53 protein-coding genes and 1 pseudogene (1 of these 54 cut by a window edge) are annotated in these 50,274 nt (G+C 65.6%); 13 read left to right on the top strand and 41 right to left on the bottom strand.

Annotated elements, in window-relative coordinates; translation table 11 throughout:
- Both AB1446_09790 and AB1446_09795 read right to left on the bottom strand, forming a co-directional pair.
- Positions 1-718 carry the 5' portion of a GerAB/ArcD/ProY family transporter gene (locus tag AB1446_09790; protein MEW6547188.1) on the bottom strand. The gene continues 446 nt to the left of window position 1, outside the view, so 718 of the gene's 1,164 nt are visible here — the first part of the coding sequence; its start codon is at positions 716-718; its stop codon lies beyond the left edge, outside the window.
- Complete coding sequence (locus AB1446_09795) at positions 715-2,424, bottom strand: spore germination protein (protein MEW6547189.1); 1,710 nt, start codon at positions 2,422-2,424, stop codon at positions 715-717. Before AB1446_09795 ends, AB1446_09790 begins: the two co-directional genes overlap by 4 nt.
- Positions 2,425-2,687: 263 nt before the next feature.
- Here AB1446_09795 and AB1446_09800 point away from each other — a divergent pair, with 263 nt between their 5' ends.
- A complete protein-coding gene (locus AB1446_09800; protein ID MEW6547190.1) occupies positions 2,688-3,194 on the top strand; it encodes a MarR family transcriptional regulator in 507 nt (168 codons plus the stop codon).
- Positions 3,157-4,362 (top strand): arsenic resistance N-acetyltransferase ArsN2, encoded by a 1,206-nt coding sequence (gene arsN2, locus AB1446_09805; protein ID MEW6547191.1) that lies wholly within the window; start codon positions 3,157-3,159, stop codon positions 4,360-4,362. Before AB1446_09800 ends, arsN2 begins: the two co-directional genes overlap by 38 nt.
- 373 nt (positions 4,363-4,735) lie before the next feature.
- On the opposite strand, the gene AB1446_09810 is transcribed toward arsN2, so the two are convergent.
- Positions 4,736-4,939 (bottom strand): MBL fold metallo-hydrolase, encoded by a 204-nt coding sequence (locus AB1446_09810; GenBank protein ID MEW6547192.1) that lies wholly within the window; start codon positions 4,937-4,939, stop codon positions 4,736-4,738.
- Entirely contained in the window at positions 4,870-5,211 is a 342-nt protein-coding gene (locus AB1446_09815) for an MBL fold metallo-hydrolase (GenBank protein MEW6547193.1), read from the bottom strand. Before AB1446_09815 ends, AB1446_09810 begins: the two co-directional genes overlap by 70 nt.
- 567 nt (positions 5,212-5,778) lie before the next feature.
- Here AB1446_09815 and AB1446_09820 point away from each other — a divergent pair.
- Together AB1446_09820 and AB1446_09825 are read left to right on the top strand one after the other, a co-directional pair.
- Positions 5,779-6,066: a DUF433 domain-containing protein gene (locus AB1446_09820; GenBank protein ID MEW6547194.1), complete on the top strand. Its 288-nt coding sequence runs from the start codon at positions 5,779-5,781 to the stop codon at positions 6,064-6,066.
- On the top strand, positions 6,066-6,593 hold the full coding sequence (locus AB1446_09825) for a DUF5615 family PIN-like protein (GenBank protein MEW6547195.1): 528 nt from the start codon (positions 6,066-6,068) through the stop codon (positions 6,591-6,593). The genes AB1446_09820 and AB1446_09825 overlap by 1 nt, the downstream gene beginning before the upstream one ends.
- On the opposite strand, the gene AB1446_09830 is transcribed toward AB1446_09825, so the two are convergent.
- The 18 genes from AB1446_09830 to AB1446_09915 all read right to left on the bottom strand — a co-directional run bounded on the left by AB1446_09830 (position 6,567) and on the right by AB1446_09915 (position 20,758).
- Positions 6,567-8,015, bottom strand: a complete 1,449-nt coding sequence (locus tag AB1446_09830; protein MEW6547196.1) for a hypothetical protein — start codon at positions 8,013-8,015, stop codon at positions 6,567-6,569. The two genes, AB1446_09825 and AB1446_09830, sit on opposite strands and share 27 nt — an antisense overlap.
- Positions 8,016-8,501: 486 nt before the next feature.
- Positions 8,502-9,470, bottom strand: coding sequence for a DUF4830 domain-containing protein (locus tag AB1446_09835; GenBank protein MEW6547197.1), 969 nt, complete (start codon positions 9,468-9,470; stop codon positions 8,502-8,504).
- An 83-nt stretch (positions 9,471-9,553) separates the two neighbouring features.
- Positions 9,554-9,784: a hypothetical protein gene (locus AB1446_09840; protein MEW6547198.1), complete on the bottom strand. Its 231-nt coding sequence runs from the start codon at positions 9,782-9,784 to the stop codon at positions 9,554-9,556.
- Between the two features lie 22 nt (positions 9,785-9,806).
- The gene (locus tag AB1446_09845) at positions 9,807-10,052 is read right to left on the bottom strand and encodes a hypothetical protein (protein ID MEW6547199.1); all 246 of its coding nucleotides are present in this window, start codon (positions 10,050-10,052) and stop codon (positions 9,807-9,809) included.
- Between the two features lie 15 nt (positions 10,053-10,067).
- Positions 10,068-10,631 (bottom strand): GerMN domain-containing protein, encoded by a 564-nt coding sequence (locus AB1446_09850; protein MEW6547200.1) that lies wholly within the window; start codon positions 10,629-10,631, stop codon positions 10,068-10,070.
- 437 nt (positions 10,632-11,068) lie between these two features.
- A complete protein-coding gene (locus AB1446_09855) occupies positions 11,069-12,286 on the bottom strand; it encodes an ABC transporter permease (GenBank protein ID MEW6547201.1) in 1,218 nt (405 codons plus the stop codon).
- 66 nt (positions 12,287-12,352) lie between these two features.
- Complete coding sequence (locus AB1446_09860) at positions 12,353-13,627, bottom strand: ABC transporter permease (protein MEW6547202.1); 1,275 nt, start codon at positions 13,625-13,627, stop codon at positions 12,353-12,355.
- Between the two features lie 5 nt (positions 13,628-13,632).
- Entirely contained in the window at positions 13,633-14,418 is a 786-nt protein-coding gene (locus tag AB1446_09865; protein MEW6547203.1) for an ABC transporter ATP-binding protein, read from the bottom strand.
- A gap of 136 nt (positions 14,419-14,554) precedes the next feature.
- Positions 14,555-14,749, bottom strand: a complete 195-nt coding sequence (locus AB1446_09870; protein MEW6547204.1) for a hypothetical protein — start codon at positions 14,747-14,749, stop codon at positions 14,555-14,557.
- 149 nt (positions 14,750-14,898) lie between these two features.
- Positions 14,899-15,402: a hypothetical protein gene (locus tag AB1446_09875; GenBank protein MEW6547205.1), complete on the bottom strand. Its 504-nt coding sequence runs from the start codon at positions 15,400-15,402 to the stop codon at positions 14,899-14,901.
- Positions 15,383-15,907 (bottom strand): hypothetical protein, encoded by a 525-nt coding sequence (locus tag AB1446_09880; GenBank protein MEW6547206.1) that lies wholly within the window; start codon positions 15,905-15,907, stop codon positions 15,383-15,385. Before AB1446_09880 ends, AB1446_09875 begins: the two co-directional genes overlap by 20 nt.
- Before the next feature lie 215 nt (positions 15,908-16,122).
- Positions 16,123-16,305, bottom strand: coding sequence for a hypothetical protein (locus AB1446_09885; protein MEW6547207.1), 183 nt, complete (start codon positions 16,303-16,305; stop codon positions 16,123-16,125).
- Positions 16,302-16,979: an ABC-2 transporter permease gene (locus tag AB1446_09890; GenBank protein ID MEW6547208.1), complete on the bottom strand. Its 678-nt coding sequence runs from the start codon at positions 16,977-16,979 to the stop codon at positions 16,302-16,304. Before AB1446_09890 ends, AB1446_09885 begins: the two co-directional genes overlap by 4 nt.
- A complete protein-coding gene (locus AB1446_09895; protein ID MEW6547209.1) occupies positions 16,976-17,896 on the bottom strand; it encodes an ABC transporter ATP-binding protein in 921 nt (306 codons plus the stop codon). Before AB1446_09895 ends, AB1446_09890 begins: the two co-directional genes overlap by 4 nt.
- A 76-nt stretch (positions 17,897-17,972) precedes the next feature.
- Positions 17,973-18,638 carry an ABC-2 transporter permease gene (locus AB1446_09900; GenBank protein ID MEW6547210.1) on the bottom strand — a complete coding sequence of 222 codons (666 nt, stop codon included), beginning with the start codon at positions 18,636-18,638 and terminating at the stop codon, positions 17,973-17,975.
- A 6-nt stretch (positions 18,639-18,644) separates the two neighbouring features.
- The gene (locus AB1446_09905) at positions 18,645-19,085 is read right to left on the bottom strand and encodes a GntR family transcriptional regulator (protein ID MEW6547211.1); all 441 of its coding nucleotides are present in this window, start codon (positions 19,083-19,085) and stop codon (positions 18,645-18,647) included.
- Positions 19,082-19,363: a hypothetical protein gene (locus AB1446_09910; GenBank protein MEW6547212.1), complete on the bottom strand. Its 282-nt coding sequence runs from the start codon at positions 19,361-19,363 to the stop codon at positions 19,082-19,084. Before AB1446_09910 ends, AB1446_09905 begins: the two co-directional genes overlap by 4 nt.
- A 777-nt stretch (positions 19,364-20,140) precedes the next feature.
- Positions 20,141-20,758: a hypothetical protein gene (locus AB1446_09915; protein MEW6547213.1), complete on the bottom strand. Its 618-nt coding sequence runs from the start codon at positions 20,756-20,758 to the stop codon at positions 20,141-20,143.
- Between the two features lie 229 nt (positions 20,759-20,987).
- Between AB1446_09915 and AB1446_09920 the strand changes: the two genes are divergently transcribed.
- The 3 genes from AB1446_09920 (at position 20,988) to AB1446_09930 (ending at position 22,676) form a co-directional block, all read left to right on the top strand.
- Positions 20,988-21,134 carry a hypothetical protein gene (locus AB1446_09920; GenBank protein MEW6547214.1) on the top strand — a complete coding sequence of 49 codons (147 nt, stop codon included), beginning with the start codon at positions 20,988-20,990 and terminating at the stop codon, positions 21,132-21,134.
- Positions 21,135-21,276: 142 nt separating this feature from the next.
- Positions 21,277-21,813: a PH domain-containing protein gene (locus AB1446_09925; GenBank protein ID MEW6547215.1), complete on the top strand. Its 537-nt coding sequence runs from the start codon at positions 21,277-21,279 to the stop codon at positions 21,811-21,813.
- Positions 21,810-22,676, top strand: a complete 867-nt coding sequence (locus AB1446_09930; protein ID MEW6547216.1) for a hypothetical protein — start codon at positions 21,810-21,812, stop codon at positions 22,674-22,676. The genes AB1446_09925 and AB1446_09930 overlap by 4 nt, the downstream gene beginning before the upstream one ends.
- Positions 22,677-22,855: 179 nt before the next feature.
- Here AB1446_09930 and AB1446_09935 read toward each other — a convergent pair whose 3' ends face one another.
- Positions 22,856-23,101 carry a hypothetical protein gene (locus AB1446_09935; GenBank protein MEW6547217.1) on the bottom strand — a complete coding sequence of 82 codons (246 nt, stop codon included), beginning with the start codon at positions 23,099-23,101 and terminating at the stop codon, positions 22,856-22,858.
- Entirely contained in the window at positions 23,074-25,065 is a 1,992-nt protein-coding gene (locus AB1446_09940) for a tetratricopeptide repeat protein (GenBank protein ID MEW6547218.1), read from the bottom strand. Before AB1446_09940 ends, AB1446_09935 begins: the two co-directional genes overlap by 28 nt.
- A 274-nt stretch (positions 25,066-25,339) precedes the next feature.
- Between AB1446_09940 and AB1446_09945 the strand changes: the two genes are divergently transcribed.
- A complete protein-coding gene (locus tag AB1446_09945) occupies positions 25,340-26,257 on the top strand; it encodes a polysaccharide deacetylase family protein (GenBank protein ID MEW6547219.1) in 918 nt (305 codons plus the stop codon).
- Between the two features lie 496 nt (positions 26,258-26,753).
- Here the strand turns inward: AB1446_09945 and AB1446_09950 are convergent, their stop codons facing one another.
- The 8 genes from AB1446_09950 to AB1446_09985 all read right to left on the bottom strand — a co-directional run bounded on the left by AB1446_09950 (position 26,754) and on the right by AB1446_09985 (position 33,840).
- Positions 26,754-27,095: a hypothetical protein gene (locus tag AB1446_09950; GenBank protein MEW6547220.1), complete on the bottom strand. Its 342-nt coding sequence runs from the start codon at positions 27,093-27,095 to the stop codon at positions 26,754-26,756.
- 142 nt (positions 27,096-27,237) lie between these two features.
- Positions 27,238-28,227 (bottom strand): tyrosine-type recombinase/integrase, encoded by a 990-nt coding sequence (locus tag AB1446_09955; GenBank protein ID MEW6547221.1) that lies wholly within the window; start codon positions 28,225-28,227, stop codon positions 27,238-27,240.
- On the bottom strand, positions 28,224-29,150 hold the full coding sequence (locus AB1446_09960) for a tyrosine-type recombinase/integrase (protein MEW6547222.1): 927 nt from the start codon (positions 29,148-29,150) through the stop codon (positions 28,224-28,226). Before AB1446_09960 ends, AB1446_09955 begins: the two co-directional genes overlap by 4 nt.
- The gene (locus AB1446_09965; protein ID MEW6547223.1) at positions 29,147-30,367 is read right to left on the bottom strand and encodes a tyrosine-type recombinase/integrase; all 1,221 of its coding nucleotides are present in this window, start codon (positions 30,365-30,367) and stop codon (positions 29,147-29,149) included. Before AB1446_09965 ends, AB1446_09960 begins: the two co-directional genes overlap by 4 nt.
- Positions 30,368-30,467: 100 nt before the next feature.
- Positions 30,468-30,962, bottom strand: coding sequence for an ATP-binding protein (locus AB1446_09970; protein ID MEW6547224.1), 495 nt, complete (start codon positions 30,960-30,962; stop codon positions 30,468-30,470).
- Position 30,963: 1 nt separating this feature from the next.
- Positions 30,964-32,337 carry a DDE-type integrase/transposase/recombinase gene (locus AB1446_09975; GenBank protein ID MEW6547225.1) on the bottom strand — a complete coding sequence of 458 codons (1,374 nt, stop codon included), beginning with the start codon at positions 32,335-32,337 and terminating at the stop codon, positions 30,964-30,966.
- A 69-nt stretch (positions 32,338-32,406) separates the two neighbouring features.
- Positions 32,407-33,066: a hypothetical protein gene (locus AB1446_09980; GenBank protein MEW6547226.1), complete on the bottom strand. Its 660-nt coding sequence runs from the start codon at positions 33,064-33,066 to the stop codon at positions 32,407-32,409.
- A gap of 429 nt (positions 33,067-33,495) precedes the next feature.
- Positions 33,496-33,840, bottom strand: coding sequence for a helix-turn-helix domain-containing protein (locus AB1446_09985; GenBank protein MEW6547227.1), 345 nt, complete (start codon positions 33,838-33,840; stop codon positions 33,496-33,498).
- 463 nt (positions 33,841-34,303) lie between these two features.
- On the opposite strand from AB1446_09985, the pseudogene istA reads away from it, so the two are divergent.
- Positions 34,304-34,972, top strand: a pseudogene (gene istA, locus AB1446_09990) (IS21 family transposase).
- An 18-nt stretch (positions 34,973-34,990) separates the two neighbouring features.
- Here istA and AB1446_09995 read toward each other — a convergent pair.
- The 4 genes from AB1446_09995 to AB1446_10010 form a co-directional block, all read right to left on the bottom strand.
- On the bottom strand, positions 34,991-37,063 hold the full coding sequence (locus AB1446_09995) for a recombinase family protein (GenBank protein ID MEW6547228.1): 2,073 nt from the start codon (positions 37,061-37,063) through the stop codon (positions 34,991-34,993).
- Positions 37,064-37,067: 4 nt separating this feature from the next.
- On the bottom strand, positions 37,068-37,331 hold the full coding sequence (locus AB1446_10000) for a hypothetical protein (GenBank protein MEW6547229.1): 264 nt from the start codon (positions 37,329-37,331) through the stop codon (positions 37,068-37,070).
- An 8-nt stretch (positions 37,332-37,339) separates the two neighbouring features.
- Positions 37,340-37,819 carry a helix-turn-helix domain-containing protein gene (locus AB1446_10005; GenBank protein ID MEW6547230.1) on the bottom strand — a complete coding sequence of 160 codons (480 nt, stop codon included), beginning with the start codon at positions 37,817-37,819 and terminating at the stop codon, positions 37,340-37,342.
- A 145-nt stretch (positions 37,820-37,964) separates the two neighbouring features.
- Positions 37,965-38,246 carry a DUF5372 family protein gene (locus tag AB1446_10010; GenBank protein ID MEW6547231.1) on the bottom strand — a complete coding sequence of 94 codons (282 nt, stop codon included), beginning with the start codon at positions 38,244-38,246 and terminating at the stop codon, positions 37,965-37,967.
- A 41-nt stretch (positions 38,247-38,287) separates the two neighbouring features.
- Between AB1446_10010 and AB1446_10015 the strand changes: the two genes are divergently transcribed.
- From AB1446_10015 to AB1446_10030, 4 genes are all read left to right on the top strand, one after another.
- The gene (locus tag AB1446_10015; protein MEW6547232.1) at positions 38,288-39,100 is read left to right on the top strand and encodes a hypothetical protein; all 813 of its coding nucleotides are present in this window, start codon (positions 38,288-38,290) and stop codon (positions 39,098-39,100) included.
- A complete protein-coding gene (gene istB / locus AB1446_10020) occupies positions 39,097-39,879 on the top strand; it encodes an IS21-like element helper ATPase IstB (protein MEW6547233.1) in 783 nt (260 codons plus the stop codon). Before AB1446_10015 ends, istB begins: the two co-directional genes overlap by 4 nt.
- A gap of 1,731 nt (positions 39,880-41,610) precedes the next feature.
- Positions 41,611-41,823 carry a 2-oxoisovalerate dehydrogenase gene (locus AB1446_10025; protein ID MEW6547234.1) on the top strand — a complete coding sequence of 71 codons (213 nt, stop codon included), beginning with the start codon at positions 41,611-41,613 and terminating at the stop codon, positions 41,821-41,823.
- Entirely contained in the window at positions 41,820-42,062 is a 243-nt protein-coding gene (locus tag AB1446_10030) for a type II toxin-antitoxin system HicA family toxin (protein ID MEW6547235.1), read from the top strand. The genes AB1446_10025 and AB1446_10030 overlap by 4 nt, the downstream gene beginning before the upstream one ends.
- A gap of 224 nt (positions 42,063-42,286) precedes the next feature.
- On the opposite strand, the gene AB1446_10035 is transcribed toward AB1446_10030, so the two are convergent.
- The 5 genes from AB1446_10035 to AB1446_10055 all read right to left on the bottom strand — a co-directional run.
- Positions 42,287-42,580: a hypothetical protein gene (locus tag AB1446_10035; GenBank protein ID MEW6547236.1), complete on the bottom strand. Its 294-nt coding sequence runs from the start codon at positions 42,578-42,580 to the stop codon at positions 42,287-42,289.
- Positions 42,581-43,829: 1,249 nt separating this feature from the next.
- Positions 43,830-47,873 carry an RHS repeat-associated core domain-containing protein gene (locus AB1446_10040; GenBank protein ID MEW6547237.1) on the bottom strand — a complete coding sequence of 1,348 codons (4,044 nt, stop codon included), beginning with the start codon at positions 47,871-47,873 and terminating at the stop codon, positions 43,830-43,832.
- A gap of 417 nt (positions 47,874-48,290) precedes the next feature.
- Positions 48,291-48,773, bottom strand: a complete 483-nt coding sequence (locus AB1446_10045) for a dihydrodipicolinate synthase family protein (GenBank protein ID MEW6547238.1) — start codon at positions 48,771-48,773, stop codon at positions 48,291-48,293.
- Positions 48,774-48,870: 97 nt separating this feature from the next.
- Complete coding sequence (locus tag AB1446_10050) at positions 48,871-50,034, bottom strand: hypothetical protein (GenBank protein ID MEW6547239.1); 1,164 nt, start codon at positions 50,032-50,034, stop codon at positions 48,871-48,873.
- Positions 50,031-50,274: hypothetical protein (locus tag AB1446_10055; protein ID MEW6547240.1), on the bottom strand; the 244-nt coding region annotated here is incomplete at its 5' end. The genes AB1446_10055 and AB1446_10050, both read right to left, overlap by 4 nt.

Here is a 50,274-nt window from a genome sequence, read left to right on the forward strand (position 1 = left end):
ACCATCCCAGGATCCCCTGATCCACGGCGAGCAGGCCCCCCGTCACCACCCAGGTGATGAGCAGGCCTGCCAGCAAAGGTCCCGAGCGCCGCGTCCCGCCCAGAGCCGGCAGCAGCATGCCCAGCGCCACCACCTCCCCAAAAGGGAAGGCGGAAATGGGGGCGCCCCGCAGGGCGGGAAGAGGGCCGCGGGCAAAAACGGGAAACAGCAGGCGGGGGTCGAACTGGCCCACAAGAAGCGCGACGCTGGGGATGAGGCCCGCAACGAGCAGCGCCACGGTTATTCCCCCGGCCCTCGCCACCGGTTCGGTGCCGTAGAACGCACCCCCAATCCCCTGGGTCACGAGCAGGACCATGTTGGCCCACAGGGGAGTCACGCGGAGGAAGGTTTCCTTGATGAAGGCGCTGCTCGCCCGCAGGGTGGTGTACGTCATGAAGAGGAATACGGCCAGCAGCAGGGTGCCCAGCAACTTACCCCCTGCCTTTCCCAAACCTTCCTCTGCTGCCTCTATCAGGTCCTTCCCCGGGGCCAGGCTGGCTACCGCCAGCAGCAGCAGTACCACAGCTACTCCGTTGAAGCCGCCCATGAGATTGGCCACCCAGGCATCCTGTTCCGCCATCTCCGCCACCAGGGAGGGCACCAGGAGCAGATAGCGCGGCCAGATGAGGATGAACAGGAGTAATGCCGCCTGTCCGGGAGAAATGCGTACTTCCTTCATCGCCGCTCCCCCGTCTTCCCGCCCGTCGTGCGCGCGCCCGGGCCCGGCGGCTGGGGTGACGGCTTCCGCTGCGGGCGCAGGCCGCCCGGCTCCTTGGGCCTGCGCACCATCACCCACCAGGGCACCCGCACCATGAAGTCCTTTAAGTCACTGGCGACAAGAGGGGCGACGGGCGAAAGGTAGGGCGTACCGAACGAACGAAGCGCCGAGAGGTAATAGAGGCCCACCATGAACCCCCAGCTCACGCCGACCAGGCCAAACATGCCCGCCAGAATGGTAAACAAGACCCGCGGCAGCCACAGGGTGGCAGCCCCTGCGTAGAAGGGAACCAGGAACGAGGTGATGGCCGTGACTGCGGTGACGATCAGCATCAACGGGCTTATGAGAGAGGCCCGCGTGGCCGCCTCGCCCACCACCACCGCTCCCACCACGCTCACCGCCTGGCCCACCTGCCGGGGCAGACGCGACCCGGCCTCCCGCAGTACTTCGAAGGCGCCCCCCATGAGGAGCGCTTCTCCCAGGGAGCTGACGGGAATGCCCTCCCGTCCAGCCGCAACGCGGGCAAAGAAGGTGGTGGGGATGAGTTCCTGGTGGAAGCTGACCAGAGCCACATACAGGGCGGGAAGAGTTAAGCTCGCCTGGATGCCGATGAACCTCATCAGGCGGGCCATAGTGGCTACTACAGGCTGAAGGTAGTAGTCGTCGGCAGCCTGGAACAGGACACCTATGTTTAGCGGTGCCACCAGCGCGGAGGGGCTCCCGTCGACGAGTATGGCCGCTCGGCCTTCCAGCAGGTTCCCCACCACCCGGTCCGGTCGTTCGGTGACCAGGACCACGGGAAACAGGCGTAACCTGGCATCGATAATGTGGTCTTCCAGATAGCCGGTGTCGAGCACCCCGTCTATCCGGATGCCCCTGAGACGTTCCACGATCTCCCGTATGACGTCTGGCCGGGCCAAGTTCTGCAGGTATACCACCGCCACCCGGGTGCGCGAAATATCCCCTACCTGCAGGGTGAATACCTGCAGGTCGGGGTGGGGGAGGCGCCGCCGGATCTGAGCCAGGTTGGATTCCAGGTCCTCGGTCAGACCATCGTGGGGCCCCCGCAGCGATGCCTCCAGCGTGGGCTCGTCGATCCCCCGGCTGCGCGGTGCCTGCGTCCCCGCCAGGAGCACCCTGTCCGACCCCTGCAGGAAAATGGCCGTCTGTCCACGGCAGATGCCCTCCAGTACCGCGCGCCTGCTGCCGGCCTGCTGTAACTCTCCGGTCTCAATCAGGGCTTCCCCGAGGTATTCCAGCCGCTCGGACGGGGAACGCAAGCGCCGGTACCTTTTCTCTGCTTCCTCGGTTTTGTTGCCCACGAGCGGACTCACCACACTCTGAGCGACCACCCCCTTGGGCACCAGAGACGACAGATAGGCGATCAGTATCCGGGTGTCGGGATCCACTGCCGGGCGCAGGCTACGTGTCACCAGGTCGGGCGGGGAACCAAGGGCATCCCGCAGCCACTGCTCCACCTCCGCGATCGAAGCAGGTGCCGGATCCTCGGGCAGCGGCCGCCGGAGTCCCTGTTCGTTCCTTTTCACGCTGGACGCGTGTCCCCGTGCGCCGCGGTCGTGCAGGCTACCATCGCCCGTCTTGCCCCCGGCGGTTCTCCTCAACATGCGCCCCAGCCACTTCCAGGTGATGCCCAGACTCCACCGCATGGCTCAACACCTTCTAGATAGGACCCGTTTGCTAGTTTTGCCATTCCCTGGGCACCGTATCCCACCCTGGCCGGATATGGAGGAAGCAGTACGTGAAAGGTCCAGCCCAGGGCGAGAATCCGTGCTCAGTTCCTGCTTCGTGCACCGCGGCCGGCCGTGAGGACAGGGTGCCCCGGCCGCACCCTGCACTCCCACGGGCGAGCCTGGTAGAATTCCTTGACCATCACAATATTTGACTGTATCATCCTACCGCAGGTGCGGAATTGGACGAACCGAATGCCTCAGCCCTGCGGCTGCGGGAACTCATGAGGAGGTTGGTCCGCGGCATCGGTTTGCTGGAGCGCGGAGATGCCGCCTGCTGCGGGATCACGCTTTCCCAGTGCCACGCCCTCGGCGAGGTCGCGGCCCAAGAAGGACTGACGCCCGGCGAACTGGCTGCCCGCCTCGGTATCGATCCCAGCGCCGTCACGCGCATCGCAGATGCCCTGGTGCAGAACGGGCTGGTGCGAAGAGAAGGAGATCCGTCCGACCGCAGGGTGGTACGCCTGGTGCTGACGCCGGAAGGCCGTCACTTCTGGTCGCGCGTGCAGGAAGCCATGCTGGAGCGCTCGCGGGCACTCCTGCAGCGTCTGCCGCCGGACCGGCGACCGCTCGTGCTCGCCGCACTGGCAGACCTGGTAGAGGCCCTGGAAAAAGAGGGCTACCTTGGATCCGTTGAAGGAGGACGGTGCCATGGAGGAGCTACAACGGGCAGTGCTGGCCCGCTATGACGAGATCGCACGCTCGTGCGAAAGGGAACCGGGGGAGGAAAGCGGACTGGGCTGCGCCCGCCTGGCCGAGCTGGTGCAGCTTTTCCCCGGGGAAGTCCTGCTCGACATAGGGAGCGGCCCCGGCCTGGAAACGATCGAGCTGGCTCGGCTGGTCAACCCTGCCCCGGCGTTTGGGCTGGACGCCCTGCCGTCCATGGTGGAGGTGGCCGAGGAGAACGCAAGAAAGGCGGGGGCATCCAACGCCCGTTTCCTGGTCGGACGCATGGAGGCCATTCCTCTGGAAGACGGTTGCGTCGATGTGGTGGTGTCCAACTGCGTGATCAACCTGTCCCCGGACAAGGAGCGGGTGATGAGAGAGATCTGGCGGGTACTCCGCCCCGGGGGCCGGGTTGCCGTGGCCGACATGGTCTGGCTGGGCCCGCCTCCAGCCCTGCTGCGGACTGACCCCGAAGCCTGGGCCTGCTGCATAGGGGGCGCACTAGAAGCCACGGAGTACCCGCTGCTGTTTGAGAGGGTCGGGTTCACAGACGTGCGCTTGCAGATACTGGGGACGTTCGATCCGGCAGGCCTATCCTCGTGCTGTCCCCAGGGTACCGCCCGGGGGGCAGACGGGCTTGAACCCAGCACGGGGCCAGAGGCTCCGCCTGCCACGCCGTCCTGCTGCTGCGCTTCCCGCCAGCCAGCAGCACTGGCGAGCGCCCTGGTCACGGCCCGGAAACCGGGGCCCCCGGGCGGCACCGTCGAGGTGAGGGAAGCGCGGTCCGAGGACCTGGGTCTCGTGCTGCGCATCTTGCAGGCGGCGGGCTTGCCCACCGCGGGCGTGTCGGAGCACCTCGGGTCGTTCCTCCTGGCCTGTACCCCCGAGGGCAGGGTGGTGGGAGTGGCGGGGCTCGAGCGCTACTCTGCCAGTGCCCTGTTGCGCTCGCTGGTGGTGCTCCCCTCCTGGCGCCGCCAGGGGCTGGGACGCCGCCTGGTGACGGCCCAGCTTTCCCGCCTCGCCCCCGGCACTCCCGTCTACCTCCTCACCACCAGCGCCCAGAGATACTTCGCTTCCCTGGGCTTCCAGGCCATTCCCCGCGGAGAGGTACCACCGGAAGTGAAGGAATCCCTCGAGTTCCGGGAAGCCTGTCCTCAGTCTGCGACCGCAATGTACTTGCGCGTCTATTGAGCAGAACACCGCCCTCAGGCTCCCAACGCAGCCACGTCCTGCCGGCTCCCAGCAGGTTGCAACTCACCGGGGCCCTGCAACGGCCACAATGGAGGGGGCAAAAGGGTCCAGCCACCGTAAAGGGGCAAGTAGCCCGAACCAACCCCTCCAGGCCGGTTCCAGCATGCACTGCCAAACCCATACCATCGGTAAGCACATGGCGCTGGCTGCGCCGGAAGCCTCACCCGCATCGGCCTCGATCCTTCAATCACCAGCGGGGCAGAGATTTTTGGGAGAGAGTTGATGAGGTGGATTTTGCCGAAATCTCGCTCCGTATGGTGATATAAGACGCTCTCCTCGCCGAGCAACACTTCCCTGATTGCAGCACCTGTACTCACTCGGACAAGAACAGATCGCCGCTGAACAGCCATCCCTCGTCGGGTTCTAACAGGCAAATGTGGTCGTCGCTGTGACCGGGTGTGTGGAGGACTGCGAATCGGTAGCGGCCGGTGTAAAGGCGGTCAGGAATCACCACGGCGGCCGACCGCGGGGGTACCCCCAGGCAAAACGCTGGTAGGAACGCAGGCGGGCCGTCCATGTCGACGGGCCGCTAATGCGCGGAACGGCAAGCGGGTGGGCAAGGACAGGACTGGTACCGAACTGCTGTTGCAGAATAAAGTTGTTACCGATGTGGTCCTCATGGTGGTGGGTGTTCACCACGGTCTGAACGGGGTAGGAAGCAAAAGCGCTTGATATCTCTTCGGCCACGTACGCCGGACCGGTATCAATCAAAAGCCCGTCTACATAGCAACAGGCCATCGTGTAAACCGGCTTGCCTTCAAAAAGGCGTCCCATAATAAACTGGGTCACGGGCCCGAACTCCCTAACGACGACCTCCCGTTTGAGAAGCAGGGGCTGCTACCACGTGTCGGCCCAAACCAGGCCGCCCTCCGAGCCCACTCCTTTGCCAGCAGGCCGCCCCGGCCCTGCTCCCGTTGCAGGGCGCCGTAGTCGGCATGACTCCACTCAACCGACCAGTTGAACCGCCGCAGGCAGCCTTGCCCGGCAACCCAGCAAGGTGCGGCAACCACCACCCAGCATATTGGGCAACTCCCACCGCCCCAAAAGGATACCCGTCCCTGACCAGGGGTGCGGCGGGAGCCCGCATCGACCCAATATCGACCCTGGACCCGAGCAAACTTGCCCCCCGCATCGCTTGCGGCCATGGCACAACAGCGAGAAGTACCACGATCAGGGCTCACCTGGCTACTCAGCGTACTGGCATCCGAACCGTGGATCACGCGGCAGGTTCCTCCCGCGCGCACACGGTCGGACGACGCCCGTTCTGCGCAGCAAAATGAACGGGGCTACCTGGAAGCGGCATATAGCACAACCGTTAGCCCAGGCCCTGGTATAATACGAGCGAGGTGATCGAACTTGGCCCTTCCGCACCCCGAAGTCGCCCACCCCCACATCACCCGGGTCCCCGGTTGCTGCGGTGGCCGCCCGATCATACGCGGCACCCGATTCCCCGTCAGTTCGGTAGTCTTCTACGTCCTGCGGCAGGGAATGACCCCCGAAGAACTCGTCCGCGAATTCCCCCACCTGACGCTGGCCCAGGTGTACGACGCTCTCTCGTACTACTACGACCACAAAGAAGAAATCGACCAGGAAATGCGCGCAAATACGGTGCCTTCAGCCCCTGACTCGCAGGAAGGAAACTGATGGCCACCATCCGGCTTTACCTCGACGAAGATGTGCACCCACTGCTGGCTGCAGTACTGCGCGATCGCGGGTACGATGTCCTGACCACTGCAGAGGCCGGCATGATCGGCAGGTCCGACGCAGAGCAACTCGACTTCGCCACGTCCCAGGGCCGCGTCCTTTTCACGCACAACGTCCGCGACTACATGCGCCTTGCGCAAGAATACCCCCGCACACGGCGGTCCCACGCCGGCGTCATCCTTGCGCCCCAAATGCCCTTCAAGGAGCTCCTTAGGTTAACCCTGCACCTGCTTGCCCAAACCGGGGCTGAACCCTTCACTGACCGAGTCCAGTGGCTCACCGACTTCCGGACCTGCCAAAATCCGAGAACCGCGCAGCGCGCCTTTGTTATCCGACGCTGGCCGCCGGCGTTAACCACGGTTCGCGGACCCCTGTTCCCGCCACCGAAGGCCCGCAAGCGTCGGATAAGGTGCCTTAAGAACGAGCTGGCACCCGACCGATCACCACATGCCCCACATCGGACTTGACGCCTCGGACCCGTCCCGGAGGGGCGACGGTAGCTCTAGATGGTACACGAGACTGAAGAACCGGAAGAACTGGAACCGGTAATAGTGACCGCGGGAAACGACCCACCTTCCCGGCCCCAGCCTGGTGGAGGTGAACCGGCGCCCCACTACCACCCTCCCCGAGGCGTCCACGTAGGCCAGGTTGCTGCAACCTCCAGTGAGGAAGGGCGAGTAGGAAACATCCACCTCCCACCCCGGGAAGCCGTCTACCGCCTGCACCCGGCGGGAAAGACTGCGCACGGCGCCGAAGGAGGAAGCCAGCCACCCCAGAGGAGGAGGTATCTGTCTCCGGTACACCCGCTCCAGGCCTTCTGCCCGGTAGCACCCCAGCACTTCCCCCTGCTCGTTAAGCCGGTACCACAGAAAGGCAGGAAGCGGAATGCGGCACATCTTCCCTGTGCGCATGTCATCAACCACGACGTTCCCCTCGTAGCGACCCTCGTCGCGCATGGCCAGAAGGAGGTTGTCGATGGGAACCTCGTCGGACCCGAACGCGCCCACCCACACTTCGCCCGGTGCCGCCACCATACCTGCGGGAGAGACGAACCGCAAAGAGGGATGGGCCAGCCTGACCGCCTGGTTCGCCTCGAGCCCGGGGCCGAGCCAGACCAGTACGATGCCGCCGTCCGCCGGACCGCAGACAAGCACCCGGCCGTCCTCAAGCAGGGCCGCAAAGCGGGCGGGAACGGGCAACTGGCATCGCCCGACCTCCTCTCCCCCGTACCCCAGGAGCAGGGCCTGCCTGCCCTCGAGCACGAGGAACCCCGAGCGGCCGACATCCTCGAACACCCAGGCGCGCTCCTCGTACCAGCGCCTGCGGTCAGAGCGGGCGAAGAGCCTGCGCACCGCCACAGGCCTTCCCTCGGTGTCGTACCAGGTCGCCCGCAGGTCGTCAGGGTCGAGCTCGAAGAGAACGAATCCGGACGGCGAACGGAAGAGCTCCACCTGGCAAGGATCGGTGCGTAGATCGACGTGCCACAGCAGCCGCCCCGAAGGGGTATCCAACACCGCGACCGACCATCCCGCCTCCCTGGGATCACGGCCCCGCTTGAGGACGAGGCACAGCAGCCCGTCCTCCGGCCAGTACTTCGCTGCGGCCATACCCTGAACAGGAGGCCCGGGCCAGGTCCGGGCAAGGTCAACCTTGAACCTGCGCGCACGCAGCTCCCGGTCAAATCCCCAGATTTCCGACTCGCCCGCCACCACCACCGCCCCATCACAGGCAGCAATGTCTACTACCCGGCCGGGGAACACCCGCCAGTGCTCGCCCTGGATGAGACGGAGCGGGACGAGCCATATGCTCTGGGTAAAGTACAGGATAACGAGCAAAAGAAGCGAGTCCTTAACGGCCTTAATCAGGGCTGCCGGAAGTCTCTTGCGCACGGGTCCCCTCCCCGATCCCAAACACTCCTGCCGAAACGAGTGGCGCCTGCACATAGCACCGGCGGTCGGGGTCAACGGGGACCAAACCGGGCGGGGCGGCGCCTCAACGGGCGCACCCCCGCCCAGCCGGCCCCGAGGAGCCCGCCGGCTGCCGCGTACCCGAGCGCTTTGACGGTGAGCGACCAGGCCCGAACCACGACCGGGCTAGCACCCCTGCACGGTGAAGACCAGCTTGCCGCCGGGGGGTGACCACCCGGTCCCGCCGCGCAACGGCCAGGGAGCACTGGCGACCACCAAAACCTCCGGAGGCCGGCCGCGGGACGCCCCTGCCTGAGCCAGCCAGGTATCACCGTACCGCCTCACGTCCTCAAGAAGGGCGGCGCGGTTACAACCCCCGGACCTGGTGACCCGCGCAACCATCCGCCCTTCGCCCTCAAAGGCAGCCCGCCCGCGGCCACCTTTCCGGAAGGACAGCTCAGCATCCCTTCAGCCCGTCCCGATGGCTTCGATGCGCCAGCCCGTCTCCGGAGTCTCCCGGCGGAGCAGCACGAAGCGCACCTGCGGCCCGCTCTCAAAACACACCAGCTCCTTCACCTGCAGGTCCACACTGACCATGTACCGCAGGGTCCCGGGCGGGCACAACACCTCCGCGCCCTCAAGCCGCTCTATGGCCAGCACCCGCGCCGCAGTAATGTTGGCCAGGCCGCCCACGTCGTGGTCCCGGTAACCGGGGTTGTACAGGTACCTGTTGTCCATGTCGCAGAAGAGATAAGAAGTGAGCAGCCTGCGGCTCTCACAGGCGTGTGCCCTCACGAAGTCCCCCCGGTCCACCGCCTCGAAGTACGTCCTGATCAGTCCCTCGGGAGACAGGCGGGCAAGTTCCCGCTCCAGCGGGTCGTCGGGGTCGACCAGGTCGGCAATCCACTCCTCCCACGTCTTCCCGGTTGCCTCTTCAAACCGCCTTCCCTCCAGGGAGCACGCGAAGCCGCAAGACCCTGCGTCCAGCCAGACGCCCACGATCTCGCCCCCGTACCGGACGACGACGGCCCGCCCCGCCTCCCGCCGCGGGTGCATGAACTCGGGCAGGGGCTCGGCCACCTTGTACAGGCAGACCTCCACCGCCCGGCCCAGGACAGGGGTGAGGTCCAATCCCACGTCCCGGTTGAGCTCGTTGTTGTAGGCCCAGTAGAGGACCACAGGGTATTCCCCGGGCCGGTGCCGGAACTCGGCAGGCAAACTCACGCTCAGCGTGTTGATGCGAAAAGCCGGAGTCCACCCGTACCGCCGGAGGAACGCCGCGTCCCGGGGATCCACGTCTCCGGACGCGTCAGGGTACCCTGTCAGGGCCTCAACCAGGATGTTGAACTGCCCCGGCACCTCGTACCAGCCCTGAGGAAACTCCAGGTAGCCCGGGTCGCAACGGGAGAACTTGCGGACCACGTACTTGAGCTGCACCTTCCGGCCACCCCGGAGCTCAAAGGATAGCTTGTACTCCGACCAGTTTTCCTTACCGGGCGGCCACCCCGCCCTGGCCTCCCTCAGATACCCGAGCAGGCAGGAGAGGATCCGGGGGTCGGCCACCCTTCTTGGGGAAGTCGCTCACCGGAGCGCGTCACCAGCTCCCACTCCACCGCCTTCGCCCTTCCGGCCAGCTCCCCGGGAGTCAGCGGTGCATCGGATCGCAGGGCACAGCCCCCCGCCAGCAGGAACACCACCACGCTGAGCCACACCAGCGACTTCTTCACGGCATGAGCGGCAAACCCTCTCATCAGACATCCCCCCGCTCAAGGCTCACCGGCTCCTCACCTGACCGCACGAGAACACATCCACGACGACCCGGCAGGGGTCGCCCAGCGCGGACACGCGCCAGCCGTAGTTTCGCGGGGGCTCAAGCGCCAGGGCGAAATAGGCCGCGCCCTGCTTCGCTCTTTCCCGAGCGAGGCTGACCGCTCGCCAGTCTCCGATCCGGGTGACGGCACCCTCCTCCAGACCCTCTACACCAGCCGCCTCCGTGCCTTGCAAGATGACCTTGAGCACTCGCGAGCTCCGCGACTAGTGAGCCACCACGGCCGGACCGGCCGGGGCAGACGTACCGCCCGCGGCCTCCAGATCGAACACCAGCCGGAACACTCCGGGGTGACCCTCCCACCTCACCGCCTTCAGCCGAAACCGGTGCGCGCCGGGTTCCGTCCCGCCCACTTCCTGCCGCTGGGGGACGTTCACCAGCTCGAGGTCTCCCGACAGGTGCTCCGGCAGGCCGATGTGCCCCCAGAAGTCCTCAATCAGCCGGCCGTCCACAATTCCCCGGCTCTTCCCTTCCACCAGGAGCCTCACCTTTTCGACCCCGGGGAACTGGACCAGGGTGAAGTACACCGCGCTCAGCGCCAGCGCTTCGGCCGCGGAACTGCACGCCACGTCCGAAGAACGGGTGATCACTTCCCGGCTGAAGTCCGCCGTCGCCACCCCGTTCTCGATGGTGACACCCAGCACTCTCGCGGCCGGCGGCAGAACCGGCACAAAGCCCTGCTCCTGCTCCGCCGGGGTGGGACCGGCCACGAGAAGCTGCAGGGCCGCAGCAGGACACCCGTCCTCAGGCACGGCTACCTCGCGCACCACCGGCTACAGCCTGCCTTCCCGCATCAGGTAGATCACAACCGGCACCTTCGCGCACCCCCCTGCTTCCGTGGAACTCGCCGCGACTTCGCCGCGCGATCCACCCCGGAGCCGCGGAGCCACGCACACCCCGCAGACCCGGCAAGGACCACCACCAGGACCGCGGCCAGCACCACACCAGGAGCATACCTCTTCACCATACCCCGGCCTCCTTCATGCGTAGCCCCAGTACACCAGACACTGCGGCCCTAAAAACCGTTGCACGCCTGCTCCTAGCTGCCGGCAACACCGGTTCCCACTACGTCCGACCCAAGTCTGTGTCGCAGTAAGGGCAGAAGGCCCAAGATTCTTCCACCACCTGACCGCAAACGGGACGGGATCGGCACACGACGGCACTGCACCTGGGGCACACAGCACCCCGTGCGGTGGTGGCGGTAGGGCTACTCGAGCCGGAAGCGCCACACGCCCAGCACCCCGAACAGCACCGCGAACAGGGCCAGGGCACCCAGCTCGGGGACCACATCTTGAGGGGTGGCACCGAACAGCATAAGCTTGTTGAAGGCGGAGTTCGCCCAGGCATGGGGGGTGATGCGGGCCAGGTTCTGCAACCACCGGGGCATGATGAACAGCGGCCACCAGCACCCTCCCAGGGCGGCGGCGCCCAGCGAGATGAACACCGCCATGGAAGCAGCACCCTTGCGCGTCCTGGCCACCGTGGCCAGGAAGACGCCCACCGCGGCCGATACCACGGTCAGAAGGACCGAGACGAGCACCACGGCCGCGGGGTAATGCCCCATCCTGACGTGGAAAACGAGGATGCCGGCCACCCAGAAGATGACCACCTGCACCAGCCCCCGCAGGAAGGCGCCCGCCATCTTCCCGGCCAGGATGGATCCCCGCGATGCCGAAGCGGCTACCAGGCGCTCAAGGGTGTAACTCTCCCGCTCCGCCAGCAGGCTCGCTCCCGTGAAGGACAGGGCGAAAAACACGAACATGGTGAGGTATCCCGGCACCAGGAAGTCGACCGGCCGAGCCGCCTCGATCTCGCCTACCTGCTCGAAGACGGCCCTCACCCCCAGCGCGTCGGCGGGCCGGCCGGGGCCCCATCCGCCGGGCGGACCGGCGCCCTGGCCCGGCACACTCCCGGTGCCGGCAGGGCCGGCCAGTTCGGCGATGGCCCGGTACATCACCTGGTAGGAGCGGATTTCGGTGGCGATGGCGCGGGCCACGGAGGTGAGGGCCGCGCGCGCGGTGACGGCTTCCGGGTGATAGTAGACGGTCAACCGGGTGGGCTGGCCCCGCATGACCGCCTCCGAAAACCCGGGCGGGAAGAAGAGATATCCACCGATCTCTCGCTTAAGCAGGGCCCGGCGCGCCTCTTCAGGGGCAAGGCGGCGGACCTGGAAGCCCTCCGCCGACGCCGCCATGCCTTCGGTGATCTGGTGGCTGATGCTCCCCTCAGGCTCGGCGGTGACCAGGTGCACGACCACCGGTTTGTCCTCACCGAAGGACGGACCCATCATGAGAGAGAACATCACCACGAAGGCGAACGGGAAAACCAGCGCGAACAGCAGGGACCCCCGGTCTAGGAGGAACATCTTCAGATCCTTGGCGGCCAGGATGGCAGCCTGGCGCAGCAACCGGCCCGCATTACTCATGTCGCGTCACCTCCCAACCCGGGGGTGGCCCCTCACACGGACACCGCCGGAAAGGCCGCTGTGCCCTCATCGCTCGTCGGCCCTCACGCGGAAAAAGGCCAGGGCAACCGCCCAGCTCGCCACCGCGATGCCGGCCAGCACCGCCATATCCGTCAGGACGGCGGGGCTGGCCAGGGTCTCCCCGCGCGCGATGAGGCGCCGGATGCCGTCGTTGGCCCAGAAATTGTACGTCAGGCGGCTGGCCACCCCCAGCACGCCCCGCGCACCCGACACGTCGAAGAAGCTGCCGCCCAGGGTGGTCATCACCATGGTGAAGAACACCGCGATCCAGTTGGCCTGCTCCGCCGTGCGGGCCAGGGCGGCGATGACCAGGCCGATCCCCGCCGCGGACACCACCACCAGGGCGGAGAAAGCCACCACCCGGGCGAAGGAGACAGGTGTGAAGATGCGGAAGATGGGCCAGGCCACGCCGAACAGGAACAGGATCTGCAGCAGCCCGCGCCCGATGGAGCCCAACCACATGCCCGTGAGCAATTCTCCCCTCGTGAGGCGGGTGGTCATCAGGCGCTCCAGGGTCCCGTTCTTGCGTTCCTCCACGATGCCCACCGATACCAGTGTGAGGCTGAAGAGAGCGAACATGCTCACCAGGCCAGGCAAGTAGATGGTGACCGGCTCGGCGCGCGCGCCCACCGCCTCCTCGACCACCGCCACCGGAGGCTCGACCCGCGCCTCCGCGAACAGCGCCGCCACACGGGCGTCCACGGTCTCGCGGGCCACCGGGCGCCCCATCCCGGCCAGGACCTCTGCCACCCGGCCGGCCACCAGGCGCTCTCCCGCCACTTCCCGGGCGAGGCCCAGGGCGTAGGAGGTCACGATCTGCCCCTCCCGCCCACCGGTACCCCGGCGGCGGATGATGAGCTCGGGCGGGCGACCGGCCTTGACGTCCTCGGAGAAGCCCGGCGGGATCACGATGGCGTACAGGATCTGGGAACGGTCGAGCCGACGGGCAGCGGTCCCTTCGTCCAACAGCTCCACGTCGATGCCGGGGGCGGCATCCAGCCGGGCCACCAGGTCGGCGCCTACCTCTCCCCGGTCCAGGTTCACCACGTGGGCGGTGGTGCGGAACTGGTCCTGGCCCCCAAAGGTTGCCACCATGAGCCCCACCAGGATCAGGGGCAGGGCCAGGCTGAAGAACAGGGCCTGGACGTCCAGTAAGTAAGTCTTGAGTTCCTTGCCGGCCACCGCCAGCGGCCGGACACCCACCCCGCCCCACGCCGCTGGCGCACGGCGCGTTGCGACTGCACGGTACTCTTGCATGCCCTGCATGTCCTCGCGTCCCATGCCGGTCACCCCTCGTCCCGGAGGCGGCGACCGGTGAGATGGAGGAACACCTCCTCCAGGGTGACCTCCTCCGGGTCGCCAAGCCGAGCCTTCAGGTTGCGGGGCGTATCCAGGGCCACGATGCGACCGGCGTCCATGATGGCCACCCGGTCGCACAGGCGGTCGGCCTCTTCCATGTAGTGGGTTGTGTAGAGGATGGTCATGCCCTGCTCGCGCAAGCCCTCGATGGTTGTGAAGATGTGGTTGCGGGACTGGGGATCGACGCCCACCGTCGGTTCATCCAGGAAAAGCAGTTCGGGGCGGGACATAAGGGCGATGGCCAGATTTACCCGCCGCTTCATGCCGCCCGAGAACCTGGACACGCGGTGGCGCGCCCGGTCGGCGAGGCCCACCAGCTCCAGGTTCCCCATGGCCCGGGCCCTGGCTTCCGCCCGCGTGAGGCCCTGCATCAGACCGAAGAACATCAGGTTGTCCAGTGCGGAAAGCTCCTGGTAGAGAGCCAGCTCCTGCGGGCAAACCCCTATGTGCCGGCGCACGGCGGCAGGATCGCCGCGAACGGAGTGCCCCGCCACGATGACGTCCCCCGACGTGGCGGGCAAGGTGGTCGCCATGATGCGGATGGTAGTGGTCTTGCCCGCACCATTGGGTCCGAGCAGGCCGAAGATCTCGCCCCTCTCGATGGTGAAGCTCACCCCGTCTACCGCCGTGATGCCGTTGAACACCTTGCGCAACTCGCGCACTTCCACAAAGACTTCGCAGCGCTCCCGCGCCTGCCCGGTTTCCCCAGCCAATGTCCACCCTCCCCCGGAGTCGTCTTCTCCATGCGAGACCCTTCCAACCAAGTCCTGCCTAATGCCCCCTGGGTGCTCCCAGCCCGTGCGCACCGCCGGCGGACTGACGCGGTCCCGCACGCCAAAGACCTGGCTGTCATTCATCCAGCCACAGGAAAGCAAGCAGCCTGAACTCCTCCACCGCCCACAGCAGCTCGCGCCCATCTTCCCCTCTCAGCCACGGGCTACCCCGCCACCCGCTGCCACGGCAGCTGGCCAGTGCCCCCTCTTTACGCCACCGGATTCTGGCACTCTGCTCTTCTTCCCCGCTCCGCGCTCCCGTTCCTGCCACCCCGGCACCCCGACCCCCCGAGGAGCCACGCCGAGCGAAAACGACCGTGGGAAACCGTCTTCTCAATGGGTGCCAGGCGCAAAACCGCACACTGATCCCCCGCTCAGGCCCGCGACTTGCCGGAAAAGAGCCGATGCCCGCCACCCGGCTCAACCGCAGAACGCTTCACCCCGGTAACCTGCTTCCTTGGAATAGCCCTCCCCGCCCGGGGACAGGACTTCCGCCCGCGACAATGCGGGCCAGCGAAGCGCGATCCTGGCCTCCAGGTTCCCGCCTCCAGGACGGAGGGTCACCCGAGCCACGGGACACCCGGCACAGTCAGGACGCAGCACGCCCGCAGTCCCGGCAGACATCTCAACCCGCCTGAAGACCAGCACCAACTCCCGGGCTTCGCGATCGTACGAGCTGGCAACGAGCGGCAGCCAGTGCCCCCTGCCAGCACAGCACCCTCCCGCGGACGGAAGTCGAACGACACCCCCGCTTTCGTCAAACCCCACCTTAGCAAGCACCTGCGGCCAGCTGTCCTTGCCAAACTCGACCCGCCGGTCGCAGGGCAGGTACAGCGGACGCCGCGTCAGGCCTCTCGCCTCCGGGTCGTACACCAGCTCGTAAGGGAAATCATACGCCCCGGTATCACCGGCCGCCCCGAGCAACGAACACCGGACCACCCGGAGAAAGGTGGGCAAAGCGCGCGGTCTCCACGAACGGCACCGCCACCTCCAGCGCACCGGACGAGGAGTCCCACACCCAGTACGTCACATCATACCCGCTCTGCTGCTCGAGGAGCCACCTGCTCCCGCCGAGACACCAGGACCGCGACACCTGCTCGCGCGGGCAGTCCGCGGACCCCGCAAAACCCGGGGGCCAGAGGGGCCAGACGACCCCGGGCAACTGTTCGCCCGAACCCACCTCAGCACCACCGCGGCACCCCGCCATCCACAAAGCCGCCAGCACCAACACCCCTGCCACTACGCTTGCGACAGGCCTCTTCACTTCGCCAGTCCCCGCACCCTTCATACAACAAGACGCCCCGGAACGCACCCGCGCTGCGGAACGCCCGGCTGCGGAAGCAGCAGGGCCGGACTTCACCCGGCCCACGCTTCCTTCTTCCGCAACGCCTTCTCCCGCATCCGGCCGTCCCGGTACTTCGGCCGCCAATACGGCACATCCGGCACGTGCAGACCAGGTTCCACTCCGACAGCCTGCCTGGCTGAGGCACCTCCCAGCCCCGCCAGCTGCACATCCGGAGCCTCCTGGGGATGTACCTGCCCTCGCGGCTACAACGCTTCCCCGGTCACGCCGGTTCAACCCCACCACCCGTGCTTTTCCGAAAGGCTACCCACCGAACTCCGCCCCCGCAACAAAACACCAGGTCACTCTTCCAGCAACCGCGCCAGGGCCTCCAGCACCCTCCTGTCCAGCGGCTTGTTGGCCAAGCCGCGCTCGGGTGACACCGGGACCCCCGCCCGGAACCCTGCCCCGGCCACCACCACCGCCTCCACGTCCCTCAGCGGCAAAGCGTGATACTCTCCGGAATCCCGCAGCCACACCTTCACGGTATCCAGGTCCCGCCCGGCAATTCCCTATGCGCGAATGTCCACGCAGAATAGGCCCAGCTGGCCGCGTACAAGAGCAGCACGGAGCAAGCGACTAAAGCCACGGCTGTTGTGGCGTGGATGCGGAGCCAGGCGGCGGCGCCGGCCACGACTGCAGCCAGGAGGCTGTACCCCGGCCTGTCCTTCAGTGCCCATCCAAGTAGCGACAACAGGCAGATCAGGAAGAAGACGTAGCGGAACCAGGTGGATGCAGCCCGGTAACCGGAGCGAAAATGCACGGCGTTAAAGAGGGAGGTGAAGGACAGGCCGGCTCCCGCGCCCAGCCCAACCGCCACCGGCCAGGTCCCTCCGGCGAGGCACGACAGGGGGAGGACGGCGAGTGCGCTGAAGGCAAGGGTCACCAAAGCGGTGGAAAGGTACCTGGCCCCCACGATATGCTGGGGCGGTAGGGGAAGCGCGCGCAGGAAACTCCACATATCTCTCTTTTCGTCCTGGTAGGCATTCTGCTCGGCGAACCCCCACGCTGCCGTCCCGATGAGCAGGACGGGGATACCGTTCGCCGCCTGCTCCCCCATGGCGAGCGACAGCAGCGTCAAAAGCAGCACCGCGCCGCCAGCGAGGCCGACGAGGGTGCGCTTTTGGTTGGTGATGTCGAGGACTACAAGCGGGATCATGCCGGTGCTCCTGCACGGTTGTGGCCCCGAACCAGGTAGCGGAAGGCATCCTCCAGGCCCAGGGCGGCTGTGTCGACCGGGCCCGCGGCGAGTTTGGCGATGGCCGCGGCCAGCCCGTCATCGTAGGACCCGGTGACGCCCACGAAGTGGACCCCCTGCCACCTGGTCTCCACGAAATGTTCCTCGAGGCGTCGGAGTGCCTCCCGAGGAGCGTCTTCGCGGACCCGGAAGGTGACCCGCTTCCACCGCTCCGCGAGCAGATCCCTCGGCTCGGAGGCCACGATGCGCCCCCGGTCGATAACGGTGACGAAGTCGGCGATGGATTCCAGGTCGGAAACGATGTGGGTGGAGAAGAGGACGGACCGATCCCCGTCCGCCACCACGTCGCGGAGGGCGTCCACCACCTCGTGACGGATCAACGGGTCGAGGCCCGACGTGGGTTCGTCCAGGATGAGCAGCCGGGGGCGATGCGCCATGGCGGCGGCCAGGGCCAGCTTGGTGCGCGTCCCCTTCGACAGGGTGCGGGCCGGTTTCCCCAGGGGTACTTCGAAGCGCTTGAGGTAGCGGCGGTAGAGGGAAGCATCCCAGGTGGGGAAATAGCGGGCCAGGAAGCTCCCCAGCCATTCGGCGGTGGCGGTCTCGGGCAGGGGTGCCCGCTCGCCCAGGTAACCCACCTGTTGTTTGATGGTGACCTCGTCGGTCCTGCTGTCCAGCCCGAACACCCGGATGGTGCCCGAATGGGGCCGCAGCAGGTTCAGGATGAGCTTCACGGTAGTGGTCTTGCCGGCTCCGTTCGGTCCGATGAACCCCATGACGTATCCGGGTTCCAGGGAGAAGCTCACCCTGTCCAGGCGGAACCCCGGGAACTCCCGCGTCACCCCTTCCAGCCACAGGATCTGACCGTCCGCTTGCTTCACCGTCACCAACCTCCTTCAGGAGCGACCGTTGCCGGGAGGGGGACTGCTGAGCGCCCCCCGTTGTTTCCCAGGCGCGTCAGGTGAGTTCCTTGCGGGCAAATGCCGCGCAGGCGTAGCCCCAGGCACCCAGGTAGAAGAGTAGGATCAGGGCAGCAGCCAGGACAGCGCCCGCCGCGGGATGGGCCGCCAGCCACGTTACGCCGGCAATCAGGTGGGCCGCCATCCTTTCGGCCAGGGGGTTGTCCTTGAGCCGTGCCCACGGCACCAGAACGGGGATGAAGAAGACGAGGAAGACATAGCGGAACCATGTGGACGCCGCCCGGTACCCGAAGCGGTAGTACACGACCTGGAACAGGGCGGTCATCATCATGCCCATAGCGACTCCGATGGCGATGGCCCAGCACCACGACCTCGCGTTGGGGGTCGCCAGGAGCGGCAGGGGGGAGGCGACCAGCAGAGCGAACAGAAAGACCACCAGGGCACTGGAGATGAACCGGGCCCCTACTATCTGAGCCGGGGGGATGGGCAGCGCTCGCAGGAAGACCCACATCTCGGATTTGTCGTCTTCGTATGCCGCTCGCACGGCATAGGTCCATGCCCCCATGCCGATGACGACGGGCGGGATGCCCGGGAACCCTTCCTCCATCGTCATGAAGACCGCCGCGACCACCGCCAGGACAGGCAGCTGGGCGAACAGGGAGCGCCTCTGGAGGGTGAGGTCGCAAAGAGCGAGCCGGATCATGCCTCCCTACCTCCGATCCTTCCCGGTGCCGGGCACCCCGGTTTCCCGCTCGCCATCGGCGGTGCACACTTCCGGGTTGTCCGCGGCGGCGACCGCCCGCACCAGGTCTACCAGTTCCTGCGGGGGTACTCCCAGTTCGCGGGCCCGTGCTGCCAACCTTTCCAGTTCTTCGCGCAGCATACCCATGGCCATCTCCCTCCTGCGCTGACCGGAGATCTGAGCCACGAAGGTGCCCAGGCCGGGTCGCGTGGTGATCAACCCCTCTCTCTCGAGTTCCAGGTAGGCGCGCCGCGTGGTGATGACGCTGGCGGAGATGTCGGCGGCTAGCTGGCGCACGGAAGGCAAGAGGGTACCGGGCGGCAGATCCCCGCTCAGGATGCGGGCCCTGATCTGCTCGACCACCTGCCGGTACAGGGGCTGGGGATTGGTCTGGGAAACAAAGATCAAGCGCAGTGCCTCCCGGCACGAAGACCTATGTCGGCCGAAGGTCTGTACATAACGGACATACACAGTATAACCGAAACGGGGCACGCTCGCAAGGGGGGTAACGGTGGCACCAGGCGCAGGCGTTCCGCCACTCCCGCAAAACCCGGGGGCCAGAGGGGCCAGACGACCCCAGGCAACCGCTCGCCCGAACCCACCTCCGCACCACCGCGGCACCCCGCCAGCCACAGGGCCGCCAGCGCCAGCACCACTACCGCCACGCCTGCGACAAGCTTATTCACTTCGCCAGCCCCCTTCCGCACCCTCCATACAACAAGACGCCCCGGGCCGCACCCACGCTGCAGGACACCCGCCCGCAGAAACAGCAGGGCCGGGCTCCACCCGGCCCACACCCTCTCTTACACCCGGGCATCCCAGCACTCCTGCCGCCAACGCCGGCACATCCGGCTTGACCAGCACTGGCCGAGTAGGATCCCACCAGCAGCGCGCAACCGAACGGCGGGAAGACCCGGCCAGCACGCGGGAGACGCCCAGGCGGGTCAACACAACCAGCAGGACGCCCCGCCCATCCTGGACCCGGAAGACCCGGCACTCAAGCGAGGCACGAATCACAAGCCGAACCCGCTGCCCGGCAGAACCGGGACAGGAGAGACCGTCCACCAGACCCCAACAACGAGGACGCGTTCAAGTCGGGGCCGATACCCGGCGGGGGCAGGAGCACATGCCCCGCGACCGCGTACAAGGCGGGAGGAAAACTCCCGATCTAGCCCACCGGCACGGTCGACAGCACCTCACGCACGGCGCCAACAACGTCCGCCCGCACCGAGCCCACTCCGCCGAAACGTCCCTCCGAGCGCTCCTCGAAGATAGAGCGGACGCAACCAGCCCGAGCGACCCGAGGCGTCCGCCCGGACACCCACTGCCCCAGACCAGGGCGGAGCCGCCTGCACTGCCGGCTCAGCCCTCGCCCCGGGACAGAGCGAGCCGCCGCGGCTCCCGCCTCCGCCCGCTCGACAGCCCGGGTGCAGGCCAGCCGCCGGACAGGCGCAGAACCAGCTTCACCTCGGCCGGTACCCGCACAGCCGCGAGTTCGGGCAGTACCACGCCCCGCCCCGCGCGTCCCGCCACTCCAGCACCGACCCGCAGGAAGAACAAACCCTCAACTTCGGGCCGAAGAGCGCCGCCAGAAGCCCCTTGCTCTTCTGTCCTTCCGCCGCCTCCTGGCCCACCTGGACAACCACAGAGGCCGGGACCAGATTGCGGCACTGCGGATAGCTCGAACACCCCCAGGCCAGACCCGTCCGATTCTTCAGCAGGACCATCTTCGACCCGCAGAAAGCACACCGGTATCCCCGCAAATCTGGGTCGAACCGCACCCGCTCCTTCAACGGCACCATTTCCTTCGGGTCGATGCCGTACCTCGCGTACACGTCCAGCTCGGCCGGCACGTGGTACCGGAGCAGCCTGCCCACCAGCTCCCCTGCAGGACCGCACGGCGCCGCGGGCAGCCGCCGACGCTCCTCGATAAACGCGCGCAGCCGGTCCACGCGCACGAGATGATACCCCAACTCGGGCCGGTACCCCTCCACCACCACCTCGGGCCGGGGAAGCACCACAACTGAAACGAGCGACGGCAGCGGAACCACACCCAAGTCGCGGAGCACGTCAACGAGCACCACCATGTGCCTCTCGTTCTGCTCCGCGGGGTTATCACTACAACGCCGACCGGGTGAGGGCCCACGTGCTCATCTGCGTTCTGGCCTACCTCTTCGAGCAGTGGTTCGAGGTGCTCTCCCGCAGGAGGGTGGCAGCCGAGGTGGCTCGGGCGGAAGCGATCCCCGACGCGGAGCAAAGGGAGCAGGCCTGGAACGGGCCAGGGCTTCTCTGCGCACCGGGCGCCGGATGGTGGAGATCCTGGATCGGATCAAGGCGGTGGAGCAGGTCTTTGCGGGGAAGCGGGTGGTCAGCGTGACCCGGCCGGGGCCCGAGCAGAGGGAGGTCCTCTCCATCCTGGGGGTGACACCGCCGCCAACGCTCCTGTTACCCAACTGATCCCCCAGCTTCCAACACCTGATCCTGCCATTTCCAGCCGGACGGGTCCGTGGTGAGAAACATCCCCTGCGGACCCGCTTCATTTCAAGCCCGGTGTTCAAGTTGGGTTCAGGGGTGTGATATGATGGGCGGGGGTGAGGGGGTGAGGGTGTACCGACCGAGCAGGTCGTGGGGCCGGGTGTGGCTGGGCGTTCCGGGAGCGGTCCTGCTGCTGGAGGGGGTGGGCCAGACGGTGTGGGCGGTCGGCGTCCCGGGGGACATGCCGGGGCCGGCGCGGGTCGTGGTCCTCCTGACCGGCCTGTTGGCGGTGGGCGTGGGAGGGGCATTCCTGCTCATGGCCGTGTGGATGTCCAGCATGCGGTACGAACTGGACGACCGCCGCCTGCTCCTCCGCTGCGGTCCCTTCCGGTATGCGGTTTCCCTGCCGGAAGTCCGGCGGGTTGTCAAGCGGGACCTGGCCTTTTCCCCCTGGTCCAGCCTGCGTCTGCCCGGTTTTGCCCTGGGAGAGGTTATCTACGCCGACGCGGGCAGGGTGGTGATGTGCGCCACCCGGGCCCTGAAGGGGATCATCCTGCTGGAGACAGAGCGTCGCAAGTACGGGATCACCCCCGCGGACGAGGAGGCATTCCTGGCCGATCTCGGGCGGCGACTCGACCGCCTCGGGGGCGGAGAGGCGTGATGCACGGTATCTGGTGGGCGGCCCTGGTGGTATCCCTGTTCGGCGCGGTGGGGGCGGCAGTGCTCTGGTGGTCGGCCGGGCGCAGGTGGATTGTCCTCCTGCCCGTGCTCATGGCCCTTCCCTTGAGCCCCCTGGTTAACTTCTTCGTCAAGCGTCCCCTGTACCTGGGGCTGCAGAGCCTGACCGGCGTCCCCCTGGCGTCCATCTCCGCCCTGCCCTGGTGGTTCCTGCTGCTGGTTCACCCCATACCGCCGCTCACCGAGGAGGCGGTCAAGCTGCTCCCCCTGGCGGTGCCCGGTATCCGGGCGCTGCTCGTGCCCGGCATGCGCGGGGGGAGGGGCGAAGCCGGCGGCGGGCGTGCCGCAACCGCGGGCCGCAGCGGCCTCGTCCACCTGGCCCTCGCCATCGGGTTGGGGTTCGGCCTGGGTGAGGCCTGGTGGATCGCGTGGGGGGTCGCCCGGGCCGGGTTGCACGCGGGCCTGCCCGTGTACTACTTCGGGGGCTTCATCAACGAGAGGCTGGTGGTGATGTTCTGCCACGGGGCCATGACGGCAGTGGCTCTGCGTGGCATTTCCCGCGCCCTGCGCTATGCGGAAGCCAGCCTGCACGGCCGGCGGGTGGGGGCGGTGGCGGCGGTGCTCGGCGGATACGCGGGGGCGGTGCTGCTACATGCCCTGCTGAACGTGGGTGCCGTGCTGTATCAGATCGGGAAGCTGGGGCCCATGGGGGCGAACCTGACCCTCGTGGCTTCCGCCCTGCTGCTGGTACTGGTGCTTGAGCGCATATACCGGGAGGGCTTGCGCGGTCAACGCCCGCGGGAACAGGTCCTCTGGCAGGGGCCGGGGCCGCGCACGGAGTTCTGAGGGACGGGATGGGGAGCGTGAGCAAGGGGAACATGTGGTCGCTGCGCCGTTTCCGACGGGAGGCCTCCCGGCTGCTGGACGAGATCACGCTACACTCACCCCCGCGAGCCATGGCGCCTGCCTAAAGTACCCGAGGCCACCTTTCGCCTCCCAACCCAGACTGATACGACCCATCGAACTCACCCAAGCTTGCCCAACTCTCGCCTCTCGCCGGCGCGCTTCGCCTGGTCCGTCAAGCAACTTCGCTTCCCCGAGCACTTCAACCTGACCCAGTCAATCATCCACGGGGGCGGCTCAAACCTCCTGTTCGCGGCCCGGATCACAATCATAACCTCCTCATCGTCAAATGGGGGAACGTCCAGCAGCTCTTCGTCATCAGGCGGGTTGTCGAAGTCGGCTATAATCGGCGGTGCAATCTCCACCACTGTGCTCTGTCCGCCTTACCGCCCGCATACCACGTTGCCAGACGCCCGGCGACAGGGCAAGTTCGCTCCGGCTCCCGACCGATCCCAGCCAATGCCATGCCACAGGCCATCCGCGGGGAACCGGGAACCTCATCGCCAGTACCATCGACGGCAAGTGCACAAGCGGGGAGGCAGGAGGCAGGGACGGACTCCCAAAAGCCCGGCCGACCCCTTCCTGTAATACCTACCCCCTCCCGGAACTCCCGGGCGTGACGTACAGCCCCGCTAGCCGGCCCCCCCCTCGCCGCAATGCTGTGGTACATAAGCATGCGCACCCGCCTGCCTGACCACGGGCCTTCCCCTTGGCTCCTCATCTGCACGGGACGGGAACGAGGTACCGCGGGGGCCCGGGGGCCCGGCGCGTGAGGGATACGCCAGAACAACCCGTGCACCACGAGGAACACCAGCACCACCACCACAGCCAGCCCCAGGCCCCCGGCCGGCACCCCTCCCCGGCGCAGGGCGACGCCCTGCGCCCACAGCTGCGCCAGCCTGCCGGCACCGACCACGGCAACCGCCCCCGCCCGACGTTGCGCCCCTCCCCACACCACCTGCTCCCGGCACGCACCCCGCACGATAACTATGGGCGTCTGCTGGTCCTGATTCCCCGCCGGGTTGTCCGACATGAGCGCCTCCAGCCGCCGGCGGTCCACCCCTCGCGAACACCCCACCGCCCAGGCCACCTGACGGTCGTTGGCGTCCACTATGGCCGCCTCACACCCCAGCGCGTCCGCGATGCGTTGCGCCAGGCCAGGGGGGTCGGCCGGACCCATGATCACGTAGTAGTCATAGGGAGGCAGGCTCCCCGGCACGTCGTCGATCAGCGCCGACTGCGGCCCCGCCACCAGGTAGAACCAGCCCTTCCGCCCCAGGAGCTTCCCCACCACCCCCGCCAACGCCGCCAGCCACACCCGCACCGTCCCCACTTCCTCCACCAGAACCTGCATGGCAAGCGGGCTCGCCAGAGGGGCCATCCCCCCGAAGGGCACGTCGGTCTGGTCCACAAACCGCGAGAGCACCCGCGCCGTCAGGCATGGAGCGATGGCACCCGCCATCTGAAACCTCCCCTCCATCACCCCCGCCACGCACGAAGAAAGCGCCACCACGTCCGACCGCCCCACCGACCGCACGTGCTCCCCCAACGCCGCCACCGGGTCGTCCACCTCGGTGAGCAGGCGCGTGCGCACACAGGTTCTCCCTCCCTCCGTGGAGACGCCAGCAGGCCCCGGAACCGCCAGGCCACCCTCCAGCCCCGCCTCCCGGGCCAGGGCCCTGAGCCTGGAACTGCGCGGCATCTCCCGCAGGCCCCAGAGCAGCACCTCCTTCGCCCGCTTCGCATTCCCCAGCGCCAGGTGCGCCCGGTAAAGCATCTCAAAGCCGCTCGCGTAGAAGTTGGACGCCCGCCAGGAAGCAAATTCCTCCAGCAGGGGCACCAGCCTGCCCAGATCACCCCGCGACCAGTACAGCCGCGCCAGCCGCTTGTACACGACCTTCAGGGGACTTCCCCAACCACGCCAGGCTCGCGCCGCCTCAAGCGCCCGCTCGTAGCACCCGGCAGCAAACTCCCCATCGCCGCCAAAATAAGCGTGCAGATCCCCGAGCAAAAGCAGGAGCCAGGGATTGCCGGGGTCGCGGCTCTGCATGTCAGCAGCCACCTGCCACGCCTCTCCGTACCTCCCCTGACGCAGGAGCAGGTGCACGAGCAGCCTCCCCACCTTCGGCGAACCACGCCCGGCGAACCCGCCCCGCAAGAGGCCCTCGGCTCCCCCGACGTCTCCCCTCCGCATCCGCTCCCACGCCGCCCAGTAAACCACGTGCTCCCCATCCCCAGCGCGGGCGAGCCTGGCGAACAGGGACCGGGAAACCGACTTCCACCCCAGCACGTCCAGCGCCCGCGCCACCCAAAGCCCCAGCCTCTTCAGCACACGACCGCCTCCCCGAGGCGCTTGACTCACCGCCACCGCTCCGCAATCCGGACCGCGGACAGGTCCCCACGCGACCCTACCACCCCGCCACACTACCTTCAAGCCCCAAAAGGACCCCGACCCTCCCAAAAGAAGCGACCCGGGCAAAAGAAACCGAGGGCCGCAGGCACGCGCCCCGCGCCAGGCAGCCGCCCTCGCCCGCACGCGGCCGCGCCGTTGACCCCAACTGCCGGCAGAACTATTATGCTCCTGCCAGCACACCGGAGGTGATCACGTGCCAGCCCCCGGGAATCCGCTGGTCTCCCGGGCAAAGCTCCCGCTCGCCGCCTGGCTCACCATCACCGCCCTGGCCGCAGCAGGCCTGGGCCTCCTCACCCGCCCTCCCCTCGCCTCGGCCCAGCCCTGGCACCCCCTCTGCCTGGTCTACCACCACCTGGTGCCCGAGCGGTTCCTCCATACGGCCCACAAGCTCAACGGGGCCACCCTCGCCGTGGAAGACTTCGCCGCCCAAATGCAGTACCTCGCCTCCCACGGGGACCGCGTCATAACCCTCACCCAGTTCGAGAACATGCTCGACCGCAAGCAGGCCATCCCACCCAGGGCGGTGATGCTCACCTTCGCCGACGGCTACGAAAGCGTCTACCGCTACGCCTTCCCCGTGCTCAAACGATACCACTTCCCCGCCACCGTGTTCCTCATCACCTCGCTGGCGGGCAAGAGCCCGCCTAATCCCGACCCAGCCGCGATCACCTACCTCACCTGGTCTCAGGTCCGCGAGATGTACGAAAGCGGCCTGGTCGACTTCCAAAGCCACACCCACGACATGCACCACTTCGTCCCAGGGCACCCTTTCCCCAGCCCCGCCCTGGTCGCTTCGCCCCCGGAGCAGGTGCTCGCCGACCTGAAGGCTTCCCGACGCGCCATCTCCGAGCACCTGGGCTACCTCCCCACCGCCCTCGCCTACCCCTACCGCGCCTACACCAGCGAAACAGCACAACTCGCACGGCAGGCAGGGTTCCGCCTGGCCTTCACCACCAGGCCCGGCCCCAGCCTGCCGCCCGACCTCCAGCGCTACGCCCTGCCCAGGGTCCTGGTCTTCCCCCACACCTCCTGGTTCACCTGGCGGCACTTCGTGCTCAGAGTGTTGTCGCTAACATTATCTGACCGATGCTTTTTCACGTTGGTTGGCTAACTGGGTGTTGTTCGGCTGTGACTTGCCTGCGTGGCCCGGAACCTGCCCCAAGCGGAGTACGCCTTGACGGGTTGGGCGAATACGTGGCAGGGTATGGATGAGGGTGGGGTGAAGGCCATGTTCGGTGGCTGGGCGCAGGTCGTGTTGGGGTGGCCTGCAATTGTTGCCTCAATGGGGGCGGCAGTCTGCGGGATCATCCGGTGCCAGCCAGTATGGCTGCACGTCGGCGCGGTGTTGATCCTGGGGTTTTCCTGGTATCTCGGAAACACACCGCGTTTCAGGGGTGTCGGTCTCCTTCTGCCCCTCCTGTTCGTTGGTGCCAGCTTCGCCGTACAACGGGGCCGGCGCATGCTGGGGTTGCTTCTACTGGCACCCTTCTTCGTCCTAACTCTGTGGTTGGCCTGGGCGGTGCTGTCCCAATAATTGTGTGTGGTTCCCGTTGGCTGAACCGCTTCTTGCCACGCCGTTTGGCCAGACCGGCCGGGTACCCAAGGAGCTAAGAATCGTCCTCGAACTCCTGAGCAGCCCGCCTCACGGTGACCTCGTCGATGATGGGTTTCTCCTGGAAGTAGCCGTCGATGAGGCAGGTGGTGCACAGGTTGTTGATCCGGCGGGGTATGCCCTTGGAGTGGTGGTAGATCAGGCTGAGTGCCTCGTCGGAGAAGATGGGCCTTGAGGCTCCCGCAACCTTCATGTGGTGCAGCACGTACTCCCTGGTCTCCTGCTCCGTGAGCCCGGCCAAGTGGTAGCGGATACTCACCCTCTGGGCAATGGCCTCGAAGGTTTGCAGCTTCAAGCGGTGGCGTAGTTCCGTCTGGCCCACCAAGATGAGGGCCATGGGCGAGGCGGAATCCATGTTGAAGTTGGTGAGTTATACCGATATCGGCATAACTCACGTTATGCCGAGCCCACGATTATGCCGAGTGGTAGGGTGAAGGCCGGGCGCCGGACCGCCCGGAAGGATTAGGTGTTCGGCATAATCACAGGCCTTCAAGAAACGCGAGCAACCTATCGGGAGGGCGGTAGCGACCAGGTTTTGTGTTAGGCGGAGCTGCGCGAGAGATCGCTTTTTCTTTGAGGGCCAGGTCGGCATGAAAGTAGACCTGAGTGGTCTGGACGCTTTCGTGTCCCAGCCAGAGCGCGATTACGGTGGGGTCGACGCCGCCGTGAAGTAGGTTCATCGCGCAGGTGTGGCGGAGCACGTGGGGCGACACTTTCTTGGAGCGTAACGATGGGCAGCGTTGGGCGGCTAAGGACGCATATTTAGCGAGTAGCCATTGCACCGCATCGGAGCTGAGAGGCCCGCCGCGAAGGGTCGGGAAAGCCGGATCAGTCTGGCAACCGCCCCGCTCCCGAAGCCAGACGCGTAGCACAGCAACCGTCCGAGTTGTCAAGGGGGTCGCTCGTTGCTTGCGCCCCTTTCCGTGACACCGTACATGGGCTCCGGACCCCAGCTCGAGGTCTCCGACCACGAGCCCGGTCAACTCGCTGATCCGCAGCCCTGTTTGGATAGCGAGGACCAACAGGGCGTAGTCCCGCCGGCCCGTCCATTTGGTACGGTCGATTGCAGCGAGCAACGCGTCAATCTCGTCCTGGTTAAGGAAGTCAATCGTCGAGCGCTCGTAGCGCTTTGATGGAATGGCGAGTACACGTTGGATCACGTTCGCATGCTCGGGGTGACGGAAGGAGGCATAGCGGAACAGCGAGTGAATCGCTGCCAAACGAGCATTGCGAGTGCGGACGCCATTATGCCGGTCATGCTCAAGCCAGTCGAGGAAAGCGCCGATCAGTGGGGCATCAAGTTCAGCAATGTCGACTTGAGAAGGCGCCTTTCCGATCTGCTCGTGGACGAAGTTAAGCAGTAGGCGGAAGGTATCCCGATAGGCGGCCACGGTGCGCGGACTGGCCTGCCGCTGAGTGAGGAGCCGTTCGGTGAAAAAGGCTTCTAGGATGGGTGCGAGGTTACTCATCGCAATGCCCCCTTCGCGTGCCCGATTCGCTCTGCCGCCAACACCAGTAGGTCGGGGGCCGCCTGGAGATACCAGTAGGTGGATACTGGGTCGACGTGTCCGAGATAGGCGGACAGGAGCGGAAGCTTGCTCGTGACGTCCGTTCCGGCTTGATACCAATCACGCAGGGTGGCCACTGCGAAGGTGTGCCGCAGGTCGTGGATGCGCGGCCGGCCTGATCCGGCGCGGGGTTGGAGGCCGACGCGCGCGATGAGTTGTGCGAAGACGCGACGCACGCAGGCGTCGATCAGACGAGTTCCGCGGGTGGACACGAAGAAGCTTGGTACCCTCGGCTTGCCGCCTAGCCTGGCCCGCTGCTGCGCATACTCCTTAAGAGCCGCGATGGTGGTGGGGTGCAGCGGCAACTGTCGCGGCTTATTGAACTTGGTCTGCCGGATCCGAATCAAACCCGCGTCAAGATCGACGTCATCGTGATCCAGGCGGATGGCTTCGCTTAGTCTCATCCCGGTAACGGCCAACAACCCGAATAAAGCCTGATAGGTCATTGCTCGCAATGGCGGGCTCAACGTGCCAGCGGCATCGATGAGACTCGCGATCTCAGTTTCCGAATATAGGTACGGCGTCGGGCGTCGGTACCGATACGCTAGCAGATCTGGCACTGGCACTTCGACGGACGGATCGAGCGTATGCAGGTAACGGGAGAAACCGCACACCACGGAGAGTCGCTTCTTCCTCCAAAGCGGCTGCACGTTCGTTGGTTTGGTGGCCCAGGCCAGCGCTAGCTGGCTGGTCACCGTGGATGCTCCCATGCGGTCCAGGTAGTCAACGAAGTCGGTCAGAAGCCGGTCGTGGCCGCGAAGTTTGAACCCAAGAGAGCGCCGCAGGGCAACATAGTCGCTGACTTGCTGACGAAGATCGATCATACCGCACCACCTGGCCATCGCCGGGCGACACTGGCCAAGGCATCGTGGTCATCCTTGGCGTAATGGGCAGTGGTCGTTAGACGGTGGTGTCGAAGAACCTGGCCGATCTCCAACAACGGCGCACCGGCTCGACGCATTGCCGTCGCCGCGCTATGTCGAAGCCGGTGTGCACCCGCAGGTGGTAGTCCTGCCCGGCCGCAGGCCCGCGTTACAATGCTGCTAATAGAAGCGCTCGACAGGGCAGCATAGGGCGCCCGCACATGCAGAAACAGGGCGCGGCAACTGCCGCCGCGACGAGCCTTGTGACAATAATCGGCCAGAGCCTCGCCGACATCAACTGGTAGTGGGAGCCGATCGTGGCGATTGCCCTTACCGGCCACGAGGATCTCTCCGTTACGCCAGTCGACATCATCTAGCGTCAGCGATGCCACCTCCTTGGATCGCAAGCCGAGCCGGGCCAGCAGGGTCAAAATCGCGAAATCGCGGCGACCCGCAGTGGTTTCGCGGTCGCAACTGGCGAGTAGTCGCGCTACCTGTTGCTCGGATAAGGCGCGCGACAGTCTGGTGTCACGCCAAGTTGGAGCAGGCAGCACTGCATCCGCAAGCGACAATGGTGTGTGACCTTGCACGTACAGAAAGCGCAGAAATGCCCGCAGAGCAACCGCCACGTTGTGGAGCGATCCTACGCTACGACGCCTGGACTCCGCAAGGATGAACGCAGTGACCTTATCGGTCATCAAGCCTTCAAAGCCGTATCCGGTCACGCCCTCGCTGATTCCGCAAGTAGACAAGAACTGATGCGCCACGTACCGGTACCAGCGAGTGGTCCGCTGGGCCAAGCCGCGCTGACTGACCAAATACGTGGTGAAGTCGTCCAAAACCCGCGCCAGGTGTGTCTCGGGAACGAGCGACATCACCTCGGGCACAGCACCAATGCTACGGAGATAGCTCGTTAGCACCTCTAGCATTCCGCCGTTTGAGCGTCCCTTCGCATAACCGCGCACCCGCCGCTCGGCTGCAAACTCCTGCACCCGCTGGGGTGTCAGTTCCGCCACAGCCCAGGCCTGATCGCCCAGCCAACGGCTTAGGTGCCTCATTACGACCAGATAAGAGGTCGCCGACCACGGTGAATATCCCTGTCGAGCCAATTCCTCCAAGAACCCAGAAACGAACGGTTCTAATGGACCGGAGACGTGGATCCCGAACGGTTTACACATCGACCATGCCCCCCTCGGCAATCCGAACCTCGGCCAGGATGTGTTCCTGCGAGGGCCGGCAAATTATGCCGAGTACTTCGACGCTCCTGTACATGCGCTCCTAGAGACAACTCCCTGCCGCGCTGACCTGTTCGGCATAATCGTGGGCTCGGCATAAGGTGAGGAAGCGGATTTCCTCCAGCATCGCCGGCGAGAGCAGGTGGCCCTCGTCGATGACGATCACCGGCTGCTTGCCCTGGTTCCGGTAGCTATCCCACAGCGCCTGCACGAGCAACCTGCGGGAGTCGGCGGCGGTGAACGCCGGTCGCAGCCCCATGCCGACGCAGAGTTCCCGGTACAGGTGCCTGGGGGTGAGCCCGGACTGCGAGATGTACAGGACGTGGTAGCCCGATGGGTCGAGCTGGTGGGCGAGTGCCCTCAGCGCGGTGGACTTTCCCGATCCCACTTCGCCGGTGACCAGGCCGAAACCCCTTGTCCTCACGCAGTAGGTGAGCCGGGCGAGGAGTTCGCGGAACTGCTGGGGCAGGTAGAGGTCCTGGGGCCTGATGCCGCGGGAAAACGGGGTGGAGGTCAGGCCGTAGAACTGCTCGAACACCTTACATCCCCTCCTCGGAGCGGGTGAAGCTGATCCTGCCGATCCTGGCCTTCAGTTCCTCGCGGTGCTTTTCCTCGAGCACTTTCAAGAAGCTGACCGGAGCAAGCGTGGGTCCGGGGTCTTCGGGGGCGGGCGGCAGGGTCACTGCCCTGTCGTGCTGCCTCTGGAGGAGGTGGGGGATGGCGTAGCCGAAGCACTGTCCCTGCCACCATACCGAGATCTCGGAGAGGTCGAACGGGTCGTAGCGGATCTCGATCACCCTGCGGGCCAGCCTGGGATCCACCTCGTAGCGGTTGCCCTGGAAGGTGAAGGTGCAGGTGGAGTCCACCCGGCGCTTTGCCCGCCAGAGGAAGATCTCGCGCACCCTGGTGGGGTCGAGCATGCGGATCTGGCCGGGGCCCTTGCTGAAGCGGGCAGCCGGAGTCTGGCCGGTTTCGCGGTTGACGTGGTGGTGGTAGCTCTGCTCCAGCCAGGCCCAGAAGAGCTGGTTGAGCTCGTCCAGGGTGTTCACCTCGACCAGGTGCAACTCGGGGAAGAACGACTCCTCCACGGTGCGGAAGAACCTTTCCAGCTTCCCCCGTGCCTGGGGCGCGTAGGGCTGGCCGGAGATGTGCCTTGAGCCCAGTTCGGCACAGATGACCTCGAACTGGTTCGAGGTGAAGATGGCGCCGTTGTCGCAGTACACCCGGGCGGGGATGCCGCGCTTCAAGACGGCCTTCTTGAAGCAATCCAGAAGGGCGGGCAGGTCCTGGGTGAAGTAGAACTCACCGTGGCAGATGAGGCGGGAGTAGTCGTCCATGAAGCAGATCAGGTACGTCCTGAGCTTCTTGGTGCCGTCGCGGGGGTCCGGGAGCCAGGGCCCGTACTTGAGGTCGGCCTGCCACTGCAGGTTGCGCTCGGCCTTCTCGTACCGCCGGTACACTCCAGAGGGGGCCTTGAGCAGTTCCCTGGTCTTTCCCAGGCGCCTGAGGTGCCGGGCCAAGGTGGAGGGCTTGACGTCCCCCTCCCTCACCGGGACCGAGGGGTCATGCACCATGAGCTCGATGATCTGCCTGACCGAGCGCTCGGGCACCTGCTCCTTGAGGCGCACGGCCAGGTCGATGATCTGCGGCGGTATGGCCCTGGGGTTTTGGGCGTCGCTGCGAGGCCTGGGCTTTAAGGCCTCAAAACCGCCTTTGCGGTATGCTGCCAGCCAGCGGCGCAGGGTGCGGCCGGAGACGCGGCGGGTCCCCCCGGGCCCGGGGCAGGGGTGCTCCCGGGCCAGGATCTCCTGCCTGATCCGCCGGCGCTCAGCCTCCTCCAACGAGGGGTCAAGGAGCGGGGCTATGACCCGGTAGCGGAACAGGGCGATGCTCGTGCGGGCATCGTCTGCCACCATCCCACCTCCCGGGCGCCATTTTGGGCCCCGGGGGGCCGGCGCGGCAAGACACATGTTTGGTGGGGCCTACAGCCTCAGGCCCGTCTCCCTGGCGCACACTCCCAGGAAGCGCATGGCGTCTTCCGCCTGAGGCTCTCCCCAGTTTAGGCCGAGCCGCGAGCCCTCCTGCCAGAGGGAAAGGGCAAGTTCCAGGAGCAGCGGCGCCCGGGAGATTGCCCGGGTCCGCCAGCCGGGTCCGGCCCTGGCGGGGGTCAGCCTGCCTGCTTCTTGGGCCAGGGCGGCGGTGCGGGCCACGTTGCAGGCGAGGAGTTGCTCGAGCAGGAAGCGCTCGAGTCTCTCCGCGGCCCGGGCAAGCCTGTCCGCCCAGCGCCAGAGAGTCTGCCAGTTTATCTCGAAGGCCGCGGCGGCCCGGCGGTAGCTCCCAAGCTGGCGGTAGGCCAATATCGCCTCCTGCCTGAGGACCCAGGGGTAGGGGGACCGGGGCGGCAGGAACCGGGGCCTGAGGTTCCGCACCGACCCGCAGGCCGGGCACCGCAGGTAGAGCACCGGGACGAGCTCCGACCAGAACCCCACGGCCACGTAGCAGTGCTCCACCTTGTGGCGGTGGCGGAAGTGGTGGCCGCAGTGGCAGGGACGATACTCAGGCGGAGGTCCGCGGGAAATCGAGGCTATGTACGAACACAGGATTGCTTTGACAGCAGCCTTCAGGTGCGTTACTCTTTTCATGCACTGTTGCGTGGGCGAAGGTCTCCGGGCTCAATTGGCGGTTGGCCGGAGGCCTTCGCTTTCTCGCATCACCCCTTAATGCCTTCTCAAGGGAGGGACAAACATCCTACTGCCTCCCCTACAAAGAGGTCAGCCAATCTGAGAAATTCCTCCTAAATCCTGGCCAAATAATGTTAGCCGCTACACGAACCCCTGCCGCCGCGGTTCGGGGACGGCTTGTTTCGCGCCGCACCGTCGCCCGAACCCACGGAGCAGGGCTCAACCACGCATCTCGGCCAGCTCACACCCGCGCGAGGCCGTACAGCCTCGTAGCACCCCTGCTCCGCCCATCCAGCGCCGGAGAACAAACTCCCCCTACGCGTTCGCGGGAACTTGAACGCCAGCCGGCGCCCAAATTAACCCCCACCGGGCCCTGCCACGAAGCCCCGGTCACGCGGGATGCGTGGCACGCCTGACACCCACTGGGGACGTCTGGCTCAAGAGGGCGTTTACTCCAGCAGCCGCGCGCTGCGGGTCCCGCCTCTCATCCCCACGCGAACGCGAATCCCCTCGCTGCGGCAGATCCGCCGCCAGCACGAACACCTTCCTGCCATAGCGCACCGCGGGAAGCTTCCCCTGGCGAATCCACCTGTGAACCGTCTCCGGATGGCACCCTAGCTCCGCGGCCGCCCGCGCCACTGTCAGAAGTCCCCGTTTTTCCGCAAGCTCCTTCCATGCCCCTCTCAAGATCCGACCACCCGACCCCACTACAAAAAGCAGGTGACGCACGCGCATCACCCGGACCCAAAGGAGGGGGGTATCCAGCGAGATACGTGCTCGCCTGGCAGCTTAATCATACGGCTGCATGGTTACAACAGTGTTACGGGAAAGTGGCACCATCACGACACGCGTTGACCCTCCCCCGCATGATCTACCATCCTCAGAGAATCCCCCCGCCCGCCCCCGCCCTGGCAGTAGCGGCGGCTGGACGCAACAGGCGCCCGGGAAAAGACACCCAACCGCAGAAACATGCAACAAGCTTCCTTCCGAGCCGCATCGGGCGCTACGCCTGTCCCGCCGCCGGATCCCGGTGCACGGTGAGGAGAACCCCGCACGGCAATCTAACCGCCCCCCCGCATATTCCCCCTTAAATCTGAGCCAGTTTTCCCGCTGAAAACTGAGCCACCCTCCCAGGGAAATTCCCTCCGATCTGGAAATGGGTTAGGCCGGATCGGAGGTGACGGGGAGGGTGATATCAGTGGAAGCGTGGACCACCATTCGGTACCTGCATGCGCGGGGCCTGAGCCAGCGTGCCATCGCACGGGAGCTGGGCGTATCCCGGAACACCGTGGCCAGGGCGCTGGTCTTGGACAGCCCGCCGAAGTATGCGCGCAGGAAGCAGCCGGTCAACCCTGGCCTGGCGCCCTTCGAGGAGCAGATCAGGGAAATGCTCTTCGACAAAAAGTTCCGGGGGAGCCGCATCCTGCGGGAACTGCGGAAGCTGGGATTCGAAGGCTCCAAGTCCGCCTTCTACCGGTACCTGGAGAAGCTGCGCGAGAACCAGGCGTCGGCCCGAGCCAGCATGAGATTCGAGACGCCCCCCGGAGAGCAGGGCCAGTTCGACTGGTCCCCCTACACCATCCCGCTCGGAACAATGCTCTGCCGGGTAGTAGTGTTCTCCCTGACCCTGGGCTACAGCCGCCGCAAGTACCTTACGGCCAGCCTGGACGAGACGCAGGCGTCCGTGTTCGAGGCGCTGGAGGATGCCCTGTGGTTCTTCGGGGGCAGCCCCAAGGTGCTGGTGGTGGACAACGACCGGACCATGGTGGACAGTTGCAGGCCGAACGATTTCCGGTGGAACCGCTTGTTTCTTGAACTGTGCGGACACTACCGCATCCAGCCCGTGGCTTGCGCCCCGGGAAACGCCCGGGCGAAGGGCTTTGCTTCATACTGCACCCTCTTCTCTCGTTGCGGGTGTACTTTTTCTGCGCCGCAGTTTCCACTTACCTTTCACGGGCGCGTCCTCCCCAGGCGGCTCGTAGAGGTACTGATCCTTGTCGTTGTACGCGTGAGCACGCAGCAGCCCGTGGCGGCGCCAAGCCTTCACCGTGCTGCTGCTAACGCCCAGGGCGGCGGCCATCTCCTTCAACGTTAGCAGACCCCTGTCCCGCAGGCGGCTGTACGTATCCTTGAGACCGTACGCCAACCTCACTTTGCGCACCATCAGCCGGTCAAATCGGTTGCCGTGCCCGGAGCGGAGCCCTCGTTCGTTCAGGATCAGAGCGGCCTCACCATCGGTGTAATCGTCCAGTAGCCGGTCGATTTCCGCAACGACGGCGGGGTCAGTTTGATACAGTTGCCAGGCCGAAGGCGGCAGCGGCAGGGTCAGGGTGCGGCTGGCTCCGCCTTTGAAGCGTACGTGGGCAGTGATGTTCTCCTTCTTGAGCAGGGTGACGTCCTCGATGATCAGGCGCACCATTCTCTTGCGATCCCGGTCGGAGGTACGGGGGTCCCGCCACAGGCGGGGGAAGTCGGTGGCCAGCGCCAGGATGCGGCCACGCTCCTCCTCGTCCACGAGCACGCGGTCAGCCCTGCGCTGTCGCTCGTACTCCTCTTGCGCCTCAGCCAGCGCCCTCAGCTTCTGGTTCCAGTCTGCCTCCAGAACGTCGGCCACCAGGCGGTTGTCCGGATCAACCTGCATGTAGCGCCGCCGAGCCAGTTCCGCCTCGTAGCGAGCCCGTTCCACTTGTCCCAACCTTAACCTGTCCGCCTCCTCCGCCCTCTGGTTCAACTCCTCGGAGATGGCGAGTGCCACCTCGAGGGCGAGCGGCGTGACCGCCTCGACCAGCATTTCGCCGATTGCCCTGTCCACGCCTGCCCCCGGGATGCGCTGGCAGGGGGAAGCGGCCTGCTCGATCCCCTCGCGCTGGCACACGTACGAGGGCACGACCCGCCCGTTCCTCACGTGATAGCGCACGGTCATGCGCTTTCCGCATACCCCGCAGATCACCAGCCCCTGCAACAGGGCCGGGCCCTCCCGCGGGGGGCTGGCGCGGCGGTCTGCCCCGTACGCCACTGCATTCTCCCGTAACCGCCGCAGGTTGTCCTGGTACTCCTCCCAGGAAATGTAGCCCGGGTGAGCATCCCGCACGAGGGCGAGCCACTTTTCCGGTGGCTTGAGCTTGCAAATGTACCTGCCACCGGGGGTCCTGCGGGTCTGCGTTCTGCCGAAGAAGAGCGCACCTGCGTACCGGGGGTTCCCGAGGACCCGGAGGACCCGATGCCGTTCCAGCCGCGGCCACACCAGTTCCCCCCGCCGGGGGCCCACGGCCACCCGCCACGGGAAGCGGAGCCCCTGCTCTCGGAACACCCGCACCACCTGGCCCGCGGAACCGGTGCGCCGGAAGGTGTCAAACAGCAGGCGCACCGCCCGCTGAACGGCCAGGTCGGGATCGAGTACCACCTGGCTGTCGGGCCCGTACACAAACCCTGTCGGCAGACGGGATTTGAGCTCGCCCCGGCGGGCCTTGCTGAGGATCCCTCCCTGCAGCCGCATGCGCAGCACATGCAGTTCCGCCTCGCTCATCGTCCCCTTGAGCCCCAAAAGCAGCCGGTCGTTGAAGTGCCCGGGGTCGTACACCCCGTCTTCGTCCAGGATGAGGGTATCGGTCAGGGCGCAGATCTCCAGCAACCTGTACCAGTCAGAGGAGCTGCGCGCCAGGCGGGAAACCTCCAGGCCCAGCACGATTCCCACCCGGCCCATACCCACCTCAGCCACCAGCCGCTGGAAACCTTCCCGCCCAGAAGCCGAGGCGCCCGAGTGCCCAAGGTCCTCGTCGATCACCACCACCCGCTCGACCGGCCACCCCAAGGCCACCACCCGTTCCCGGAGCCCGTACTGGCGCTTGGTGCTTTCCTGGTTCTCGAACACCTGCCGCAACGTGCTCTGGCGCACGTAAAGGTACGCGTCCCGCTTCAGGTGGGAGGGCTTGACCTTCTGGTAAACCCCCTGGTCCACCCCATCACCTCCCCCGGCAAGAAAGCGCCATCGTCACCAGCGCCATCACTAGTTCAGCCTGCGTCCTTGCACCTGTCATGCTCAGGCCACCTGACCCGGGCCCAACTCGCGGGCTGCAGGCAGGGGCGCAGGATGCCCAGGCTTGCACCCACGCGGGCACCCCGCGCCGCATGAGCAGGGTCAGGCCGCGGGGGGCAGCTCCCGGGACCGCACCCACCGCGTACGCCCGCACCTCCTCGTATCGCTCCGCCAGCCCGTCCGCGCTCATCTGGCCGCCTACGCCTTTTCCCGGCGCCCCCCTTTTCGGGCCCGCCCCAGGGCCCGCTCGATGCTCCGGGGATGCACCGTCAGGCCGAGTCGTTCCCTCACCATGCGGGCCAGCTCGCCCGGACGCAGCGTCGGGTCCTCGGAAAGCACGGCCTCCAGAAACCCCATCACCTCCTCCGTGAACTTGTGCGCCCTCCGGGGGCCCGGCCGCTGGGGCAGGAGCCCGGGAAGACCGCCGCGCCGGAACGCCTCCCGCGCCTGGTAAAACGACGGGCGAGAAAACCCAAACAGCGCCGCCGCCCGCTTCGCTGGCAGCCCGTCCACCTCGACACGCCGCAGCATCTCGTACTTCACCTGCACCAGGTCGCGGGCGTCGAAGAAGGGGTTCCCCGACCGGAAGGCCTCGTCTGTCACGTCCTCCGGACGCGGGTTGAGCGCATGATGGGCCCGGAGGGAAGAGAGCTTCTCGTCTCCCTGTTTGCCCGGCAATCCTTTCCCTCCCCAGATGTGTTAACTCCATTATGCACACCCCTGTCCGCCTGTCAAGGCCCATCCCGGAAAACCCTCACTGCAAGGAGACCTAAGCTGCTCCCATGCCGGACGGCTTGGTAGATGAGCATAATCAACTTAACACTCACGGCGTAATCTCCTTTACACGGTCTCCGTCTTCCTTCCCCGACTCTTGAAGATCCCTCACCAGTGCCGCCAGGGCACGCAGGTCCTGGAGGCGGAAGATCGAGCGACCCCCTGACAGAGTGACAAACGGATCAGCAGGCGCCACATCCGTCCAGCTGGCGGGAAGGGACCGCACCCTTCCCTCGCGGTCTTCGAAAAACACCCGGTCTTCGCACCACGCCTGGCACCAGGTGAGAAGCTCGAATTCCTGGCCACTCAAGGGATGGTAGGGATGCACCACCCTGAATTTCCGTGACGCACCGGACACTCCGGGTGCAATCGATGACTTTGACCAAGGGGAAGGTGGAAAACCCCTTCCGCCACCTGGAGGATCACCTGATCAGAGGAGGGCGCTGGGACAGCTTCGAGCATTTCCTGGCCGAGCTCCAGAGGTTTGCCCGGGAGGAGCTCGACCTAATGGTCCACGGCACCACGCGCCAGCGGCCCATAGATCTCTTCGCCGAAGAGCAGCCTTACCTCACCCCTCTGCCCGCGGGCAGGTTCGTCAGCACCCGGGAGCAGTTCCGGAACGTGAGCTGGGACTGCCTGATCTCGTTCGACGGCAACCGCTACAGCGTCCCCCATCCCTACGCGGGTAAGTCGGTGTGGGTGAGGGTGTCCCGGGGCGAGTATCTCCTCGTGCTTGACATGCACGGCCAGGTCGTGGCCACCCATGAACTCTGCCGGGACAAGGGGCGCACCATCCTCAAGCAGGAGCACTACGAGGGGCTAAGGCGGGCGGCCCCGCGCACCCGGGCGCTGCTGGAGAAGGCATTCCTGGACCGCTTCCCGGATCAGGCAGAATTCCTGGAGAGGCTCTACGCCCAGCAGAAGCTCAACCCGGCCTACCACCTGCGGGGCATACTGGAGCTTGCCTCTTTGTACCCCAAGGAGGCTATGCTGGAGGCCTTCTCCCTCTGCCTGCGGTACAACACCTTCTCCGTGGGCTTCGTCCGCGGCGTGCTCGAGCAGCATCCCCCCGCCCAGCCGCAGCCGGAGCCCGGAGTCCGCCCCCTGCACGGGCTGCCGCAGGTCAAGGTGAACCGCAGTCTCTCCGCGTACCAGCGCCTGCTCGAGGGAGGTGGATGCCGGTGACCGAGGTGGAGCGGTTGAGGCAGCAGCTGCGGAAGCTCAGCCTGCACACCATGGCCGCCATATTCGAAGAGGAGGCGGAGAAGGCGGCCAAAAGCCAGATGAGCTACACGGCCTTCCTGGCGCGCCTGGCCGACGAGGAGGTGGCTGCCAAGGCGGAGCGGTCGATCAACGCCAAGGTGGCCAAGGCGCGTTTCCCCGCCATCAAGACCCTGGAGTCGTTCGACTTCAGCTTCCAGCCCTCCCTCCCGGTGGCAACGATCAAGGAGTTGGCGGAACTGGGCTTCCTGGACAAGGCGGAAAACATCGTCCTGGTGGGACCGAGCGGCACGGGGAAGACCCATCTTGCCATCGCCCTGGGTCTGAAGGCCTGCATGGCGAGAAAAAGGGTCCTGTTCACCACCGTGCACGCGCTGCTGGACCAACTGGTGGCGGCAACCGTAGACCGATCTCTGGGGTCGCGCCTGGAGGCGCTCAGCCGCCTGGATCTGGTCATCGCCGACGAACTGGGGTACATGCCGGTGGACACCCAGAGGGCGAACCTCTTCTTCCAGTTCGTCAGCTGCCGCTACGAGAAGGGCTCCATCATCCTGACCACCAACAAGGCCTTCGACCAGTGGGGGCAGGTATTCGGAGACGACGTCATCGCCTCCGCCATCCTCGACCGCCTTCTCCACCACAGCCACATCATCGCCATCAACGGGCCCAGTTACCGGCTCAAGGACAAGCTGGACCGGGCCGCGCAGGCCGCCGGAGCCACGGCCCGGCGCGAATCAGCCTGAGAACTGGCCGGCTGAACGGGGGACCGCCGATCGACACAAGGGCGGCACATCGAGCTGCAAATTCTGCCAAGAACCCCCAACACGGGAAGGAATCACAGGCCGCCGCTGCACCTTGAAAACCGGATAGCTCGTCACCCGGCACGCTGAGCTGCGGAGCGCGGCCAGTGCCGGTATGGTGGCAGTTACCGGGGGTGGCGAAAGTGGAACACCCCGCCTTCTCGCGGCAGCGCATCCCCAGGGACAGACCCGGGTGGAAGCCAAGAGCTGCTTGGTTCCTCACCAGCGAGATCCGTGGGCGGGAAATCTCCCCTGGAGGAAGCCGAGGTGGTGTCCCGGGGCACCCTCGACCTCCATGCGAAGGACACCCGCTCTCCCGCGACCTGGGCCAGATCGAGCTCCCCGCCATAGCAGGCCGGTTGAAGGCCGACTTCGGGGTGGGGGTGATGGCGCCAGGGAGGATGGCCCGGGCCACCGAGGAGGCCTGGTACCAGGATGCCGCCTGGGCGAAAAGAGGCGGCGCATGTTCTGACCCCTCAGCCACAAAGGCATCCGTGAGAAACCGGGCAGGCTCCAGGACCAGGGCTGGCCGCTGCCCCTGGGGGAGCAGGAAGGCGCGGGAGGGGCTCACCACACCCCGGGCGGTGCTGGCCGAGGACCGCTGCTGCGAGGAGAACACCACCAGCAGGCCGATACTGGCGGTACCGTGCTGCATCCTCAACCGGTGGCAGCTTGCGTTCCGCCGCACGGTGGTCTGTCGGACTGGCCCGTGGAGGAGGTCGCGGAAGCGACCGGCGAGCGGGGCTGGCTGGAGCTTTGGGCCTGGCGATCTTGTTGCCGGCGCCCAGGGCAGCTTCTGGCCAGGAGCGGAAAGCTTTCCTGTCCCTGCTGAGCCAGCGGCGCGGCTACACCCTCTCTTCCTCGGAGCGGTTCTGCCAGGAGTCAACCGACCTTGCCTACCGCATCTGCCGCCGGACCGGGCCTTGGCCAGGTGGCGCGCTCCGGGGTGTCAAGCTCAGAACCTCCGGGAAAGAGTCTTCGCGACTGCATTCTCGTCGGGGAGATCCTCCCCGAGCATGGCTTCCCAAGCTCCGACCCGGTGAACCGGGAGAGTTCCCAGGGGCTCAAGTGGGCGCCCCGGAGCGGTTAGCCACCCCGCCTACGCCCAGGGCCCTTCCGCTCCCTGCTCATGCGCCGTTTCCCGCCACCGGCCTCGTGCCCGGGCTATCGTGCCAGTTCAGTAGGCGCCTACCTGCGGTCGTTCGGCCGGATTGCTCATGGTGGTGCGCTACCGCGAAAGGCCATGCGCCGGATTCGCCGGCACCAGCCCGCTTTGAAGGAACAGCTCGAAGCCGCGAAGAAACACTTCGCGACCCAGGCGCCACAAAGAGCAACGTGGTCAGCCAGGCCTCAAGCTCGAGGAACTGGCTCCGGCAGCCCCCTGCAACACCAAACACCGAACAGAGGCAAAAGTAACATTAGCAATTGTTTCCTTCTCTGGAAACCCGGGTGGCTCAAATTTCAGTGGGAAAGTGGCTCACTTTTCGCTGGGAATCTGCACGGATAACTCATGTTCTCCAAACGAGCAACGGCTGACGGTTCGGCAGAACGACCCGACAGCGGAGACAAGTGGCACAGCGTTGCCATCCGGCCGAGTCAGCGGGATAATACCCTCAGGAGGGGTCGAGGCGTCCTAACACTCACCCCGCACCATAATGTGGAGGAGGCAGCTCCGTGGACTCCGAGATCGTATTCCTCGTAGAGGAAGCCCCTGAGGGCGGCTACCAGGCGCGTGCGCTTGGCTACTCAATCTTCACCGAGGCGGACTCCCTCGCAGAACTCAAGGAAGCCGTGCGCGACGCGGTCCGGTGCCACTTCGACGATGACCGGGACCGCCCGCGCGTGATCCGTCTTCACTTCGTCAGGGACGAGGTCCTCGCGCTGTGAAACTCCCCAGAGACGTAAGCACCCAAGAACTGGCCCGGCTGCTGGGCCGGTACGGGTACCGCATCACGCGACAGACGGGGTCCCATCTGAGGCTTACGACTCTGCAAAACGGCGAGCACCACGTCACCATCCCCAATCATGACGTCCTCAAGGTCGGGACCCTCAGTTCTATCCTGGCCGACGTTGCTGCTCACCTCAAGGTTGGCAAAGAGGCTCTCATCAAAGACCTTTTCGGCTGAAGCAGCTTCCGACGGGCATCGACCAATGCCCAGGCCATGCCTGCCCCATAGTTCGGATAACGCCCGTTCCCCGAACCGAGGCCCACCGACCACCAGCAGGTGCGGGGCGGCGTTGGGGAGAACGCCGCCCCGCGAGCATCGCCGTCCGTTCCGTCAGGGCGCTTACACTACCCTGTTCCCCACCTGCCTCCCCGCACAGGAAGGAGACCCCAGAACAGTAGAAGCTAAAACAAGAACGCCACCGCTATTCTGACAACGTTGATGGGCGTCTTGGCGATTCCGAGCGAGAGCCCGAACAAGCGCTCCATGCCGTATACCAGGAACAGGCCAAACACAATTCCGCCTGCCGCAAAGACCACACAACTAATCAGCACTATCCTCAGGTCGGGAAGATGCACGTTTTCCCTCCGTTCATTTACTCGCTCCCGCCACAGTCCCCGCAGCAGCGCACTACACTTGGCGCAGCACATGTCACAGCGCCCCGGGGAGCTGCTCGCCCCGCCTCCCGCCTGTTCCACGGCGCAGTCCCTTCAGTCCGTAGCCGACAACCGAACACAGCTCCGACGACCGCGCCAGCCCACGGTGGCGACTGCACAGACTCGAACCAGACCTGCTGTAGCTCTCCAATCGGTCCCTACGCCGCTCACTGGCAAACAGAACCCCGGGCCAATCGGTTACCGCCCCGGGGTTCCGTTTCGCATCGGTACACTCACTGGCCACGTCCCAGTTCATCGCCGCGCGGGGCATTGCTCTATTCTCGATGAGGTACCGTCGTGTGGAGGCGGAGGCCTTTACTCTTCGTCACCCCGATTCGTGCGTTGTCTCCCGGTTCCCCCCGTTCGCGGTCTCCCGCACCGCTTACAGTCCTCCGTGCGGACGTCTTCGCTGATTCTATGGCCTTGGATCGCTTCATTCGCTCCCGCCGCTCAGTTTCAGCCGCTTCCTGAAGCGCCAGCAGTCCGCCCAGGTTGAACCATTGCAGGGGCAGGACGACTACCGCAGCGATCAGCCCCCAGGTCCAAGGCGCTTGGAATCCCCCGCTCACCAGCCCTAAGGACACCAACGCTGTTGATAATGTCCAGAATTTGCGAAGGTACGTCCTGGACCATCTCCTTAGGTGTCCCCAAACGCCGAACCCGACAGCGTAACAGATTACAGCAGCCGCGCACACCAAGAGCCTCCTCCCATCCGGTTCGTCAGGCAACGGACGGGAGAAATCCGCCGCTATGACGGCTGCAACATCCCTCAACAGACCACGAAATCCGACGCCCAAGCCCACGAGGGACAGACACAACCCAGCCACCAACATCCACCATTCCCCCGGGTGCGGCTTACGCCCACTTGACCGCATCCCCCACTACCTCCTGGAGGTCCCGTAGGCCCGCATAAGAATAGGTTGCCCGCACAGCACCAGAGTAGGTTCTCATTGCCGCGGCGTAGCTGGTCACCGACCGCCCCGCCACACCAAAGGCAACCGACGCGGCGCTGCCCGCAACAGTCCCTATCAGTTCCCCCCTTCGGTCGTGCGCACCTCAACGCCCTCCCCGAAGCAAAGGTGTGACGATGAAAGCCAACACCATCATCAAGAAAAAGGCTGCGGCGGCGCGAATCACGTTTGCCGCGCTCCGCTCTATCCCCAGAGCGCGACCGACAACGAACGTAAGGAACAGCCCAAAGGCAATTCCGCCCACCAGATACACCCCACACAGGAGGAGAACGGTTTTGACATCCCATGTACGCACTCGGACATGCCCCCCAGGAACAATCCTACCTCGGGCCCGGCCGTGCTTGTCGCCTGAAGAGCGAATTGATCTTCTTGCCAAGGGGTGTTGTAGGGAGAACCTTACCTGCCAGAGCACCACCCGCTGCATTGACCGCGACGGACTTCACGAACCCGCCAGCACTCCAAGCTTTCCGGGGGGTGAACGCCAGGTAGTCGATACCACCCGCCACCGCACCCCCTATTGCACCTGCAACCAGCCCTGAGCACGAGACTCCGGTCGCCGCTCCCCAGAGGGCTCCGCGAGCAGCAGATACCCCGGCCTCGCGCCAGCTCCACGGTGCGCTGCCTTTGGTCACCGCATAACTCACTACGCCGATGACCGCGCCCATCAGCGCTCCCCCTGCTGCCGCAGCGGCAAACGCTGCGAGAACCGGTGCACGCCCGTCTGGGTCCGTGAAGTTGACCGGGTTGTTATTCCCGTAGGCATAGGGGTTGAGGGTCTGCGACGCCTTGGGAGCGCCCAGGATGGTATCCCGGCTGATGAACCTTCCTACCTCTGGATTGTAGTACCTCGCCTGCAGGAAGTACAGCCCCGTGCTCCCGTCCCAGCGGTAGCCGGCGTAGCGATAGGGGTTGACCTGCGCTAGCGGACCGCTTGCCTCCAGGATGTTCCCCCAGGCGTCGTAACGGTAGGAAGCAACCACATTCCCCTGGGCATCGGCCAGGGCCAGGACGTCGCCGCGGTCGTTGGTCAGGTAGTAGTAGGTCTGGCCCTGGTAGCGCATGCTGAGCGGGATACCGGCCTGGTCGTAGGTGAACGCTACCGTGACGTTGCCCGCCCCGTCCGTCTCGTAGGCCACGTGCCTGCCATCATAGTGGTAGTACACGGTGCCCTGGACGGTGGTCTGGGAGATGCGCCGCCCGTCACCGTCATACGAGAAGGCCGCCACCAGGTTGCCCGTGGCCTTCTCCCGCACTTCGATCAGGCGGTTCTTCGCATCCCAGACGTAGGTGCGGGAGCCGTCGTCAACCAGGTTGCCCCGGGCATCGTACTCGCAGCGGACGCCGTCCACAGAGACGAGTTCTCCGGCCTGGTTATACCCGTAAACGATGCTCGACTGCAGGGTGCCGTCGGCAGCGTAGACCAGCTTCGCAGTGCGGTTTCCTGCCGGGTCATACTCGTAGACGGTCTTCCTGCCCGTCACCGGGTCGGTCTCTGACGTCAGCCGGTTCAAGCGGTCGTAGGTGTACACCGCCGCGGTGCCGTCACGGTAAGTGACCCGGGTCTTGTTCCCCTCGCCGTCGTAGGCGTAGTCCTCGGAATATAGCACGGCGCCCGCGGCGTCGCGGTACTCCACCCTGGTAACCTTGCTCGCCGCATCGTACGATAGCACCCTCGAGACACCGCCCGGGTAGGCGACCTGCGCCAGGCGGTCGTTGGCGCCGTACGAGAGGGCGACCTGCCCCACACCGTCGGAAACTGCGGTGAGCCGGCCCTTGGCGTCGTAGCCGTAGCTCACCGTGAAGCTCAAGCCGCCGGCTGTGAAGGCCACCCCGGTCACGTTGCCGGCGGCATCGTAGCTGTACTCGGCCCGGTTGCCCCAGGGCTCGGTGACGGAGGCAAGGCGATTCTGCTCGTTGTAAGCGTAGCTGTAAGGCCCGGGCAGGCCGGCCACGGCCACGGACACGCGGTTGCCGTTTGCATCGTAGGCGAACCCGTAGCGGGTGACGCCGCCATGCTTTTCCTCGAGAACTTGATTGGTGCCGGAGTAAGTGTAGCTCACCGTAGCGCCATCGGTTGCACGGACCTCGGCCAGGTTGCCGTTGGCGTCATAGCTCTGCAGGACGGACTGGCCCTTCGCGTCAGTCACCCGGACGAGGCGGCCCAGCGCATCGTAGGCGTACTCGAACCTGAGGTAGACGGTTCCGTCCCGCGAAAGCTCAGCCGATACGAGGTTGTTGGAGGAGTCGTACCCGTAGGTGGCCACCCCGCCTTCGGGGTCCTCCACCCGGACGAGGTTCCCCCGCTCGTCATAGTAGTAATACGTGGTGTTGCCGTTGCCGTCGGTGACCGACTTCGTGTTGCCCTTCCGGTCGTAGGTCATGCTCACCTGCGACCCGGCCGAGTCGGTCACGGTCAGGGGGTTGTGGTTGGCATCGTACGTGATCTGGACCGCGGAGGACTCGGCGTCCACCGCGCGCACCAGATTGTAATCCGCATCGTACTCGAACCTGGTCACCCTGCCGTGGGGGTCGGTTTCCGTAAGCCGGTTGCCCATGTCGTCGTACGTGTAAGTGGTGGTGCCCCCCTTGGGGTCGGTCACCCAAGCCAGGTTCAGGTCAGCATCCCAGCCGTAGGTGGCGACAAGCCCGCCCGGCTCCGTCACCTCCACGCAGTTGGCCAGCTCACCGAACCGGTAGGCGTACACCTCCCCCCGAGGAGTGGTCACCTGGCTCGCGCGGTTGGCGGGGTCGTACGAGAGACGCCAGACGTTGCCCTCCTGGTCGGTCACCACCACCACCCGGCCCTCGGCATCGTAAGCGAACGAGGTGGTCCTGCCGCGGGCATCGGTGACGGACAGCAGAAGGTGCCGGGGGGCGTCATAGCTCATCTGCACGACTTCACCGGCCGGGTTGGTCACCGAAACCAGGTTGCCGTAAGCATCGCGGGAATACGCGAACGACTTGCCCGCCGGGTCGGTAGCAGTAAGGATGCCCCCGTCGGACGAAAGCGAAAAGGTGGTCACCTGGCCCGAGGCATCGGTGATGGAGACCAGGGCACCCTCCTGGTACGTGAACACGGTCGCGTTCCCGTTGCGGTCCGCCCGGCGGACGAGGTTGCCGCTCACGTCGTAGGTCTCCACCTCGTGGGTCTTGACGTCCTCGAGGAGGAAGAGCACCTGGCCGGAAGGATCGGTGGTGCGCGTGAGTTTGAGGTGTATCCCGGGCGGGTGGGCATAGGTGCCGTCCCCATTGGGCGTGAACACCGCCTCGGTGCCGTCGTCGTCGGTGTAGGTGACCGTCCCGTCGGCGTTCTCCAGCAGGAAGCCGAAGTAGTTGTGCACCCAGCCGTAACCCAGCAGCCCGTTGACGCTGGACTGGGAGTTGTAAGTGCGGGTGAGGAAAGTGGGCGAGCCCTGCCCGGTGAAGTAAAGGTCCTGGTACTTGACCACCAGGTTGCCGTTAAACAGGTTCACCGACACGCTGCCCGCGTCATCGAGATCCAGGGTGAAATAGCGCCAGTAGGGCTCCCAGCCCAGCTGTCCCGGCCACAACGCCAGACTGGGGTCGATCACCACGGGGTAGCGCCGGGCGGGGTCGGAAAGCCACGTCGCATCGGGCACGATCTCGAGGAACCAGGCCTCGCCCTCCCGGCCGAGTTGGAGGGAAACCGCCGCGGACACCGCCCCGGCCGCGTCCACCATGAAGGGCCGCGGCACGTACCAGCGGGGAAGGCCGTGCTCGTCACAAAAGAGGACCTGGCCCCCCTCCAGGCGGGGCTCCAGGCCCGCCGTCTCCAGCGCAAACCGGAAGGAGACGTCCTTCTCCTTGAGCGCACGCTTGAGGACGATGCTCTCCTTCACCCCGTCCATGGCCACCTGGAACTCCAGGCGCACCCCGGGCAGCACCTCGTCGTACCACACCTTGCTGCCCCGGTTCCTGCCGGGCACCGCACGGGCATCCCGGAGGGCCAGACCCAAAGAGCGTCCGCGGTCGTCAATGCGTAACGCCGCGGCGGAACGGCCCCCGTGGGCACGGGCGGGACGGGCATCGGCCGTGAACTGGGCCTTCCACCTTCCGCCCTTGGATGCCAGGGCAAACCCCACTTCGGACGCATCGACAACCAGGTTGTCCGCGACCGTGGAGAGACCCCGGCGCAACGCTGGCCTGCCCAGCAGTTCCTGCTGCAGGAACAGGACGGAACGGGCCTGCTCAGCGGCGATACTGCGCCTGCCATCGGCACCTGAACCTGTGTCCGTCGCATCGCCACCGCTGCCGGCCAGCACGGCCGGAGGGACGGAAAAGAGGCAGAGGAGGCTAATCACCAGTACGCAGGAGGTGATCTTCGCCAGGCGGCGCGAAAACATCTCCACGCACCCCTTTCTCGGTGCACCAAGCGCAATACGAACGCCATCAGGGCACCCGCAACTCTCTTATGAGCAGCCGCTGGTGGCAGCGTAGCCCCCCTTTCCATATCTGGAATATGTACCCACCGCAAGGATAATGGCCTGAGCAGACCTTGTCAATACGAAAGATTATTGACATACGAAAGATTATTGACCGCAATCCACTGCCCGACGCTGGAAAGCTGCAGCAGACGGAATACTCCCGACACAAAACGCTCAGTTCCAGGTGTTTGGGCTCGTACCTGTCGAAACGAATGCACATTATGCGACGCTAGTCACCCGTCTTAACAGGGCCCCGGCTGGCACGCAGTTGGCAACTCGGGCCCGCAAGCGTCGGACAAGGCGCCAACTCGAGTATCGTAAACGGTCCGGCCATGCCTAACGGAAATCATCCTCGCTGGCAAAGGCAACTGTAGTGACCCTGGCGCCTTCACGCAAGCAGACCCAGCTCGGCCAAGACCTGGGAAAAGTGGCCTGCTCCTCCGTGGGAGCGGCTTCCGCCAGAGGCGGGCGGACGGGCCCCACGTCGAAGCCTGCTAGGCGCAGGGCGGTCTTCACCGGCACCGGGTTGGTGGTGATGAAGAGAACCCGGAAGAGGCGGTACAGCCGGCGGTGCAGGGCCGCCGCCTCTTCCACCTTCCCCTCCAGGTAGGACGAGATGAGGCGGGATATTTCCCGCGCCACCAGGTGGGAAGCAACGCTCACCACTCCTGCGCCTCCCACCGCCAGGATGGGAGGGGTAAGGGAGTCGTCACCGCTGTACACGGCGAAATCCGGTGGGACCAGCCTGAGCACTTCCGTCACCTGATCCAGGTTCCCGGAGGCCTCCTTCAGGGCCACGATGTTGGGGATTTTTGCCACAGCCGGGGTAATCGGGAATGCGGTGGCCCACGGGTCAACTCCCCCACTGGACTGACGGGATATAGGAGAGTGCACCAGTAGCTTGGCGGCGCTATCACTATCTCGGGCCTGGCAACGGCCGGGTAAAAGGCTCCTTCAGAAACGATGATACGATATCTTTAAGATGCCCGGTCCCCTCTCGAGCCACCTTCTGGTATGCCCTTAGGGCAGCCTCACGCTCACCGAGTAGATCCAGCATCTGGCCCTTCCGCAAGGTGGCTAACTCCCATAGAGGAATCAATCCTCCAACTCTGCGTGTGCAATCATCAGCGACAGCCGAGAAATCTTCGATCGCTTGAGAGTAGTCCTTAGTCAGGTAGCGGTAAATGCCTCGGTAGTAGAGCATGTCAGGGTCGCCAGGAGTGTCAGACAAGTGCCGCTCAATCTTCTCCATAACCCCGGAAAGGTTCAGCGAGTCGGGGTTCGGGGGAAGGGTTTGCATATACGAATAGGGTTCGCCCCCGTGCACTTTGGTGTGGATGTACATGAGGTCAGATGGGTAAAAGAGTGGATGGTCCCCACGATGGAAAGAATCCCGTTCCTGGTCCGTCAGGGTTATGGGGTGGGCGAGGAAGTCCTCAAGCTGAAGCACCGTGAGATGATACCGCTCCCCGAGAAGATCATCCAAGGCATATTTGTGTTCGCACCCCACTAAGACTATAGCCCGACTGGCCTCGTGGTAGTCCATGGCTTGAACCGTTTTGGCGGCCATCCCTTGGTTTCGCGCTGCCCAGTACCATGTGATAGCGCCATTGGCGATATGTCCGACAGTCGACTCAACGAGTTCGTGGGTTGCCCGAAACACTTCACAGGTCTTTTGGCTGTTGGCTGCATCGTAGGTATTGACCAGCGGCTCAAAGCCCCCGGCCTCTTCGATTATCTCACTGCATCTCCGTTCCAGGTCCGCAAGAATCCTCCTGCCTTCGTCGGACGCTTCAAACGCAAGGGCTGCTTGAGCGTCCTCGGGCGGGTTCACCTTCCCGTCACCATCCACTGGGGCTACAGGAACACCGCGGTTCCACGCCCATCCGAGACCGATGCCCCATTTTTCCGCGGAATCACATCGAAAGTCGCCGGCCATGAAACGTCTGGGTCCAACCTCTATACAGACCAGATCAGGTCCGTACGCAGCTAGAATCTTGATTAAGTGCCAGTACGTATAGCCTGGGTACTTACCATGGCCGTCGTGCACCGTGCCAAGTACGAACACGGACTTTTTCAATGAGCACACCCCACTGTGCAGTTGAAGTGGTTTCCCACGTATGGCAGGTGTGCCGTCCGACAGTCGCCCGTCTCCAGCCACAGGAGAGGCTCCGATAGGTCCGGATAGATGTGCCGGAACACCCTGGCCAGAAGCTGCGGGCGTGTGGTCAGCGGAAACAGGAAGTTGAGACAGCAGGACTGGGAACAGCAGACATGGTTGCTGGGAAGGCGACGCTCCTGAAGACCACCGTGCCAGGGG

Source organism: Bacillota bacterium, assembly GCA_040757085.1.
Classification (GTDB): domain Bacteria; phylum Bacillota; class Sulfobacillia; order JACIYH01; family JACIYH01; genus JACIYH01.

Excerpts from the sequence above, each read along its gene's own strand:
- AB1446_09860 (MEW6547202.1), bottom strand. The coding sequence starts at position 13,627 with ATGGGACGCGAGGACATGCAGGGCATGCAAGAGTACCGTGCAGTCGCA.
- AB1446_10040 (MEW6547237.1), bottom strand. The coding sequence starts at position 47,873 with ATGTTTTCGCGCCGCCTGGCGAAGATCACCTCCTGCGTACTGGTGATT.
- AB1446_09810 (MEW6547192.1), bottom strand. The coding sequence starts at position 4,939 with ATGGACGGCCCGCCTGCGTTCCTACCAGCGTTTTGCCTGGGGGTACCC.
- AB1446_09825 (MEW6547195.1), top strand. The coding sequence starts at position 6,066 with ATGGCCACCATCCGGCTTTACCTCGACGAAGATGTGCACCCACTGCTG.
- arsN2 (MEW6547191.1), top strand. The coding sequence starts at position 3,157 with ATGGAGGAGCTACAACGGGCAGTGCTGGCCCGCTATGACGAGATCGCA.
- AB1446_09840 (MEW6547198.1), bottom strand. The coding sequence starts at position 9,784 with ATGAGAGGGTTTGCCGCTCATGCCGTGAAGAAGTCGCTGGTGTGGCTC.
- AB1446_10015 (MEW6547232.1), top strand. The coding sequence starts at position 38,288 with ATGACTTTGACCAAGGGGAAGGTGGAAAACCCCTTCCGCCACCTGGAG.
- AB1446_09900 (MEW6547210.1), bottom strand. The coding sequence starts at position 18,638 with ATGATCCGGCTCGCTCTTTGCGACCTCACCCTCCAGAGGCGCTCCCTG.
- AB1446_09955 (MEW6547221.1), bottom strand. The coding sequence starts at position 28,227 with ATGAGTAACCTCGCACCCATCCTAGAAGCCTTTTTCACCGAACGGCTC.
- AB1446_09890 (MEW6547208.1), bottom strand. The coding sequence starts at position 16,979 with ATGATCCCGCTTGTAGTCCTCGACATCACCAACCAAAAGCGCACCCTC.
- AB1446_09795 (MEW6547189.1), bottom strand. The coding sequence starts at position 2,424 with ATGCGGTGGAGTCTGGGCATCACCTGGAAGTGGCTGGGGCGCATGTTG.
- AB1446_09950 (MEW6547220.1), bottom strand. The coding sequence starts at position 27,095 with ATGGCCCTCATCTTGGTGGGCCAGACGGAACTACGCCACCGCTTGAAG.
- AB1446_09980 (MEW6547226.1), bottom strand. The coding sequence starts at position 33,066 with ATGAAAAGAGTAACGCACCTGAAGGCTGCTGTCAAAGCAATCCTGTGT.
- AB1446_09985 (MEW6547227.1), bottom strand. The coding sequence starts at position 33,840 with ATGCGCGTGCGTCACCTGCTTTTTGTAGTGGGGTCGGGTGGTCGGATC.
- AB1446_10000 (MEW6547229.1), bottom strand. The coding sequence starts at position 37,331 with ATGAGCGCGGACGGGCTGGCGGAGCGATACGAGGAGGTGCGGGCGTAC.
- AB1446_09965 (MEW6547223.1), bottom strand. The coding sequence starts at position 30,367 with ATGTGTAAACCGTTCGGGATCCACGTCTCCGGTCCATTAGAACCGTTC.
- AB1446_09960 (MEW6547222.1), bottom strand. The coding sequence starts at position 29,150 with ATGATCGATCTTCGTCAGCAAGTCAGCGACTATGTTGCCCTGCGGCGC.
- AB1446_09855 (MEW6547201.1), bottom strand. The coding sequence starts at position 12,286 with ATGAGTAATGCGGGCCGGTTGCTGCGCCAGGCTGCCATCCTGGCCGCC.